Origin of the sequence: Nostoc sp. DedQUE02, from assembly GCF_034531035.1 — a bacterium.
In the GTDB taxonomy this organism is placed as follows: Bacteria; Cyanobacteriota; Cyanobacteriia; order Cyanobacteriales; family Nostocaceae; genus Nostoc.
The window spans coordinates 1-57,671 of record NZ_JAVRBY020000041.1 but is presented as its reverse complement, the minus strand read 5'-3'; the positions used below and the strand labels follow the sequence as shown (position 1 = coordinate 57,671).

The following is a 57,671-nucleotide window of genomic DNA, read 5'->3' as shown; positions in this document are numbered from 1 at the left end:
AGTGGAAGTGGAATCTGATAAGATTCTAGATGCTCGCTTTCAAACCTTTGGCTGTACTAGTGCGATCGCATCTTCTAGTGCATTAACCGAAATGGTCAAAGGTTTAACCTTAGATGAAGCTCTGAAAGTGTCCAACAAAGACATTGCAGATTACCTGGGTGGTTTACCAGAAGCAAAGATGCATTGCTCTGTCATGGGACAAGAAGCCCTAGAAGCCGCTATCTATAATTATCGTGGCATTCCTCTAGCTACCCACGATGATGACGATGAAGGCGCATTAGTTTGCAGTTGCTTTGGCATCAGCGAGTCTAAGATTCGTCGCGTGATTCTAGAAAATCATCTTACGGATGCCGAACAAGTAACAAATTATGTAAAAGCTGGTGGCGGATGCGGTTCCTGTCTGGCGAACATTGATGATATTATTAGATCAGTTCAACAGGAATACGCCTCACCTGCTCTCAACAATTACGGCGTACAAGTTGCCACAGAAATTGTTACGTCCAAAGAGCGATCGCTAACAAACGTGCAAAAGATTGCTCTAATTCAAAAAGTTCTCGATGAAGAAGTCAGACCCGTACTCATCGCTGACGGGGGAGATGTAGAACTCTATGATGTAGAAGGCGATCGCGTTAAAGTTGTACTGCAAGGTGCTTGCGGTTCCTGTTCTAGTAGTACAGCAACTCTGAAAATTGCGATCGAAGCCAGATTACAAGATCGTGTCAGCAAGAGCCTTGTAGTCGAAGCAGTTTAGGAATTGCTGTAGGACTTAACGTAATCTACAAATACGCTCTAATATGCATTCAGCCAGGAACAGAAAGTAGGATTTGAACCATATAATTGTCTCCACATCAATGCTTCAATCCTACCGACAACCAATAGCTAAATTAGCTATCACGGCTAACAGCATATAGGCTTCATACATTAAGCGCCTACTTGCAAATTTCATCATCCAACTCGCTTCAAAGGAACAGGATATGAGCACATTGTACGACAACATGGGTGGACAACCAGCTATTGAACAAGTAGTAGATGAACTCCACAAACGCATTGCCACAGACAGCCTCCTCGCTCCCATTTTTGCTGGTACAGACATGGCGAAGCAACGCAATCATCTAGTTGCTTTCTTAGCTCAAATATTTGAGGGGCCAAAGCAATACGGCGGTCGTCCAATGGACAAAACCCACGCAGGATTGAACCTACAGCAACAACACTTCGATGCGATCGCCAAGCATCTCAGTGAAGCAATGGCTGTGCGTGGAGTGTCAGCAGAAGACACCAAAGCTGCACTAGATCGCGTCACAAATATGAAGGGCGCTATTTTGAACAAGTAATAGGACTATGCATTGATTGTTGACAAATAACAACATCAAGTCCTATCGAATCTTGTAAGCTGAAACACATTATGACGTATTTGTAAACCGCGTAATTTTCTTTGTTCTTTGTCAAAACAAATGACAAAGGACAAAGGACAAAAAATCAAAAGAAAAAAATTTTAACGAGGAAGATCGATGAACTTAGTGTCAATAATTTTGGCTGTGGAGCGATCGCCCCCAGCAGGCATTTATGCCAACGCTACCAACGATGCTCTACACGCGCTCACTACTGTCGCTCAACTGGCGTGAACGCAACTGACAAAAGCAAAGACCCACTAACCAACCAATTGCAGGGAAATACGAGTCATGACAGAAGAAAATATAAGACAGATAGCTTTCTACGGTAAGGGCGGTATCGGTAAATCTACCACTTCCCAAAACACCTTGGCAGCTATGGCAGAAATGGGTCAACGCATCCTCATCGTCGGTTGCGACCCTAAAGCTGACTCCACCCGTTTGATGCTGCACAGCAAAGCTCAAACAACCGTTCTTCACCTCGCCGCAGAACGTGGTGCAGTAGAAGATATCGAAATCGAAGAAGTAATGTTAACCGGTTTCCGTAACGTTCGTTGCGTAGAATCTGGTGGTCCAGAACCCGGTGTAGGTTGCGCTGGTCGTGGTATTATCACCGCCATCAACTTCTTAGAAGAAAATGGTGCTTACCAAGACCTAGACTTCGTATCTTACGACGTATTAGGTGACGTTGTATGTGGTGGTTTCGCAATGCCAATCCGCGAAGGTAAGGCACAAGAAATCTACATTGTTACATCTGGTGAAATGATGGCGATGTATGCTGCTAACAACATTGCTCGTGGTGTTCTTAAGTATGCTCACACCGGTGGCGTGCGTTTGGGTGGTTTGATTTGTAACAGCCGTAACACAGACCGAGAAATCGAATTGATCGAAACCTTGGCAAAACGGTTGAACACCCAAATGATTCACTACGTACCTCGCGACAACATTGTTCAACACGCAGAATTGCGCCGGATGACCGTTAACGAGTACGCTCCAGAAAGCAACCAAGCTAACGAATATCGGATTTTGGCTCAAAAAATTATCGACAACAAGAATCTGGCTATTCCTACACCCATCGAAATGGAAGAACTAGAAGAATTGTTGATTGAATTCGGTATTCTCGAAAGCGACGAAAATGCTGCCAAGTTGGTTGGTAAGACTGCTGCTGAAGCTCCTGTAGTCTAAGTCGCTGCTAATAAATAACGCTTTAGCACAAGGAAAAAGGAAGAGTTTTATATCTTACCTTTTCCTCTCTCTAGCATCTCCCCCCTAACCTTAGAGGGGACTCCTAGTCCCCCTATGCCCCGATCCTTACGAGTCACAGAGGCTAAATATGACACCTCCAGAAAATCAAAACATCATCGAAGAAAGAAAAGAACTAATTAAAGAAGTTCTCAGTGCTTACCCAGAAAAAGCTGCTAAAAAGCGCGAAAAGCACTTAGGCGTATACGAAGAAGGTAAGTCCGATTGCGGCGTTAAGTCTAACATCAAATCCCTGCCTGGAGTAATGACCGCTCGTGGTTGTGCTTACGCCGGTTCTAAAGGTGTGGTTTGGGGTCCTATTAAGGACATGATCCACATCAGCCACGGGCCTGTAGGTTGCGGTTACTGGTCTTGGTCTGGTCGTCGTAACTACTACATTGGAACCACAGGTGTTGATACCTTTGGTACCATGCACTTCACCTCTGACTTCCAAGAAAGAGATATCGTGTTCGGCGGTGACAAGAAACTTGTCAAGCTGATCGAAGAACTAGATGTACTTTTCCCCCTCAACCGTGGTGTTTCCATTCAATCTGAATGCCCCATCGGTCTAATTGGAGATGACATCGAAGCTGTTGCTCGCAAGACATCAAAAACAATTGGTAAGCCAGTTGTACCCGTGCGTTGCGAAGGCTTCCGGGGTGTTTCCCAATCTTTGGGACACCACATTGCGAACGACATGGTTCGTGACTGGGTATTCACCAGAGCAGACCAAGCGAAAAAAGACGGTACACTTCAGTTTGAAGGTACTCCTTATGATGTAGCCATCATTGGTGACTACAACATCGGTGGTGATGCTTGGGCTAGCCGCATCCTGTTAGAAGAAATCGGCTTGCGCGTAGTCGCTCAGTGGTCAGGTGATGGCACCATCAACGAAATGTTGATGACCCCCAATGTGAAGATGAACCTCATCCACTGTTACCGGTCGATGAACTACATCAGCCGTCACATGGAAGAAGCTTATGGTATACCCTGGTTGGAATACAACTTCTTCGGCCCCACCAAGATTGCTGAATCTTTACGGGAAATCGCTTCCAAGTTTGACGAAACAATCCAAGCAAACGCTGAGAAGGTTATCGCCAAATATCAGCCAACAATGGATGCGGTAGTTGCTAAGTACCGCCCCCGCTTGGAAGGTAAGACCGTTGCTATCATGGTTGGTGGTCTACGTCCTCGCCACGTTGTCCCAGCTTTCCAAGACTTGGGCATGAAGATGATTGGTACTGGTTATGAGTTCGCTCATAATGACGACTACAAACGTACCACTCACTACATCGAAAACGGCACCATCGTTTATGACGACGTTACCGCTTACGAATTCGAGGAATTTATCAAAGCGCTGAAGCCTGACCTAGTAGCTTCTGGTGTGAAAGAGAAGTACGTCTTCCAAAAGATGGGTCTACCTTTCCGTCAAATGCACTCCTGGGATTACTCCGAACCTAGCGATCGCTCCTCAACATCATATAACGCAAGGTTTTTTCGCGGCGGGAGAAAAAAGAACCTATTTATAGCCTAAATCCGAGTTGCAGGGTTATGTACTAACAATCTATTTTGATGCTTTAGACAGTATAACTCTTATGAAGTCTGGTTTTAAGGTTTTGCTTGCATTTTGCTTTAAGAAAAACTGTAAAGTAAAAGACTATTTTAAATGACGATTTTTTTAGATTAAATGGGGCGATCGCATAAAATTCTATAATTGCTCACCACCAATATCTTGATCTTCAATCTGCCCGGAAAATACGGAAATCATCTCTTGAAGCTGATCTATAGTTTCTTGTGCTTGTAGCTCTTGGGCAATATCTAATGCTCGCTGTAGCTGCTTTAATCCTTCATCGGATTTAGTTTGGGCTAGTAATAGTTGTCCCAGCAATCCTAAAGTAGCAGGTTGGCTGTTTTTATGATTGATACTGCACTGAAATTCATACGCTTTTCGAGCAAGTTCAATTGCCTCTTCTATATTTCCTTGTTGAGCAGCAAAATTAGCTTGTTCATATAAGCAAACTGCCTCATTATTCTTTACTGTGAAAATTATTTCCTGTAATTCGTTAATTCCATCAAGTTGATTTTCTTGAGCCAAAGAAACCGCTCTTTCCAAATCTCGTACTCCACCTTGATAATCGCCCTGATGTGCCTTGATTTGACCAAGCATTGAGAAAACTTCTGAACACCAGTGAACATCCTTTAATATTTCTGAAAGTTCTAAACATTGGTGAGCTAAATTCAGCATTTCTTCAAATTTTTGGCTTTCGCATTTTTCCTGAGCCGAATCAAAAAGGTGTCTGAGTTTTTCGTACTGTACTGCAAGGGCAATATTTTCTATCTTTTCCCTCTCAGGAAGATTATGTTGTTTGGCAATTTCAATCGCTTGTGATGCTCTTTTAACACCCTCCGCAAAATCTCCTTCATGTATCAAAAGGTTTCCCATTGATAACAAAATGCGTGTCCTCATTTCTTCATCGTCAAGTTGTTCAATCATAAGTAGGGCTTCCTCAAGTAAATCAAGCGCCACTCTTGCATTACCCTTTTCTGCTTCGGTTGCTGCTGCTTGATACAACTGTACAGGCTTTTTTAGTTGAGTATTCTTAATTAGCCCTTTAACTTCTTCGACATCTTTAGTCCAATTTAGTTTTTGGTAAATATTGAGAGATTTTGTTAAATACTCAATTGCTACGTCTACTTCACCAAGAAAGGAAAGAACTTCTCCTAAAAGCTTGAGAATAGTAGCTTGAAGAACAACATCAACAACTGAACTGCATTTTTCTAAAGCTTGTCTTAAAGAATTTGCTCCTCTATTATAATTTTTCTGTTTTATTTGAAGCCGTCCCATTTCTCTAAGAGCGAGCGCATGATGTTTTGGATTGTTAAATTGATTGACTACTGCTAAAGCTGTATTTAATTTCTCTTCGGCCTCATCTAAATTATCTTGATCAATTAGTATTGATGCAATTCGTGGCAAAACATGGGCTTGAGTGTCTTTATTGCCAATCCTCAACGACAACTGGTAAGCATCTTCGAGAAACTTTAAAGCTTCACTGACATTATCTTGACGCTCATAGAGAATACCTATCTCCTGAAGTGTCATTGCTTCACGCGGTTGATCGCCATTATTTCTGTGCAGTTCGAGAGCTTGATTGTAAAGCTCTAAAGCAATCTCTCGATCTCCACAATCTGAGCGGAAAGTGGCTAGATTATGTAAAAGTAGTGCTTTGAGCCAAGAGTTATCAATTTGGGGTAGTAAGTCATTTAAGTACTCTAAAATCTCTCTTGCCTCTTCCATTTCACCTTGTTGAAGCCTGAGCATTGCAGTATTGCTGAAGAGGAAAATTTTATCTTCAAGTTTTTGGGACTGCATTCCATGTGAAACTAAATTTGGTAATAGATTATCCCAAGCATCAGTTTGGCCAAGATCAACTTGAAGAGTGGCAATATTATTTCGTAAAGCATAGAGAAAATTTTTATCACCTGTTTTTTGAGCAAGCTCTAGTGATTTCACATATAATTTAAGTGCTTCTTCGGGTTCGCCTAATTCTCTCTTGATATTTGCCATTAGACCAATAGACTTAGCTTTACCTAGCTTATTATTATCTTTTTCATCAATCTTAATAACCTGCTGACATATATTTAGTGCCTGCTGATAGTTACCCTGCTTAACGTATAAATCCCCTAAATCATGAAGTATTGCAGCTTTTTCAGTTTCATATTCATCAGAACAAAATTTTAACGCTTCCTGATAGTTATACAAAGCCTCTTCCACTTCACCAATATGTTCTTGCGCTTTTGCTAAGTAGTAGAGGAGCCTAAAAGAGATAATATAAATTCCTAAGTGACCAAAAGCTCCATCACGAACAAATTTACATAGTGTCACTACTTCTCTATACCTTCCTTGGCGGTTGAGCCGCATGACTAAAAACCAATTTGCTCTACCTAATAAGTCAGGATTCAAAGCTTGAGTTGCAAGTCGATATAACTCAAACAACCTATCAGTCGGCATGGATTTCTCAAAAGGATCATTAAGCAGAGAGCTTTCTGATAGTTTTTCCTCTGTTTCTATACTCTTTTCAAAACCTTTCAAAAACCATAATTTATCTAAATGTTCCGCCGCAGTTCTGTATAACTCTATAGAATCTTTAGGAAAATCAAGAAGCGGCTCTATAATTCGTGGAACATAGTACAAAGTTTCTTCTTGAGAATGTATACACTCAAGTAAACCTAATGCAACTGCTCTAGAAATATAACTATTTACATCGAAAGTTTTTGGACAAAGAACTTCTATCGCAGACTGAGGCACTGGTAATTGATAAACCAAGCTAAACCCAAGCATTCGTTGCAATTTAATTGGTTGTCGATTTAGTAATTCCTCTGCCAGAATACTTTCACGAAACTCTTGGGTAGTTTTGTCTACCTGTTCTAGTATTTGGTTTTTACCAACTTGTTGCACTTGTAAAACTTTGTTTAACCACTCCAACAAACGAGGATTACCTGCCGAAGTTGCCAAAGCTTTGAGTTGTAACTCTCGATCGATTTCAGAACCAGGTGCAAAAGATACTAAACGGTTACATTTTTTCTGTAAATCAGTACCTGATAAGGCAGCTAACTGCTCTCGATGGAATCGCTGATTTAGCTCTGGAAGTAAAAAATCATACCTGGATGTAATAATAATCCGGTGTGGAAGACGCGATTGAGTTATTGCCTTCAATAAAGATATCAAGACTGTTACAGCTTCAGGCTTTAAGACTGCGCTACCGTCTGTTCTCAATTCTAGGTTAGCTTCAAAGTCATCAAGAACAAAGATTAGTCTCTGTGCTTGCTCATTCAGTCCTTCTCGTAAGAATTTGGTTAACTTTTGCGTGAGTGGCAGATTGCTTTGTAAAATTTCCTGTCCCGTTGCTGAAAGACATTGTTCAGCAAGCTGCCTTAGCAGCTTATCCTCATCTAATTGTCGATAGATAAAAATTTCGTCATAGCCTTGTAAACGTTCTAAAAGCCTTGCTGCAACAGTGCTTTTACCAACTCCACCTAAACCATATAAAATTACACCTAACTTATCTGCTGTTCGTAATACTCTCAAGCTACGTTGCAGTGTTCTGCGTCTTCCTACAAACTCCTGTGGTGTGGCAACCCGAACAATTCCCTGTGAATCTAGAAACTGCTTATAAATCGGTTCTTCTGGCAACCATACCTGATCGCCTAATGGTTCAACCAATGCTTTTGGACACTGACCTCGGATATAAAGCCTAAGTAGATGCCAATCCTCTACCTTGGCCTTTCGTAGGTATTGATAAGTACTGGCAAGTGCCTCCGAAAGTTCATAGCCGGCAGCTAGTTTGCTGTAGAGATATGCTGCGGCTTGTGTTGCTACTACATCTGCGATCGGTCGTCCCCATCCTAAAACGGCTCGACAACCTTGCTCAATTAATGATTCAGCTAAAGAAGATACTGCACCATCACTCGCCGCTTCACCTGTTCGGCAGCCTGATAAAAACACTAGTTGTGGTATGCGAAATCTTAAAGCTGAAGCAATCTCTGATGCGTAAGCAGCATGAAGTTCCCCAGTTTCAGTTTCTGTAATAAAAAACGGTTGCTCATTCTTAATAGATGCATGTCCTGTTAGATGAAAAACGTCGAATGGTTCACGATAACGTCCCCAGAGTTTGCTTAGTTCTGCAATACAACCACTTTCTTCCACTCGTAAATCGAGAGGAATATCTCTTGTTGCTGTCAAAATTTGAGCCTCTTCCCGCTCAAAATCGAGTGGTGGTTCTACATTTTCTAGCGATGTTGCCATGAATAAAATCCGTAAAGGACGTTGCTGGGTATCCTCTGAATCTTGAACAGAACGATCAACCCAACGTATTGGTACAACAACTGGATTAACACGTTCTATTAAAAATTGCTCTCCATTATGCAACGTCTCCCAAGGCAGATGTCCTAATCGTTCACGCACATCTAGCGCCAGAATTAACGCTTCGTCTGTACAATTATTAATTGCTCGACTTAGCCACCTGCCAGTTCCATCCAACCAACAAAATAATTGATACCCAATCCCTTTTAAATCAGGCATCAGCATGTAGTAGCTACCTTTTGCCTTCTGAATTAAGTTTTCAATTGATGATACATCAAGCTGTTGTGTTTCGTATCTTGCTGGATGTCCTACTGCATAACGCAATTCTACAAAGTGCTTTTCAAGCGGTACTAATTTGATGTAAAGCGTCTGCACATTAACTCTCCAACTCTTCTAAAACTGCACAGATGTCTTCAATGGTGGCATTTTCTAAGACCACTCGCACATCGTCAGCTACAAGTACTACATCAAACTTTTTATTAGATCGTTTGTGTTCCTGATACCATTTACGTATTTGTTCTGCAACTGCAACTGTACCTCCTACAATTCCGACCACAGTACCTATGACTGCCAATGTACCTTCTTTGGCAGGCACAGAATTTGCTGCTAGCTCCCAACTACCCTCTAGACCAGTGGTTTCAAACAGTTTTTCGGCGGCAATATCAGTTTTTTCACCTTCAAGGGAAAGCTTTACATTTACCATATATTAATCAGAGTAACTATAATACAAGTATACTATCCCAGTTTCCGTAAGAGCCACTACGAAACTCTGATGCTCTAAGCAAAAACTTACTACTACTTGGTGTTAAGAAGAGATCTGAGTTATTAAAGGCTAATTTGTCAAGTTACTACGGATTCATGCGAATCAAGTCAGTTAAAATACTATCCAAGCTGCCGTTAACTTGAATCCGATCAATCTTCTCTGCAATCCGCTCTAAAACTTCGAGTTCCTTCAAACGCAACGCAACCGGGTTATCCTCCATCACTTTGGCAGTGTTTAACATACTACGAGTAGCAGCAGTTTCTTCTCTACGTCTGACTACGTTTGCTTGAGCAGCTTTTTCTGCCTCGACTACCTTGCTCAAGATAGTCTTAATTTCACCAGGTAAAATAATATCTTTGACACCTACAGAATCTACTTCAATTCCATAGTCTGCGGCTTTCTGGCGAATATATTCAGAGATGCTTCTATCCATTGCACCTTTATCTTCTAATAAAGCATCTAAGTTGCGTTCGCCGACCGCACCACGCAAAGCAAACTGTAATTCTTTGTACAGATAACCAGAAATATCTGATAACCCGTTTTTTGCTCTCAATGGGTCGAGTATGCGGAAGCCAGCCGTCAAGTTCAACCGCAGAGGTACTTTATCTTTAGAGAGGATGTCTTGACCGGATACTTCCATATTTTGGAGTCGGAGGTCAATTGTCTCGGTTTGAAAGGAACGGCCAAATAACCACCAAGCGTGTACTCCTGGCGATCGCAGTCCTTGAAACTCTTGATTAATGTATACTAATCCAACGTGCTGGGCCGGAACTTGGCAAATATGCAAACAGTTACGACTGAGCAATTTTACTTCTGTTGAACCTTCAACCAACTCAGCCACTAAGGTAGGCTGTAACTGAGCATCAGCGCTAATGTCGAGAATTTCCACTGCAACACCCTGCCAAAATAACTTGCGGCTGGTGGGTGGCAAAATAGAAATCACTTTCCCTCGATATCGCACAATTGCAACTTGCGAAGCCAGTAATTGCACGGTTTCACAGTAGGCAGCTATAAAGCCGGGATGTTTTTCAATGAGTACATCTTCCAGGGGAAAGTCTGGGTTAGGGATAATTCGGCTAAGAGTTCTGACAGTAACATCTCTATCTACCGACCAAAAAGCATACTCTCCTGGTTCTAAAGGTCGCACAAAATTGTTTTGCAGATATAGTAAACCAATCTCATACTCCGAGATTTGGAACTTCTTCACTCCATTCAACGCAACTGAGCGCAATTGCTGTACAAAGGAACTAGGCAATTCTAAGCTTTCTTCCAAGTTGAATATATAAGACTCTACTTCAATAAAACCACGCCAAAAAGCAATCAATTTATTTGGTGCAACGCTTACCCAATTTTGACCGTAGCGGACTAATGCAACTTGATTGAATGCGGTTCTGATAATCAATAAGTGTTCTTGTAGTTCGGCTTGGTGATTTCGCAACAACAGTTCTAGGTTTTCAATTTGAGCTAGTGGCTGATTGAGGTCATAAATTTTTACTTGCCAATGCCGACCTAAATATGTGTGTGTACCAGGTTGCAAAATTTTCTTAAAGTCACTGCGGTGATATAAGATGCCGATTTCGTTAGGTTTGATATAAAAGGTTTGCCACATAGTAATTTGCATAGATAATTTGAGCGATGCTTTAGGTGAGCTGCGCTAAGGGACTTCCAAGTAAAAAATATTCCATAGCAGAGGGACAAGGGGGACAAGGAAGAAAGAAGTTTAGTTGATTAGACAAATTGGATAATTTATTTTTTGGAGTTCCCTAACACAACCAGCTAAGAAGATTTAATCAAAACATTTATAACCTTGCTTGAAATTAAATACCACCCGGAATTTAAATCGCAGCCTCACAGGTAACAGCAGTTTAGTCTTCAAAGAATGGCACACTTGTCTAGGTTAAGAAATAAAAAGGTAGTTTTTCCTTATCCCTTTTCCCAATCTTCGGCCATTCATCTAAAGGATTTATTTTAGCTGTTTGTATTATTATACTACAAATTTTTTAACTCTGCTAATGCAAGTGTTTACAGTTAAGATGCGGGCAAAAGTTTCTCCATAACTGGATTAAGATTGCTGTTACTTTCCCTAGCAATCTGGAGAAAAATAACTGCGCTCAAATATGCCGTTCAACTTGCCAATCTAGAATTCTGAAGGAAAACTAGATGTAGAAAACGAAGGGACATACTCAAGTTAAGGACAAATGCAGTTGCACTAGCTCTTTAACTGTAGCTACCAAACATTACCCTTGCGAGTAATGAGCGACAGCAAAACACTTGCACCGCAGAGTTTGGAAAATGACGGACTCGAACCGTTTTAGGATTTCTCCCGTACCATATTGGCTACCTTGGAAGGGTATTGTCTTTTGACCCGGACAGGGTTGGTTGAAAGTATAGGAATCGAACCTACAACACATCGATTATGAGTCGATTGCTCTACCAGTGAGCTAACTTCCTTTGGTGTTTGATACAGGACTCGAACCTGTGACACATCGATTATGAGTCGATCGCTCTGCCAACTGAGCTAATCAAACGATGGTATAGTTTCAAGCACTCGGCGGTATACGCTGAATATCAGAGATTGGCGCACCAGTTAGGCTTATGGAACCTAAACTATAGCTTTGTAACTTTACTACTATCCCACTTCAAATGTAACACAGGAAAAAAGCTGTAATTTATTCTTTGGGAATCCCTAGATGTTCCCTCAAATCAACGTAAGGTGTTCTATTACTTTTACTTAAGGGTTGCCGCCAAGCCAAGAGATTATTTAGCGCTTGTACCCCATCTTCATTAGGTTTGAGAGTCAATATCAACTTTTCGCAGCGTCCATTGACTTGATTTGCGGTGCAAATCACATTTTGTCCGTTCATTTTGCCGACAGTAATAAACCTCAAGTCTCTGTCGCGGCGGTAAGTTTCCAAACGTTGACTTACGTCTTGACAGCGCGTTAGTTTATTGTAGCCAGCATCTCTGAAGTAATTGGAAGTCCAGCGAATCCAAGGCTCAGAAATTCCTCTAAAATTTGTGTACACTGTCACGGGTTTGTTTCCTGATGTGTCACAATAAAACCCTTGCCTACTTTCGGCTTGACTTGGCTGATTGATGGTTGCAGTTGCACCGATGGCGATGTCTACGACGGGCTTCGCCTACGCACCTGCAACCAAAACGTTGGTCAATGATGCCAATTTCATGAGTATCTCTCAAATCTTGAATAAAAAGTTTTGATTTGCCTTGCATTTGACACTCTCCCTACTAAATGAAGCAGGGAGATGATGAGAATATTTCCCTTCTTATATCCCAACTAATTGGGATATAAGACGTTTTTACCTGTATATATAATGAGCCGCAACCCACTTGCGACCATGATTTGTTTTTTCCCAATGTGCAGGAACCAACACTTTCTTTTTTACTGGTGGTGCATAACGCTTAATTTGTGGTGGTTTTTTTGCTATTATTTGAGCGGGTCTATTAATAGCGTGGGGATTAACATTAACCTGTAATGCTGATGCTTGTGAAGGAATAGAAGTAACAGCAAATGGTAAAAGAAGTGCTACACCAGCAAGAATCTGTTTGATATTCATCACTCAATCTCCTTTAGTAAACTGGATGATTAAAGTTCAAAAAACTTTAATTTGGTTGATGTCTTATGTTTATAAGGATATGAGTTAAAACAGCTACGAACTAGTGATAAAAGTAACTATTGAATTATGACTTAAGTAATCTTTAATGTCAGGGTTTTAAGGTTTGAATCACAAATGCTGTTTATCCTACGATGAAGGGGAGATAAAATGGCTATGATACCGAATCAAATAAGCCTTATAGCTAAATGCAACTAAGATAAACTTACAGTTAGTATTTATTTATACTAACTTTGAACTAAATATCGTCTGACTGAAGTTGCAACATATCACGCATAAAAATCACTAGTCTTGGATAAGTATGATGAAATTCCTTTTCGTTGTTGAACTGGTGACTTTCATAAAAAACATTGTTACCAGTTGATATTTCAAGAATATCCATCTCACAACCTCCTGACTCCCAAACTGTTACTCTACCGAGATGCAATGAACTCTCAAAGTCAAGACGCATTGCTGAATTATCAGTAGGTTCACAGTAAGTCAGTGTATATTCTAGCCGATAAGCAGCGAAACGCGATTTTAATCCTGATTGAAATCGGTCAAAACCTCGTTCTAAAATTAGCTGCGTTAGTGGAGCTAGACTCATTCCTTATATTGAAAGTAGGAGTATTATTAATTTACCCCAACTGTGGAAAAAACGGCGTTCCTGATTGCGGTATGAAAAATAATTTTGCGTTATTTCAAAATCCTTGTAGAGACGTTGCAATTGCTAGTCTCTACATCAAAATGGATATTTTTTTATTTGGAAGTCTCTTAGTCTGGGAAAGCTAGACCAGTCATCGGGTCACGAATATACAACCCTAATGTGAGGCTACGGATAGCTTCATCCCAAACGGGTATTAATTGTTTTGCTTGATCTGCCCAATAATCGAATGTAATCAAGCACTGAACATTTGACCCCAAACCAATGCAAGTTCGTGAAAATGCTTCCCGTGGTTCTTCTTGAACATCAATGAATTTCATCTCTGTCCAGACAATTCTGGCGGTTTGGCGCTTGATAGTAACAATTTCTCCTTTAGCTATGATGTTGCGACTGTCGTCTTCCAGCACTTTCTTCAACGTAGATTCTAGGGGAAACTTACTCCAGTCGTTAGGCGGCAGACGATTGAAAGATACTTCTAAGCAGCAATCATCATTGGGTGGTTTTTTATCGAGGAACTTGAAAGATTTTTCTTGTGGCTCAAGAATCCAATCCTGGGGAACATTAATGCGAACAGCGCCTCTATCTCCTACAAATATTTTGTAGCCTGATGGAGATTCCCAACGATGGTCAGGTTTTAATTCAAGCGTTTTTTTGATCCACTGAAGATTGCTTTTCTTACGCTTTGCCATAGTGTTTCTGCATTTTCTGCTGAAGAGGGCGACGCGGAATCAGCCCATTGTAGACATTGCCTTTTTTATTAATGTTATCAAATTGCTAGGATTTTGGATAACTATTATATTAAATTCATCAGATTTTAGGGATTTTATATCAAGGAATCCAAGGTAACTGTGACGTTGTGATTAAAATTTCAGCTTTTAGCATTAAAATCTTAGCCGCAGTGTTCATGGTTCTGGATCATGTGTGCTATTTGCTAATGCCAGAGTTAAGAATCTTGCACTTTATTGGACGATTAAGCTTTCCCCTGTTTGCATGGCTTCTGGCTAAAGGCGAAAAACACACCCAAAATGTATACCGCTATGGTAGCAGATTATTAATTACAGCAATTATATCTCAGCCTATTTATAGTTTTGTTTTTCGGAGTTTAGCACTTAATATTCTCTACACACTTGTTCTTGGACTTGTGATGTTGCACTTAATAAGGCGTTATTCGCAATTATGGCAGCAATTAATAATTATTGGATTGAGTGCAGCAGTTGCCGAAAGTTTGGGGATTGAATATGGAGCTTATGGGATTGGAGTAATTTTTTTGATGTCTTTAACAGACAAACTAAAGCCTAGAGTGTGGTTGCTCTGCTGGTGCATCTTTGAGTTTATTTTAGGAACTCTATTTATCCGTAATATATTTCAGCATTGGGCAATTTTTGCAGGATTCATTGTTTTTCAATTCAATGGTAAACAAGGTTCACGAGCTAAATGGTTTTATCTGTTTTACCCGGCTCATTTAATTATTTTAGGTATAATTTATAACTTAATACATTTCAGGTAAGATTTATTATTTGAGAAGCGATCGCTCATACCAATTTAATATGAACTTGCAGGCGGAAAGAACCCCACCCTAACCCTCCCCGCAAGCGAGGAGGGAACCGGATTTTCCCCTCTTTTGCAAGCGGGGAGGGGTAAAATTCTATGCAGCTTCACAAAGAATTGGTATCAGATTGTTAATATTATCAAATCGATTGATTGAGTGCATTATGCCCTTGCAATTATGCACCCAATCAAGAAGAAAATTTAAGCGATACCGTACTCTGTGTACTGTCGTTTATATGGAGGTTGTAAACCCAGCACAATGTCTTCTTTTGATACTCCCATTGCAACTAATTCCTCAGCCGGATTTTGATCGGTCAAATTCTGTTGAAGCCAAATTTTCCCATCTCTAATATCAAAATGCATAATACATCGATAAATACGGTTTAACCCTTGCCAGCCAACATTCATCCACTGATAATGATCTCGCTCTATATCAATAATCAGTTGAACTTCTACTTGATCGTCTGATTTATCATCACTAGCATAATGAGTTAGTAATGTTTTAATATATTCTCTATGCTTTTCTACTTTGTCCATTGCACAATCACCTCATTACAACCCAAGACACATTAGATTTGTTCCAATGCATCGGGTTTGTTCGACTGGTCGTTTTCAACGACAAGGTTTATTTCTCGTCTTACCCAACGCCAAATAAAATCTTTATGCTCAGGTGTAAGTTTAGACTCGTCAAGCTCTGCTCTTATCTTATTATCCTTGACAGGTAAATATCTGGATAGAAAAGTACTTCTAAAAATTTTTCAAACAGGAAATTGCTCACGTCTAACTCTATCAATAAATTTTTTACGCTCCTCTTTTATCTGTTCTACTAACATTGTTTCCAAAAAAATTGCAACTATAACAAATGCAGCAAAAACAGCGCTAGGAGGTAGTTTAATTTCATCTGAGCTATGAGAACCCGCTTGAAACTTATTTAAATGATAATCCTCAATTCTATCTAAAATATTAAAATTGAGTTCAGGAAGGCTTTCACTGATTAGTGGTAATGGATAAGAAATAAAAATTTTACCCAGTATGTCTAAATAAGATATATGAATATATTTATCTTGCTCTTTCAAAGGAAAAAGTGAGTTAATTAATATATTTTCTGCAACAGGTGATGTGCTAACCCTTGGATAAACAACGTATTTAGTTTGTTTAAAAATTGAGCTAACTCCATACCAATTAACAAGTTCAATAATAGTAACTTCTTTTCGGAATAGACAGTGAATGCCAACTCGATAATATTGTGAAGACATACTTTTTATTGGCTTGAGACAGGCATTAAATATTGAAGTTGAAACATTCTGCCAAAAATTTAAATCTTCTTGCTGGAAAATTTTTGCTTTCTCAGGATGAAAGTAAACAGCAAGGTGCAAATGACAACCGATTTCATATGCTATAAAAGATTGTTCTCCATTAGATTCAGTAATAAATTTAATAATTTCACTTTGGAATGCATCTGCTATAATTGAGCGATTTTCGGTAGTAGAATTTAAAAGCTCATATAACAATTTTCTTATAGGTTGGTCAACATCAAAACTCTTTAATTTTGTTTTAAATTCTTTCCCACCATTTAAATATCCAAGCCCTAACTTTATACAAAATTCAGTACACTCTGTGACAATTGCTCGCCTTACTCCAGGACTAGGAACCATAAACTTTAAACATCTCGCTGCAAAAGATAATAAGTTCCATCTTTCACTTTCATGTGCTTCATGAGCTTTTCTTATGAGCGCAGTTAATAGCTCATCACCTGAGCCTTCCGTTTGTTTATCTTGAATTCTAAAGGCTAGCTGTCCTACAACATCCCACTCTCTTCTAGAAATTTTTGCCAACAGTGATTCCTGCAAATTTTCTGGGCTACGGCTTACACGCACAAGATGACTAGCAGTGAAGTATTCTAAAAAAGTTCTATGAGTAAACTGATATAGTCTCTCACCTTCTTTCATTGTTCCAGTGTCAGTAAAGACCCAAGCTCGTCCACGGCAAAATTCAATGAACTCGACCGCAGCTTTTTCCGCTTCATCAATATCTTCAAATTGACGCTGGCAAAGATACTCTGTCGCCTTAGATATAAGTTCTTGCTCTGTCACTCCTCCTTGCAAAGTCTCATTTGTATATATCCAGTGAGCTAAGTACATCATTGCAAAGATAATACGTGATTCAAAAGGAAGAGAAACTTGAATACCTCTACTTCTGTCCCAACGCTCAAAAAGCATTACAGCACATTTCTCATAAACATCTGGTCGATTCCTAGGAATGTAACCTTCTCCTCGATAAATATTGCACAGTAACGCAAGCATTAGTGGATTAGAGCGGAGATCTGGTACAACTTTACTCTCATCCATAAAAGCTTCAACTTTTTTAGTATGCTGTTCTTTTTCTAATTCTGATTCTGTAGCTAACAACCAATTACTTACATAATCTTTGATTTGATTATCATCAAAAGAAGCTAGAATAAAAGTTGCAAATTTTTCTTCATCTAGCGGTGCCTCCTTGTATCCCACTTCTCTTGAAGTGACTAGAACAGGTACTGAAGGGTAAAGTGAGCAAAATGACTCTACATCACCGCTTATTGTTTGTCGATAGCTTGTATCAAGTAACTCATCCAATCTATCAAAAATGACCATAAGACGACCATTTAGTAATAGATACTCAAATGCTCCTTGCGGTGGAGTGGTAAGTTGATATTTTGAAACTGCCGTTGTTTGAATAAACTCAAGAATTGAATAATTATGCTTTTTCTTAGCAGCTCCATAATCTCTAAGAATTACATGAATTGGAGTGACTTGTCTTCCAGCTAACAATCTAGCTTCATACCGAGTTGCTAAATCATTGCAAAATTTATCAGTAAAAGTAGATTTTCCACCCCCAGGGTTTCCCAATAGCACAACTCGATATATAGACGAGCAAAATTCTTCTATTTTAAGACTTGTTAGATTTTCATCTTTGTAACGAGGTATGCTGATGAAATTAGGGCAAACGTAAAGTTTATCAATAGGTAATTTTCTAGCCGTATCGAAATTAGGTGGAGTGATGTACCCATGTCGGCTAGTAATTTGCTGGCGATACTTGAGTTCAAAATCAAGAATTTCTTGGATATTAATATGTTTTCCTGTTAATAAATTAAGATTTTTTTGTATAGCTGCAAGTTCATCATGAAGCATTTGATAACGGATATTAGAATTTGCTTCATGATCTGACAGCGTTCCTTTATTGATGGCAAGCTGTAGAGCTTGCTCACAGCCTTTTAATATTGAATCAAAAATTTCCTGAGCAGCAATTTCCAAAGATTCCTGAGATTCATCAACAGTGAGATCAAAGAGACTGGATTGCTTAAAATTAGTTTTTTCGGCAGAGGCTTGCCGAAGCTTAATAGGTTTCTGAGGGGTATTGAGGTTCAAACTGAAAAGAGTAACAAATTCTTCGCGTATAGCATCTATGCTACTACTTTGACTAGAAATCAATTTACTTGCATAAATCTGTCTGACAATAGACTCTACTTCAGGAGAGGCAAGAAAAACTTGCAACCTTTTAATTTGAGTATTATCACTATATTGACTATATCTAGCTACTTTTGCTATGGCTTTCTGAATTATTGGAGTAAGAGCCTTGTTCAGAGATGGCTGCAAAGATTCCTTGCCTTTCAGTAGTTTGTAACCTTTCCCTGTTACATGAAAGAGAATTTCTGTTAAAACATTGCCTAGCACACCCAGCAGAATATTACCAACAGCAGATGCAAAAAAAGCTTCCATAACTTTAGAAAATTAGCAGATTTTGTTTATCTTAGCTTCAAGAAAAACTGATTGACAATATTTCTAGCGCTCATTTCCTCTCGACTATTCGTTTTTTATAGGAGTACTATACATGAAACTACTGACGCTCAACTGCTCTTAACGGGATCACATTATCTGCTTAATGGATTATCTTACCTCACCTGTAAAATAACTTTTAGGGAATTTTATTTTAAACGGTTCAAAGTAGTTGATGTTTGCATAAATGCAAAATATAACTTGTAGCAAAATTTACAACTAAAAATTAGTTTAAATTTCGGTATATCGCTTATAACCTGATACACAGTTCTATTTAAGCATTATGCTTTGCGATCGCACTGTAACCATTTATGGCTAACCTGAACTACACCAACCAGAATTTGCAAAATTGCTCTTTCAAAGGGCAAGACTTGGCTGGCGCAGATTTTAGTGGCTCAGACTTACGAGGGTGCAATTTTACAGGAGCAACTTTAATTGGGGCGAACTTTCAGAATATCAAAACGGGACAGAGCTATCGCCAAGTAAATATTTTGGTTGCTGCTACCATAGTTTGTCCAGTTCTTTTAATCGGCTTCAGTACGATCGCAGTCCAAGTCTCAACTATTTTATTTAGCGATCGCTCCGATAAGATATTTAACTTCTTTTTCGGTGCTATGCCGCTATTAGCTTTAATATTCGAGATATTTATCCAAGATAGTATTACCTCTAACTTTCCACAAGTCACGGCTTTCTTAGGCATTGGAGCGATTACTATACTGTTTGCAGTAATGGTCAGTTTTACCGTTGGGCTTGCCATTGTTAGCACCTCTGGCTTCAGTGATGGAAGCAGTGGACAGGGATTTTTCCTCTTACTGCTAATGGTCATTTTTGCGATCGTCACCTTTCGGATTTTCAAATGGCTGATTCAATCTATCCAAAGCAATCCCGGAACATCTTTCAAGAAAGCGAACTTAACCGATGCTGATTTTAGTCATTCCGAGGTGCAAAATACAGATTTTTCCCTTGCCGTTTTAACGGGAGCCTGTGTTTTTGACTGGGCAATTAAACCCCATACCCAATTGACAAATGTTTATTGTAAATACCTTTATCTAGAAGCAGCGTACCAAAATCGCCAACCTGCAAAGGGAGATTTTCAACCGGGTGAGTTAGAACGGGTACTAACTCGATTTATGATCAGATGAATATTATTGAGCAAACATCGACTAAATTAAAGTTTCAAACGAACGATCAACAATGGCTCTGGGGAGTATTGTTTGGCCTCCCTTTTGTGGCGATTGGATTTGGTATAGCGATTGTGACGAGCAACCTAACTACATTGGAATGTCAACGAACTAAGCCTAACCAAATGACTTGTCAACGAACAATTGCCGGCTTACTAGGAACAGAGACAACCTTTATTCCTGGGCAACTAACAGGAGCCTATGTCATGACAGCTTCGGGGACTGGAGTTGTACTGAATATTTCCAAAATTCAGAAAGTAGAGCTAGTTAGCCACAGAGTAATTGTAAGGGAAAAGCACAGCCAAATTGCAAACGAAATCAACGCTTTTATCCACAACCCTCAACAACCTGCGCTCAAAATTCAACAGGACGATCGCTGGGAAGGATTTTTTAGTGGAGTCGTGTTCTTTTTGCCTGGAATTGGAGTCATTTTGCAGTCCCTAACAATACCAATGCAAGTATTGTGTGATTTTGACAAAATCTCAGGACTGATAACGTTAAAAAAACGATATCAATTATTTGGCACATTTACTACAGAAAAAAAACTAACTGAAATTCAGCAAGTTGAAGTGATTCAAGTACCCTTACCAACTCGAATTCCGTGGTATTTAGTCCAACTACAATTGATATCAGCCCAATCAATTTTTCTATCAGCACCTACTCGCGATCGCCAGCAGTGCCAAATCATTGTAAATGCGATCAATCAGTTTCTCCGTTTTAAACTTGGGGCTTAAGCCCCAAGTCTTTTTTAAGAAAGTAGCTTTGATTTTTTGCTGCGATCGCACCTAATATTTTCCATCAGCTACACTTTTATAGAGACTTTATCCGTTCTACACCACCCCATATTTCAAAAAACCGTTTAGTTTCAGCTTCTATTTCTGAAATTGTTCTTGGCTGTCCATTTCCAGAACCCGGAAAAACAATATAAACGATATCCTTGGGAATTCCTCGCCTGACTCTTGATTGTACTAATGGATCGTTTCCCAAAGTCTGAGACAAAGCTATTGAACCTTCTCCAATCTGGTTTTTAGGCCCAACATCAGCATAAATTGCAAAAGCGAGTTTTTCATTATTAGTGTTGTAAACAACTGCAAAATCTCCTAATTTAACGCCTGTAGCCTTTCTAAAATCACCATTTCCGGGAAGAACAATATACGGAATTTTTGTTGAATCAACATAGCAACGTGGATCTTGTTTAACAAATCCAGAGTCGCATAATGCAGTTGTAGAAATATAGTATCCAGGATATGGATCGGTACTACTTTGAATAAATGGATTGCCGTTTTTATCTACAGCTAGTGCCCACCAGTTATCTGAATACCCAGCATTTGCCAAAAAATCAATCCCTTTGTCTGCGGGGTGATAAGCATTAGGCGCACCATCAGCATTAATGCTCATACCTGCTTCATAGAAAAATGCAGATTCTCCATTTGCCTGGAGAATGGGAATTTCACCAATTTTAATCACAGTCTTGATTGAAAGTTTTGTGACTGGACTCAGGAATTTTTGAGCTACAAAACCTTCTAAAATTTTTCCTTCAATAATAGTTGCAACCTTCCACCACTTTTCATTATCCAAATTTTGAATTTTAGATACAATATATCCTTTTGGAAGAGATGCTAATTGATTAGCTTCATCAACAATCGGTGCTGAACGTATATTTAAACTATCTGAAGTTACTTGAAATTGCTGCATAAATTACTCCAAATTTAAAAATTGAATTCATGGAACTACATTAACAAACTAAATTTTGTGCTGATGCTATTACTAATATTTAGAACATCTCAAACTCTGATTTTTTTGTGTCACGCCAGCGACAATCGGTAGTCAGCCAGTTGGGTGGGTAATACCTGATTTCCCTGTGAGGAAACAAGGCGAATACAGGAGAAGAAACCCCCGCAACGCACCCTAAATCTAAATGTTACTTACTAAATCGCTGGATTTAGATCCCTGACTTCTTACAAACACCCGGAGGGTAGAAGTTGGGAATCTGGGCAGCAATTTTTGCTTGAGAAAGTAACATTCCACTCTATAGACGCTTTTGACTTGACAAAAAAATTTAAACAAAGGTGAGTATGCGAACATCTTGGGAACTATAGAAGCAAATCAGCACAATTTTCAGCTTCCAGCAATGAAAACTCCCTATTTCAGCAAAGCTCAGGCGTTCCCATTACAGATTGTTCTTATTGTTCCCTTTCTTATCCAAATTTTTGCAGCAGTCAGCTTAGTAGGTTATTTGTCTTTTAAAAATGGACAAAGAGCAGTTAATGACTTAGCCGGACAGTTGATAGATCGCACCAGCGATGTAGTGGATGAACACTTGAAGTCTTATCTTTCCATTCCGCAAACCCTTAATCAGATCAACGCAGATGCTATTCACAGGGGACTGTTGGATGTGGGCGTAGGCAAAGCCAGCCGTAGGCATCGCCAAACCCTCGGCAAGTATTTCTGGGATCAGATGCAGGCTTATGATCTGACTTATATTGGTCTTGGACTAACAACGGGTGAGGGGCTAGGAGCTGCTCGTTATGATGGCAAAACTATTACAATTGATGATTGGACTGCCAAGCCTCCAAATAATGTCTACACCTACGCTACCGATAATCAAGGTAATCGAACTCAGGTCAATGCTCGATGGAGTTGGAACAATTTCAATGAATCTTGGTATACCCAACCCATCGCCGCAGCTAAACCTATTTGGGCAAAGATTGTAACTGGAAATTATCCCACTGGCCCCTATATTGCCGCCTCTGCCAGTCGTCCTATCTATGATTCGCAAAATCGCTTATTAGGAATGATTGCAATAGACATTCATCTACTAAAACTCAGCGATTTTTTACGCAGTTTGAATATTAGTCAGTCTGGGGAGGTATTTCTTTTGGAGCGGGATGGCACATTAATTGCCAGTTCCGGTACAGAGAAGCCTTTTGTCGTAGTTAATCAACATATCCACCGATTGCACGCGATCGACAGTTCTGACCCAATCATCCAGAACGTTGGCAGACACTTCCAAACCTCTGGGTTTGGAACTATTAACCAAGATACAGATTTTCATCTTGAGATCGAAGGAAAACAACATTTTGTCCATGTTTTACCTTGGCGTGACAAATATGGTTTGAATTGGCTGATGGTAGTGAGTGTGCCAAAAAACGCATTCATGGCACAAATTAACGCCAACACACGTACCACGATCGCGCTGTGTTTTGGTGCATTAGTTTTTGCTTCAGTGATGGGCATCTTCACCTCTCATTGGATTGTACGCCCGATTCTGCGCCTGAATTGGGCAAGTAAAGCAATGGCATCTGGTAATTTCAATCAGACATTAAAAACTAGCCCCATTCAAGAACTTAATACCCTGTCTAACTCCTTCAACCAGATGGCAGGGCAATTGTATGAATCCTTTACTGCCTTAGAGAAAAGCAAAGAAAAACTAGAAGATCGGGTAGAAGAACGCACAATTGAACTCAAAAATGCATTAGGGGAATTGCAACGGACTCAATCTCAAGTTATCCAAAGCGAAAAAATGTCTAGTCTCGGACAACTAGTTGCTGGAGTTGCACACGAAATAAATAATCCAGTCAACTTTATTCATGGCAACCTCGTTCATGTACAGGAGTATACCCAGAATTTATTAGCGTTTGTGCAGTTGTATCAGCAGTACGATCCTAACCCTGCGGCTGAAATTCAATCGGTTGCTGAAGACATCGATCTGGAGTTTTTGCAGTCAGACTTACCAAAAATGTTGTCTTCTATGAAAGTAGGAACCGATCGCATCCGCCAAATTGTACTGTCGCTGCGAAACTTCTCGCGCATTGATGAAGCGGAATTTAAACGCGTCGATATTCATGAAGGCATCGACAGCACCTTGATGATTTTGCAGCACCGCCTCAAAGGTAAACCAGAACAACCTGAAATTGAGGTGATTAAAGACTATGGCACTGTACCCCTAATAGAATGCTATGCCGGACAACTCAATCAGGTATTTATGAATATTTTAGTAAATGCCATTGATGCGTTAGAAGAAAATAATACTAAGCTTACATATCAGGAAATTAAGGAAAATCCCAGTCAAATTAAGATTCGCACATCGGTAGTTAATTCAACTTGGTTAGAAGTAGCGATCGCTGATAACGGAGTCGGTATTTCTAAAGAATTTCAGCAACGCATATTCGATCCCTTTTTCACTACTAAACCCATCGGCAAAGGAACCGGAATGGGTATGTCTATCAGCTACCAAATCATCACAGAAACACATAATGGGAAACTGGAGTGTTTCTCAACTCCTGGAAAAGGAACCGAGTTTATCATTCAGATTCCTCTGCGGCTTACGAATGGTTGAACTATGAATTATGGCTGAGGCTTGGGGGAATAGGAAGATGTAGACAGTTTTGGATTAGACAGCAGATTTCAAGTTGGGAAGGGATGTACTTCTTTGACTTGTAAAGTGCTGTAAATAACAATACCTTTGCTAATTGACTAAGCTTGAGCAATGATTTGCTGTTTAGGGGGAATCACTCTGCATTATCGCAACAGTGCTATTGGTGCAATCACGATTTTTGATAATACATCAACCGCTCTTGTAACTTCGCTGCTATAGATATTGTTCGGTCAAAGGATATCGGAGAATATGTCTATTATAAAGTTATTTTGTTGGTAAGAGAGTATACAATGAAGTTTTTTTATTGGTTAGAGAATATACAAGTTTTGGACGCGAACAGCTTATACAGTTGAACAGATAGCTAAAGTCAGTAGTTCTGTTTGTTAAAAAATCTATGCAAATACATCAAGTGATTGAAACCTACGATCGGGGATCGGTGGATTATGACGCAATTATGAAGCGTTACTGGCACATCGAGCGCGAACCCTTAATTGCTTCCTTGCAGCTCAAACCAGGACAAACCGTATTGGATGCTGCGGTAGGAACTGGTCTTAATCTTCCAGCCTATCCTGAAGATGTACGTGTTGTCGGTGTCGATCTCTCTGAAAAGATGATGGATGAAGCACGTAAAAAACGCGTATCCGCAGACATCACCTTCAAAGTATCGGATGTCTGCAATCTTGATTTTCCTGATAATAGTTTTGATGCAGCAGCATCGGGATTTACCCTCTGTGTCGTTAGCGATCCAGTCCGCGCCCTTGCAGAGATCCTGCGAGTTACTAAGCCTGGTGCTTTGATTGCTATTCTCGATTACTGCAAATCACAAGATCCAGAGATTCAGAAATGGCAAGAGTTAATAGCTGATGCAGCTTCACAGCTAGGCTTCCCGACCGGCAAAATCAAGTGGGATGCATTGATGGATTATGACGAATTGATTTACAACAGTAAGCTGACTATTGAAGTGCTTGCAGACGATCGCATAGAAAATCCAAACCCGTTTTTATGCGGTTGTCAATTGCTGCTGAAAAATTCAAAAGCTTAAAAGCAATAGGATCGTACTTATTGAACAAGAGTGCGATCGCAGTATATGCGTTATTACTCAAAATTTTCGGCGTTGCTGATTGCGGTATGAAAAATAATTTTGCGTTATTTCAAAATCCTTGTAGAGACTAGCAATTGCAACGTCTCTACATCCAAATTCATACCTCGATTCAGCAACACCAAATTTTGTTTTTTAGTAAACATTTATAAAATTGTGGCGTATTGCAGGCGACAAGACACCACAATCTATATTATTGAGTTTTACAGTAATAATTCAAAATCCAGAAATCAAACAAAATTCAAAAGATTTTGATAACCTAGCTTAATAATTAAGAAACTATAGCATCCTTAATTTAAGAATCATTCTAGATTCTGACTTTTGATTCTTGAATTATTAGATTTCACAAGTGATTTTGAAACAGTTCTAAAACATGTTGCCAAGCATCAGGAGCAGCTTCGGGATTGTAACTTGGGTGTTGTTCCATAAATGGGTACTTATCTTTGAAGAATCCGGCAAAGAATCCGTGTCCTGCATCGTATCGAAATACACGATGATTGATTTGATGTTTCTTTAATTCTGCCTCAATTTGCTCGGTTTCTTCCTGGGAAACTAATCTATCTCTTGTGCCATAAAATGCATAAATAGTACCTTTTATTTCCGGGGTGCGATTAATAGTTGGAGTCTCTTCGCCATAACTAGAAGTGGTAATTCCGCCACCATAAAATAAAGCTGTGGCTTTGATGTCAGGGAAAGTTGCAGCGATGTAAGCAACATGACCGCCAAAACAGAAACCAATGACACCTATAGCATCATCTTTGACATTGGGTAAAGTTTTGAGATAAGTAATGGTAGCTTGAATATCACTTAAGATATCTTGATACTTCACTTGTTGATAATATTCCAATCCAAGCCGATATGCTTCTGGACTAAACCCAACATCTTCAGCGCTAAAATCAGCCTCAAAACCGGGAGCAATACGTTGATACATCGCCGGAGCTATTGCCACGTATCCTTGTTTAGCGATTAGTTCCGTAATATCTCGAATATTACGATTGATTCCAAAAATTTCTGGAAAAACTATAACCGCGCCAAAGGTTCCGTTTTGTCCTGGTTGAGCTAAGTAAGCATCGATTTCTAAGTCATTGTTAGGTACTTTGACTTTTGCAGTGTTAATTTCGATGTTTGTTGTTTCTAGCATCTTTGTTTAGGCTGATTTTATACCAATTTATTTATTTTGACTGGTTTTCGACACAGACGGGCACAAACATCACAAGTATTGCTCTCCTGAATGAAGGTAAATTACTTACCCTCAACCATGACTTTACATCTGCTCACAGATGAATTTCTAACTTTTGAATAGATGGTATCTCAAACTTCTGGATGATACTAAGAGTTTTTGATTTGTGCGACCTTACATAAGGTAAGCATAAAGACTCAAAATTAATAACCAGAAGAAAAAACAATGCCAGATCAAAGTTTTAGAACAGATATTCCAGAAGTTGACCCAACAGAGATTGAAGATACTCGAACTGCGATCGCCGACGAACATCGCTCGTTCCTAGAAAAAGTCCAGGTCAGAGCCGGATTTGCAGATCCCTATGACGCAAGAGACTTTACCGAAGTTGTATTTCGCGTGATGCGTGACTTAATGACCACAGAAGCTAGCGATCGCGTCGAGGCAGAACTGCATACAGAGGCTGTACCTACTGATGAAAAAGCACTCCAGTTTGAAGTGTCCGATCTTTGGAGAGATAGCAATCCACTTGTGAGATTTTTGAGCCGGGTTCGTCCACCCTGGCAAGGCCCTGGTATCTTTAAGATCGATTCCGATCGCTTCCTGTTCCGAGTTGCTAACGAAGGTGGGAAGCCGGGAACAGTGGACAGAGAGCAAGCGGTTAAAGCAGTATTTTCTGCCACCAAAGACGAACTTTCCGAAGAAAGAATTCAGGAAATTGCTAGCTGGCTACCTGATTATGTTCGTGGGCTTTGGGAACAAGCTTAATTAGAGGTATAGAAAAAGTCAAGCCTGTTTGCGATCACTACTCGCAAACAGGCTTTTTAAATAGGTTTAGCCTACAGCAAACTCTGTATACTGCCGTACATGAGGCGCATGATATGCGATCACAATATCTTGCTTAGGTACTCCCTCGCTCACAAGTTGATCTGCGAGTGCATCCTCTGTTCCATCAGGCTGCACCCAAATTTTTCCATCTTTAATATCTACATGCAGCACACAGCCGTAAATCCGGGTACTACTATCCTTCCATCCCACATGCACAAGCTGATAGTGGTCTTTTGTAGTATCAAAAATGGTTTGACTTTCTATTGGATCGCTCCCAGAACACAAGTTTGCCCGCGCCGTCAATAATTTCTGAATTAGTTCACGATACAAATTTAGCTTATCCATTGTTTTATTATATGATGGCTCCGGTAAGCTAGCCCAAAAGCTATAATTATGATTTATAATAAATATGCCTTATAGTCAGTTTACAACTATTAGTAAAGTTAAAGAAGCTTTCGGGTTAAAAACACAAGAAGGTGGGCGATTTATTCCTACCACTGAACCAATTGAAGCATCTGCAACACTGACGGCATATCTTGAAGAAAGTCTGCCCGTTGCTTCTTCAGCGAGTGAAAAAGCGCGTTCCGAAGGAATTATTTACCCAGTATTATTAGAAGTTAGACGGATATTAAATCGCCAAATTAGCTTATTCTCTGGAGAAGATTTTACAGTTGATGAGACAGTTGGACTTAATGGAATGTGTGATTTTCTTTTAAGTCGTTCGCCGGAAGTACTAGAAATTGAAGCACCTGCAATTATAATTTTGGAAGCAAAAAAAGCTGATTTAAGAACAGGGTTTGGACAATGTATTGCAGAAATGGTTGCTGCACAAAGATTCAACGCCGCTAAAAATCGTCCAGTTGCCGTAATCTATGGTTCTATTAGCAGTGGTACACAATGGCGATTCCTGAAGTTGAAGGATAATATTGTCACTATCGACTTGATGGATTATCCTTTGCCACCTGTAGAACAAATTCTCGGATTTTTAGTTTGGATGGTTCAAAATAGTTGATAGATACGTAGTGATATTCCCTCACAACTAAATTTGTGACAAAATAGGTTTATTGCTCTACAGCTAATGTAATCGGCTAAGACCTATGATTTCTACCATCAAGCGCCGCTACAGTTTGGATGAATATCGTGCAATTGAAGAAAAAGCCGAAGGACGCAGCGAATATCGAAATGGAGAAATTGTACCCATACCTGGAGGAACTCTTAAACACAGCCGCATTGGTCGGAACATTCTGACCTATTTTAGTACAGTGCTGCGCGATACTCAATTTGAGCCAATTAACAGCGATTTACGGCTGTGGATTCCCGAACATCGACGCGGAGTATACCCAGACGTAATGATTTTTGACGGCGAACCGCAACTAAATGCTGAACGTTTAGATGAAGTTTTGAATCCTATTTTGATTGTTGAAGTTCTATCTCCTTCCACCGCAGATTACGATCGCCAAAGTAAATTTCGGATGTACCGATCGATTCCGAGTTTTAGCGAATATTTATTAGTCGAGCAAGATGAACCTTTTGTGGAACGCTACAGTAAACAAGCTGAAGGTTGGTTGCTCAGTGATTTTAGCAGCTTAGAGGTATCTATTTCTTTAGATTCAGTTGCGATCGCATTATCGATGGCAGAAATTTATCGCGGCGTTGTTTTTGAGTAAATCAGCTTTGTGATGATGTATGCTTTGGGAGGGTGCGATCGCGCTTACCGATCACCTCAAGGTACTTATCAAAGTAAACTTTTGATTTCAGGACTGTTCCCGATTTCTAGTTTAGGTTCAATTAGAATTGTTCCCTAAGAAAAATAAAAACTAACGCTACTTTCTTATTAGGTTGTTTGATCGTCTAAAATATTTGATGGGATCATCCTCAATCCTATTACCTCACGAGTATATTGCTGTCCCCATTCAGGACGCTTTAATTTCGGAGGTTTTCCGGTTAGTGTTTCCTCTACTTTTGCAAATATACAAGCGATAGTTGCAGGGTTTATTTGACCTTCACCAAAGTGAATAGTTGCATTTTGCATCTTTTTCCAAAGTAACTCCTTTGCTTCGTCTACTTGTGAGTCATCTAGTCCAATACCTATAAATGGTCGCCGTCCAAACATTTGCTCAAACTCAAAGGAGCCACGAATTGACCAATATGAGTCATAGAAGGGTACACAAGTTGCACGAAGCCATATCCACATAAAATGTGGGTCACGAACATTAGGAGCTTCTCGGTGACAACGATGACACAGTAAGACGAGATTAGATGGAGCTTCCGAACCTCCAAGGGAATGAGGAACTATGTGACATCGCTGTAGGCGTGACTGATATCCACAACGCCAACACCGCTTAGAAGCATCTGACCAATCAATAGCAAGACCACTCTCGTCTTCGTGCCTTGCCCAATAGCTGACAATATCTTCGTGGGAAGTTTTAATAGGTTTTCGCTTTTTCATTTAACTAAAATTTGTTAAATTTAGCAGTGATATTAGTAGTTATTTTGTACTATTTCAGATCAGATGGCAAATACCCATTTATATAATTAACAGAACTAAATACTTTCTGTGATTTCAACGACTTGATAATCTTTTTGTAAATCACGTTTGAACTGATTGCGTGCTATTGTCGCATCTGTAATGCTAATACTTACACTGTGCGATCGCCCCGTGGTTGATTACCATTTAAGAATGCTTATCTAACAACTTTTGAAATAAACTATCAGATGCCCAAAAAGATGTGTTCTTAAGACTTTGGATAGTAACAGGTAAATTGATCAGCTTCATCGTTGTTGCCTGATCCAAAATTCCCAGGATACCTGTGATAACTAAGCCTCTATCTTTGGCAATGCGTCTTGCTTTCATGTCGTCTAATATAAGTAAATCTGCATTTAGTTCCTGGGCTAGGAGGATAGCCTCAGATTCACCGGGATCGAGCAAATTTGCCATTACATCGGTACTTTGGCTAACGGTTTGAATTTTTAACCAGCTGGGTGGTGCTGCAATCCAAGCTTGGACAGGTAGTGGAGCAAGTTTATCAGATAGCTCAGTGTAAACTGCTTGAGGAATGATAATTTGCTGAAATAGTTCTGGTAGGAGGTTAATTTGCCCAATCAAAATTAGGTAGTTGATTGGAGAAGTATTGGAGACAATAATCATTCAGTAACTAGTAGGTTACGAATCGCTTGAACATCTTCTTCTAAGTCTTCTTCAGTGTAGGATAAATAAGCTTGTTCACGTTTGAGGAATTCATAAGTTTCCCATCGAGAAGATAAATTCAGCATTCGGTGAACTTCGGCGGCTCCAATGCGACCTTGGCGATAATTATCAGCTGCGATAAGTTCCAAAACTCTCCGGGAAATGTTAGTGGGTTGCACTTGTAATTGATTGGCTATATCATCGGGGATATCAATGATAATTTGCATAAGTTATACTCCTTGTTTAAAAAGCGGACATATCTTTTTAGCCATATTAACTGTATTTATATTTCTCCTGCGTAATTACTAAAAAACACCAATTGATTTATTTGGATGATTCCTCCCTATAAATCATAGCAAATTATCTAAAATTGGTATGATTTATCAGGAATTTAACTTTGTTTATAAACCATTTCCATCCTCAACTTCTCAACCTCTAATCTCAAATTATCATTTTCCATCTTCAACTTAGCATTCTCCTCCCTAATCAACTCAACTTCATTTCTCTTACTCAACGCCTGATTAATCGCCAACTTTCGCATATCTAACGAAAACCAACGCTGATAAGTTTGGGTATGAACTTGCACACTATGCCCCAAGTTATCCGCCGCCGCCTTGATTGGTATTCCCAAAATATGCGCCCGAATTGCCCAAGCGTGACGTAAATCATAAGGTTTAAAATCCAATCCTATCTTGCGAAACCACCAACTAACTCGCTGTGTTAATGCCGTTATCTCAGCATGATTAGTGTTATCTTTTTTAGCGATCGCACTCCTTAACATCTCTAAATATTTTGGATTTCTCAAATCAAATTCCTCAATCCATCGTCTATGTAAAGGTAATGCTTCTCTTTCCCCAGTCTTACAATCTTTATGTACTTTCCATGTAAAATCTGTATTTTCTTGACTCAACCACCAATCAATATCGGGATTGATAAAAAGTTCTCGTGGACGTAAACCAAAAACTGCTAACATTCCATAAGTCCATCGCCAAAGTTGCCAACTATCTTGAACATTTTGATTAACTTGATTACCTCTGTTATGTTGATAATCTTCAAACATGATAATTCCATTAGCTATTTCCGCATCTGTAGGGATAGTGCGGGAATTATTCTCAGGCATTTTGGAGTATTTAGATAAATCAATTTCGATATTGAATGTCACACAAAATGCTGCGATCGCTCTGGCGGCATTATATTTAGCCCATTCTTTATCGATTTGTTCAATTGAACCGATCAGATTTTCAGCAGTTGCCAAATCTTGAGGATTGGTAAATCTCTTGGTGCGGGAAAAGTAATAAAAAAAAGTATGTTCGCTTTTAGTTGTACGTTTGTGAGTTTTAAAATACTCCTCTTCAAATTTTTCCAGTAATTCTCCTATAGTTTTAAAATCTTTTTTAATTGCTTCATTTCCTAAATATTTATCATTCCATTCAAAACTTTTCCGAGCGATTAACTTCCCTAACTCATAAGCTTCTTCCTCAGCCGTCTTGAGTCCATCTAAGTTAGCAGGAATATTCAAGCTGAGATTGTATTGCTTTCTCCCAGTACCGTTGCTGTCTTTGTCTCCTGGTTTAATTGGTAACGTCGCCCGTAATTGCAGACTTCCATTTGATTCTCTAATTGTCACCTTTGCCTTTGCAGACTTCAAACGCAGATTAATTTTCTCTAATTCCAATAGTACTTTCGTTCTCATGTGTTCTTTTTGCTGCTGTACTTGCAGAGATGAGCAAAAAAACAGGCGATTGTTTAATCGCCTTGGCTCAGGACAACATTTAGATGATGCGTGAGTCCTGAACCTGATTATGCATCGCTGTGTTTTTAGCCTATATTTAGGCTAAAAATAAATGTGTTCTCAGAAAACAATGTTTATCGCTGACACTGTTTATTGCAAACATTAGATAGTAAAAAAGAATTAAACCACAAAAAGGATTACTCCGGCCCTTATCACGGTTATGACGGCTTCGCCATCTTCGCTCGCGATATGGACTTGGCACTCAACAGCCCAACCTGGTCATTAATTGGCGCTCCTTGGAATGAAAAAGCTCAGGCTAAGAAGGCTGAAGCTAAGGCTAAGGCTGCCGTCTAGGGAAATGGGAGAGAGCGATAAGTAAGGATAACCTGGGGCTTAAAACCCCAGGGGGGAGTTGGGAATCCAAAATTCAAAATTGAAAAATTAAAATTTCTTTTGATTTTTGCATTTTGAATTTTGAATCACATTCTCACTCCCTTGTAGAGACGAGATTAATCGCCTCTCTCCCACTTCCACCTCGATTAGTAAAGAATTCAGTAAGCTTGGAGATCCAGAAATGCCTCAGAATCCAGAAAAAATTCAAGATCACGTCGAGTTATTCCACCAGCCTGAGTACCAACAGCTATTTGAAAACAAAAAGCAGTTTGAAAACGGTCACGAAGCCGAAGAAGTACAACGGGTTGCAGAGTGGACAAAGGGTTGGGATTATCGTGAAAAGAACTTCGCTCGTGAAGCTTTAACCGTTAACCCTGCTAAAGGTTGTCAACCATTAGGAGCAATCTTTGCTGCTGTTGGTTTTGAAGGTACTCTACCTTTCGTTCAAGGTTCTCAAGGTTGCGTTGCTTATTTTCGCACCCACTTAACCCGTCACTACAAAGAGCCATTCTCTGGTGTATCTTCTTCAATGACTGAAGATGCAGCCGTGTTTGGTGGTCTGCAAAACATGATCGACGGCTTGGCGAACTCTTACCAGCTCTACAAGCCCAAGATGATCGCTGTCTGCACCACCTGTATGGCAGAAGTAATTGGTGATGACTTACAAGCCTTCATCAACAACGCTAAACAAGCTGGTTCAGTTCCTCAAGATTTCCCAGTACCTTACGCTCACACCCCAAGCTTTGTTGGTTCCCACATCACTGGTTACGACAACATGATGAAGGGAATTCTTTCTAACTTGACCGCAGGTCATAAGAAAGAAACCAGCAATGGTAAAATCAACTTCATCCCAGGTTTTGACACCTACGTAGGCAACAACCGCGAAATCAAGCGGATTGCTTCGCTGTTCGGCTTTGACTACACAATTCTAGCCGACAACAGCGACTACTTGGATTCACCAAACACAGGTGAATTCGATATGTACCCAGGTGGTACAAAGTTAGAAGATGCAGCAGATTCAATCAATGCGAAAGCTACGATCGCTCTGCAAGCACACTCTACCCCCAAAACCCGCGAGTACATCGAAAAAGAATGGCATCAACCAACCTCAGTTTCCCGTCCTTGGGGCATTAAAGGTACTGATGAGTTCTTGATGAAACTCAGCGAATTGAGCGGTATTCCCATTCCCGAACAATTGGAAATTGAACGCGGTCAAGCAGTTGATGCCATGACTGACTCTCACTCATGGATTCACGGCAAGCGCTTCGCTATCTACGGCGAACCAGATTTAGTATATAGCGTAGTTGGCTTTATGCTAGAAATGGGTGCTGAACCTGTGCATATCTTGGTTCACAACAGCAACGAAGTATTTGAAGCAGAAATGAAAGAACTGCTTGCTTCTAGCCCCTTCGGTCAACATGCAACTGTTTGGCCTGGTAAGGATTTGTGGCACATGCGATCGCTGTTGTTCACAGAACCCGTAGACTTCTTAGTTGGTAACACCTACGGTAAGTACCTGTGGCGCGACACCAAGATTCCCCTCGTGAGAATCGGCTACCCCATCATGGATCGCCACCACTTACACCGCTACTCCACCATTGGTTATCAAGGTGTAATCAACCTCCTCAACTGGACTGTAAACACTCTGTTTGAAGAAATCGATCGCAACACCAACATTCCTTCTAAGACAGATATTTCCTACGACTTGATTCGTTAGAAATTGCGTAGAAACACAACGTGTTAATTAAAGGGTGAAGAAGGGGAACAGGGAACAGGGAATAGGGAATAGGGAATCCAAACCCAATGCCCGATGCCCAATCCCCCATCCCCAACTTCCCTTTTTCTTGATAGCATTTACCCAAGGAATTGATAAATGGAAACCATCAATCACACTCACGAACATACTCACACTCATCCTCATCCTAATTACCATCCACCTAACCAGAAAAAAAGAGGGTGGTTCAACAATCTTCTGAATCCGTTGCGTGTTGTAGTGGATGGAATTCAGGTTAAAAATAATCGCTTCGCTCATCTAATTTGCCAAACAATTCCTTGTTGTTGTCCCTTTGAGCGACAAATTAAATTATTTGGAAAGTGTATTGATATCCCACCACTATGTAAACTCAATCCTTTATATGATGAATTCGTAGGATTGCGTTTCCGCGCTCTATCTTACCTCACCGATGTATGTGGAGAGGATGTCACGAAATACATTTGTTAGTCATTGCTAATTGCTCATTGCTAATTGCTCATTGCCATTAGCCATTAACCATTAGCCATTAGCCATTAGCCATTGGTCATTAGTTGTTAGTTATTCAAAGGACAAATGACAAATGACAAAGGACAATTAACAATTAAGAGAAGAGAGATGAAAAGCACCCAAGGCAAAATCAACGAGCTGCTGACTGAGACAGGATGCGAGCATAATCAGCACAAACAAGCAGAAAAGAAAAACAAGTCATGCGCTCAACAGGCACAACCTGGCGCGGCTCAAGGGGGCTGTGCCTTTGATGGTGCAATGATTGCTCTAGTGCCGATCGCAGATGCAGCGCATTTAGTCCACGGGCCGATCGCCTGTGCTGGTAATTCCTGGGGTAGTCGTGGTAGTCTGTCGTCTGGCCCGCAACTCTACAAAATGGGCTTTACCACTGACTTGGGTGAAAATGATGTCATCTTCGGTGGCGAAAAGAAACTCTACAAAGCGATTCTGGAACTTCACGAGCGCTACCAACCAGCAGCAGTATTCGTCTATGCCACTTGCGTTACAGCCTTAATTGGCGATGATATGGATGCCGTCTGCAAAGCGGCGGCTGAGAAAATTGGTATTCCTGTTGTTCCCGTCATTGCACCAGGATTCATTGGCAGTAAAAATCTCGGCAACCGTTTTGGCGGTGAATCTTTATTAGAATATGTTGTCGGCACAGCAGAACCGGAACATACAACGCCCTATGATATTAACTTAATCGGTGAATACAACATCGCCGGGGAAATGTGGGGAGTAACACCACTGTTAGAAAAATTAGGCATCCGTATTTTGTCTAAAATTACGGGCGATGCTCGCTACAATGAAATTCGCTACGCCCACCGCGCCAAGCTCAACGTCATGATCTGCTCGCGAGCGCTGCTTAATATGGCGAGAAAGATGGAGGAGCGTTACAACATCCCTTACATTGAAGAGTCTTTCTACGGCATCGATGATATGAATCGGTGTCTGCGAAATATCGCTGCGAAATTAGGCGATCCCGATCTACAGGAGCGGACAGAAAAGCTCATTGCAGAAGAAACGGCTGCTTTAGATTTGGCACTGGCTCCCTATCGCGCTCGACTCAAAGGTAAGCGAGTTGTTTTATATACTGGTGGTGTCAAGAGTTGGTCGATTATTTCGGCTGCTAGGGACTTAGGCATTGAAGTTGTTGCTACCAGTACTCGGAAAAGTACTGAAGAAGATAAAGCCAAAATCAAGAAGCTGATTGGCAACGATGGCATCATGCTAGAGAAAGGCAACGCTCAAGAATTGTTAAAACTGGTTAAAGACACCAAAGCAGATATGCTGATTGCTGGTGGACGTAACCAATACACAGCTTTGAAAGCTCGGATTCCTTTCCTAGATATCAACCAAGAACGCCACCATCCTTATGCAGGTTATGTGGGAATGATTGAGATGGCGCGGGAACTGTACGAAGCTTTGTATAGCCCGATTTGGGAACAAATACGCAAACCCGCTCCTTGGGAAGAAGAGGAGGAAGTTTAATGGCGATCGTTACCGCTTCTAACAAAGCACTGACAGTTAATCCCCTCAAGCAAAGTCAAGCTTTGGGCGCAACCTTAGCATTTTTGGGATTGAAAGGGACGATGCCCTTATTCCACGGTTCTCAAGGTTGTACTGCTTTTGCCAAAGTTGTCCTCGTGCGGCATTTCCGGGAAGCGATTCCTTTAGCTACCACGGCGATGACGGAAGTCACTACAATCTTGGGTGGTGAAGAGAATGTAGAGCAAGCGATTCTGACTTTGGTGGAAAAGGCTAACCCAGAAATTATTGGTTTATGTAGTACTGGGTTGACTGAAACCAGAGGCGATGACATCGAGGGTTTTCTTAAAGAAATCCGCGATCGCCATCCTGAATTGAATGATTTAGCGATCGTTTTTGCACCTACCCCAGATTTTAAAGGTGCGTTGCAAGATGGTTTTGCCGTCGCTGTAGAAAGCATAGTTAAGGAAATCCCCCGCACAGGTGGACTCAGAACTGAACAAGTCACGATTTTGGCGGGTTCTGCTTTCACACCAGGGGATGTACAGGAAATCAAAGAGATAGTCACCTCCTTTGGATTAGTGCCGATCTTTGTACCTGACCTTGGTGCTTCTCTAGATGGACATTTAGAGGATAATTATAGTGCGGTTACAGTCAGTGGGACTACCTTAAAACAGCTACGAGAAGTAGGTAGTTCCGCTTTTACCCTGGCATTGAGTGAAAGTATGCGGGGGGCTGCCAAGATTCTCGAAGAACGCTTTGGCACACCTTACGAGGTGTTTGGCGAACTAACAGGATTAGAACCAGTAGATGAATTTATCCAAGCATTGGCGATTCTGAGCGGTAACAGCGTACCCGAAAAATACCGCCGCCAACGTCGTCAGTTGCAAGATGCGATGCTGGACACCCACTTTTACTTCGGTGCAAAACGAGTTTCCCTCGCACTGGAACCTGATTTGTTGTGGTCAACAGTGCATTTCCTGCAATCGATGGGAGCGCAAATTCATGCAGTGGTGACAACCACGCGATCGCCTCTGTTAGAAAAACTCCCGGTTAAAAGCATTACCATCGGCGACTTAGAAGACTTTGAAAGTCTAGCAGGCGGTTCTGATTTGCTGATTGGTAACTCGAATGTGGGTGCGATCGCAAAACGCCTCTCGATTCCTCTTTATCGTTTAGGATTGCCCATTTATGACCGCTTAGGTAATGGTCAATTTACTAAAGTTGGTTATCGAGGCACGATGGAGCTTTTATTTGGCATCGGCAACCTATTTTTAGAGGCAGAAGAAGCGAGAGTTAAGCAGTTCCAAGAGTTCGCAACTGTGAGCGCAGAGTTTTGAATTCTTCTTCAAGAATTCAGAAGTCAGAATCCAGAATTCAGAATGCTTTTCAGGAAGAGTAAAATCTGTCACTGATTGTTTGCCCTGAACGTTTTCGTAGGGAAAAACACTAAATATGCAGATTTAGTTCTTCTTCCTGAATTCTGAATCCTGACTCCTGAATTCCTTCTTACCAATTCAAAATTCAAAACTTTAGAGAGGAGAAATACGATGAAAATAGCCTTCACGACGAGTGACCGAGTTCATATTAATGCTCACTTCGGATGGGCAAAAATGATTGATGTTTACGAAATTTCCGATGAGGGATATCACTTCGTAGAAACCCTCACCTTTGAAGGCGAACTCAAGGAAGATGGGAATGAAGACAAAATCACCCCAAAACTTGAAGCAATAGGTGACTGTACGATTATTTACGTAACAGCAATTGGTGGTAGCGCCGCCGCTCGGTTAATCAAGAAAGGTGTCACCCCAGTGAAGGCGCGATCGGAAGAAGAAGAAATTAGTGAAGTGCTAAATAAGCTAGTGAAAACCCTCAAAGGTAATCCTCCACCTTGGTTGCGTAAAGCTTTACAGCCAAAAACCACAAACTTTGCTGATGAAATCGAAGACGAAGCAACAGTATGACCGCAAATAATAGTGTTAACGGAACCGCTACAACTGAAGTCTTGAACTCACCTTTTCTTAAGGTATTAATCAAACAAATCCGTGGTCAAGATAGTTATGGAGTTTATCGTACTTGGTCGGATGAGTTGATTCTCAAACCCTTTATTGTCACCAAACAAAAGAAACGGGAAATATCCGTTGAAGGCGAAGTTGATGCGGTAACTCAAGCCCGAATAATGGCATTTTTTCGAGCTGTAGCGGCTGGAATTGAACAAGAAACGGGTTTGATATCCCAGGTTGTAGTTGATTTGAGCCATGAAGGATTTGGCTGGGCGCTAGTTTTTTCTGGTCGTCTTTTGCTAACTGTGAAAACTTTGCGAGATGCTCATCGCTTTGGTTTTGACTCCCTAGAGAAATTAGCAGAAGAGGGAGAAAACTACGTCAAAAAAGGTCTTGATTTGGCGAAACGCTTTCCTGAAGTTGGCAAAATCTAACAATTTTAGATTTTGGATTTTGGATTTTGGATTCAAGTTTTAATCATTAATCTCATCACTATTTGATTAAAACAATATCATCCAATCCAAAATTTAAAATCTAAAATCCAAAATCCAATGTGGAGTGGCTGATTGTGCAAGCAGAAGAAACGAGTATTGAGGAACTACAAGGACAAATCAGACGGCTCAACAGCAAAGCAGGTCAAATGAAAATGGATCTGCATGATTTAGCTGAAGGTCTGCCAACAGATTACAACCAACTTATGGATGTTGCCGCCGCAACTTATGAAATCTATCGCCAATTAGATGAACTTAAGCAACATCTGAAAAAATTGGAGAATGCAAAATGACTGGAACTATTGATGAATTCAAGAAACTTGTAGATGCAGAAGAATTTTTTCAATTCTTTAACATGTCCTACGACTTAGAAGTTGTGAATGTAAATCGTCTACATATTCTGAAAAAGTTTTCTCAATATATGCAGGAAATTGATGATAATTCTCCTGACTTGAATCAAGAAGAGAGACTAAATCAATATTCTTTGGCTTTGCAAAAAGCTTATCAGGTATTTGTCGAATCAACACCTCACGAACAAAAGCTGTTCAAAGTGTTTAACGACAAGCCGAAAAATGTAGTCACACTGACAGAAATCACTTCTGATTAGGAGGTATAAATTGGTTAACCTAACGCCTACCGAATTAGAACGCTATCGTCGCCAAATGATGCTTCCGAATTTTGGCGAAACAGCACAGAAGCGCCTGAAGTCAGCGACAGTTTTGGTTACGGGTGTGGGGGGATTAGGCGGTACGGCGGCGCTTTACTTAGCAGTAGCGGGCGTTGGGCGGCTAATCTTAGTCCGGGGTGGTGACTTGCGGCTAGATGATATGAATCGTCAAGTTCTCATGACTGATGATTGGGTAGGTAAGCCAAGGGTATTCAAAGCTAAAGAAACTCTGGATGCGATTAATCCTGATGTCCAAGTGGAAGCTGTTCATGATTACATCACCCCGGAAAATGTAGATTCGTTAGTGCAATCTGCCGATATGGCTCTTGATTGCGCCCACAATTTTACAGAGCGCAATTTGTTAAATGAAGCCTGTGTGCGATCGCGTAAGCCAATGGTAGAAGCCGCCATGAATGGGATGGAGGCTTACCTGACAACGATTATTCCTGGTGTGACTCCTTGCTTGTCTTGTCTGTTTCCAGAAAAGCCTGATTGGGATCAGCGCGGCTTTTCAGTTTTAGGCGCTGTTTCTGGGACACTCGCTTGTTTAACAGCACTGGAAGCTATCAAGTTGATCACTGGGTTTAGTCAGCCTCTATTGTCGCAATTGCTGACAATCGATTTAAATCGGATGGAATTTGCTAAACGCCGTTCTCACCGCGATCGCTCTTGTCCAGTATGCGGTAATAGTGCGCCTTGGAGACACGCGCAATCCAATTCGATGGAACCCACAGTCAATAGTCATTAGTCATTGGTCACTTGTACTGAGCGAAGCCGAAGTATTGGTCATTAGTAAATAACAAATGACAAAGGACAAAGGACAAATGACAAATGACAACCCCACCTGAAATCAGAACAACTAATCGCTACAAATCAGGAGAACTAATGGCCGTTATTTTATCAGAAAAAGCAGAATTTCATCTGCGGGCATTCCTTAAAGGTTCCGCACCCGACGCTGATGGCGCAACTAAAGGTGTCCGCATCTCTGTAAAAGATGGTGGTTGCAGTGGCTATGAATATGCGATCGATATCACCAGCAAGCCCCAACCAGATGATTTAGTAAGTCAGCAAGGCAAAGTGCTGGTTTACGTTGATGCTAAAAGTGCGCCCTTATTAGACGGAGTTATCGTTGACTTTGTTGAGGGAGTGATGGAAAGCGGTTTTAAATTCATCAACCCTAATGCAACTGATACCTGCGGTTGTGGAAAGTCTTTTAAAGCAGGTGACTGTACGCCTACTGGTGTACCTTGCAGCTAACATCATTTCGTTAGTGCTAAGTCAATTGTAGAGACTTCTCATAAACGCACTCCGCAGAGTTTCAATGCTCTTGAGGTAGCTTCTAGTTCGCTTTGCACCCCTTATCTCTATGAAAAAGCTAACTAAACTTAGCATCTCTGTCAGAAGAAGGGAAGCAAAAAGTAGGATAGGTTGCTCAAAAAATTCGGAAATTAGACCAACTGTATAACGTTTGAGGAGAATCTGAAAATGGCTTCCTACCAAGTTAGATTAATCAACAAAAAAGAAGACATCGACACCACAATTGAAGTTGACGAAGAAACCACCATCTTAGAAGCAGCAGAAGAAAATGGTATTGAGTTGCCCTTTTCATGTCATGCAGGCTCTTGCTCTAGCTGTGTTGGTAAAGTTGTCGAAGGTGAAGTTAATCAAGACGATCAAAACTTTTTAGATGACGATCAGGTTTCTAAAGGATACGCTCTACTTTGTGTAACTTATCCTCGTTCTAATTGCACAATTAAAACACATCAAGAAGCATATCTGGTCTAAATTATTACTTTGGTTGCGAAAGGCAGCAACCAAATAAAAAATGAAGGATGAAGGATGAAAATATACTTCCTTCCTCCTTTCACAATTCCTAATTTATCATTAAAATATTTACCTGTTTTAGTATTATTGCCTGTTCATTAGAATTATTGAGAATCGAGAGCGGCGAATCGTAACTTTTTCTAAAACTCAAAATAAAGCAATCTTAAAAAAAATTGTCTTAATAAAAATAATAAGAGGAACTCATATCAGGTTGTAACAAGATTTTTTCTCTTTTATCCTCAATCTTGATAACATAGATTTTGTCCTATATTTATAAAGTATTCGAGCAATTTATGTTATCTAATTGTATAAATAAATGCAATTTTATATAAAAAAATAGAGTGGCTTACAAAGGAAGCCTACTCTATTTTTTAATCAACAGCAACTATCACATCTGATGATTTAATCACAGCATAAGCTTGCTTACCTTCTGCAAGTGATAGCTTTTCTGCTGATGATTTTGTGATGATTGACACTAACTCTACTCCTGGCGCTAGTTCTAAAGTTATCTCAGTATTAACTGAACCATGTACAACTTTTTTGACAGTACCCTTCAGAGAATTACGAGCGCTAATTTCCATGTTTTTAATCCACTAATTTGAACTATTTATACTTTAGTAAGTTAGCAAGTTTTGATTTTAAAAATAGCTTTTATTAAGATATCTTAATAACTTTTAAATAACCTTATTTGTTTGAGAAGCATTACGCGAATAAGTGGGATGGTCATTTGCTCCAAAAAGTAAAATAAAAAATTTAAAAAAATAACTATTGATGTATATTATCATCAACTTAAGATAGCTATTTTCTTATGTGTAAATACTGAGGTATTAGTATGATTGCATCTCTATAATAACTAGTTTAAAAAGAGGCTCATATTGTGCAGAATCGAGTTAATACAACAAGGCAAAATCTATTTTTTGAACACTTAAGTCCAGGTGTAGGTGTAGGATTTCCTGTTCCTAAAGACTGGTTGCCAATAACAAGTTTTCCTTTGCTAATCATAGTAGGTATGACGGGCATGGGAAAAAGCACGATCGCAAAAGCTTTGGCTGAAGAAGGCTTGGATTTTACACTTTTACCTAATCGTCGTATTTTAACCGAACGCTTAATAATTGCGCCAATGTTAAAAATGCAAGAGAAACTCATGCAACCCCATTGCCGGATTAAACGCCTAACTTATACTCGCCTTTATCGAGAATACTTTCCCGGTGGAATGGGTCACATTTTAGCTTCGCTACATATTAATCCACAACAAGTCAACTCTATGTTAGTTTTCGATAGTTTACGTGGTGAAAATGAGATTCACTATGCAGCTAAAGCTTTAAAAAATGCTAAATTTGTCATGTTGACTGCACCAAATACAGTACGTTTGGAAAGACTTTTAAAACGTCATGATTCTTTCGATTGGATTGCTAATCAAGAGTTAGATGATAATAGGCAAGCTCTTCCAGAAGCACTGACAAACTTTGCTAGTTTGGGCGTACCAGAAGCTTCTGCTTATTTTACTCCTAAAGAAGAACAAGAAATCTTAGAACTTGTAGGTAAACAAGTTGTCACAGGTGTAGAATTGCGGGACAAACTAAAAATATTTGTCGAAGAAAGTCAGAACTATGATTCAGTTTTGACGAAACAGATTTTAGAAGCGATGGATACGAGCGATCGCTCTCTTATAATTGATACTATAGTCAGTCCTCAAGAATCAGCCAAAGCAATTATTTCTCGATTATGCAAATCTGCTAATATAAAAACTGATAAGTGAATATCCTTAGTCAGAATTACTATAGGGATTGCTCAATGTCGCTATCTGAATTTGCAATTGTAGAAAGTACTCTCCGTGAAGGTGAACAATTCGTCAAAGCCAATTTTTCTTCAGATGATAAAGTCGAAATTGCTGAAGCCCTTGCTGCATTTGGAGTGGAATATATAGAGTTAACCTCACCAATTGCTTCACCTCAGTCTAGACAAGACTGTGAAAGATTGGCTCAGTTAGGCTTGCCATCCAAAATATTAACTCACATTCGCTGTCACTTAGAAGATGCTAAAGTTGCTTTAGCAACAGGCGTAGCTGGGATTAATTTAACTATTGGTAGTTCTTCTTTGATGCGTCAGTTCAGTCATGGTAAAAATATTAATCAAATTATTGATTTAGCATCTGAAGTTTTAACTTTTATTCATCAGCAAGCACCTGATATTGAGTTACGGTTTTCGGCTGAAGATTCGTCACGTACTTCTATAAAAGATTTAATCACAATTTATTCCGAGATTGAAAAATTAGGAATTGTCAAACGTATAGGAATTGCCGATACAGTAGGAATTATTACGCCAATGCAAGTATTTGAATTAGTGAAGACTTTGCGCCAGTTCACTAATTTAGATATTGAATTTCACGGTCATAATGATACAGAATGTGCAAATGCTAACAGTTATACAGCACTGGAAGCGGGAGCAACTCATATTGACACTTGTGTTCTGGGAATTGGTGAGCGTAATGGTATTACCTCACTAGCTGGATTCATCGCTAGGTTATATGCCACAAATCCAGAACAGATTAAGTCGAAATATCGCTTAGATCGACTTGGTTACTTGCATGAATTAGTTGCGAGAAAAGTTGGAATTTCTATTCCTTTTAACCACTGTGTTTTTGGTGAGAGTGCTTTTAGTCATAAAGCTGGGATTCATACCAAGGCTATGCTTAATAACTCTGAGACTTATGAAGCTATTAATCCCAGGAGTTTTGGTGTAACGCGCTCAATTTTAATCAATCATAAATTGGCTGGAAAACAGGCGGTTAATCACCGAGCTAATGAATTAGGACTTTCCTTTAATTTATCCCAGCTTAAAGATATTACCAATATGCTAAAAACTTTAGCTGACAAACAAAATCTTACTATCGAAGATGTAGACAAGATTTTATATTCTTATCATTGCCAATAAATTTAAAACTATACACACTTACTACTCAAGTGCAGATCCTCGACTTATTGAAGAAGTCGGGGATCTAAATCCACTTATATCTGCTATTAATCTATTTTATAAAAGAAAACTGTAAAAATTACTGCTTTTCTATTATTTTTCCAGCTTTTTTAACAAGAATGTTCGCTGTTCTTTAGAAATAATTCATAATTTAAACTTATAAAATTGATAGCATATATGTAAGTTAAAAGGATTTAAATAGCATTTTGGCAAAAATGGTGAGCATTGCTCACCATTCTATTTGTGAAGCAAATTTATATTATTAAAAAAGTTAAATTAGGAGTAATTATGAATCGAACCAACAGTCAAAGTTTGAGTGAAGTAACAACTCAATGGTTAATAGCAAAAGGCTACAATCTTAATGATTTAAATCAGCCGGGTGAAAATGGCGATACAGCTTTGATGAAAGCGACAAGAGAAGGAGTTTATACAGTCGTCAAAGAACTAATTGATGCTGGTGCAGATATCAATGCTCGAAATAGCGATCGCAACAATGCTTTGTGGTTTGCTTGTTTTGGTAATTACTACGATTTAATTAATTTACTGTTGGCTCATAACATTGACATTAACAACCAAAATGATAACGGTGCAACTGTTTTAATGTACGCAGCATCAGCCGGAAAAACAGAAGTTGTCAAGTTACTTTTACAACACGATCCTAATTTATATTTAAAAAATTTAGACGATTATAAAGCAATAGATTTTGCTAGCAACGTAGAAGTTTTAAGGATACTTAAAAATGCCATCAAGTCAGATATCGGGCAAAGCTTATCATGACGCTACCAAGCATTCTTACTTATCGGTACAACTCGATCCCAATTATGTAGATGCTTCAACACAGCCATCTTCATTTAAAGTTTATCCTAAGTTTTATCGGAGAGTGAAATTAAATCTCAATAATCCTGTACATGCTTTTATCTCATTAACCAGTGCGATAACACTAGAAAAAGTATATAAAGATGGCCCATTAAAACTGCGAGTAAATCCATCAGCAGGCGCTCTGTATCCTACGGAAGTTTACGTACAGGTTCGCGGCATTGAGGGAATAATAAATGGTATATACCATCTAGAAGTTGAGAATAATTGTCTAACTCTCATCTATGAATTAATTGATGATGGATTAGAGAATTATATTATACCGGATAAAAGTATCAACGGATTCATCTTTTTAATCAGTTGTGTTTATTATAGGTCTAGCTGGAAATATCAAAATAGAAGCATAAGATATTGCTTCTTAGATAGCGGACACCATTTAGGTGCAGTCACCGCTTCAGCTTTTCTCTACAACCGAGATATACAACTAGTTTTTGACTTTGATAAACTCACTCTTAATTCGGATTTGGGATTTGAGAATAAAGAGTTTATCACTGCTTGTGCGGTGTCAGGAGAAGTACAAGACAAGAAAATCAGACGCTTAAGGCTGAAAGTTCCTTTTGTCTCTGGTACTGATTATTTTGAATCCAATCAATTTATTGAAGATGCCTATCAAGCAACTGCTCTAGAAAAGAGTCGTCAGCAAAAATTAGAGTATCCTCAATTTGATTTCGATCGGGATAAATTTTACCAAACTGTTTGGCATAGACGTTCTATTAGACGTTTCCGGAAAGAGGCTATTTCTCAAGAAGATTATTTATATGTAGTGCAACAACTTCAACAGTCAATACCGACAGAAAACTATGAGGAAATAGAAATTTACTCAGTGGTGCATCGAGTAGAAGGAATGACATCTGGGTTATATAGAGGTACACATCTGGTTAAAACGGGTAATTTTAGTGAAAAGACAGGTTACTTATGTATTAATCAGGCTATTGCTAGAGATAGCGCTGTAACTTTATTTTTTGTGTCAGATTATTTAAATTATCAAACTGCTATGCAAATAGCTGGTTTTCTCGGACAAAGACTTTATTTAACTAGTAATTATTTGGGAATTCACTGTAGTGGAATTGGTGCTTATTATGATGACGAAACCCAAGAATTATTAGAAACAAATAAAGATGTACTTTATGGAATGGTGATTGGAATATAAGCAGGAACCGAAACAGAGATGACTAGAAAAATGTATTACTTAAATGGTGATGATTCACATCCTATACAACCGACATCTGCGGATATTATACTGCGGCAACAATTAGAGTATTCTATTAGCAGATACTTTTATGACGCTTGCGATCGCACAATTCAAAATCTTCTATCTACTTGTCGGTGGTATGTCACAACCCATGCCAATGCTCTAACATTGGTAATTGAATGTCCCGATCAAGTTACTAATTGGCGTGTTCTGCAAAAAATCGTGCCAATGGGGACATTGCTATACGGAATTGTTAACAGTGCGAAAATCCGTGTTTGTCCGCCGGAGAGTCAAGGCGTACCTTTTGAAATGAGGGTAGATGAACTTTCTGTTTATCGGGATTGGGCTTGATTCGATTTTGGATTGTTAATTAAAAGTTGATATTCTGGCTGATAAGTGCAGCTACCTCTTCAAAAACTAAATCAGCAGAATGTTTGACAACAGGACTTAACTCTAGTCCCAAACCAAGATTTGCCGCCTCAATTAAATAAACTGTCACATCTTCAGGAAAATCATTTTGAAAGATTTTCCGTCCGGCGGCTAAAGCATTATCCCAACGAAAATCGTGCAAGTTATAACTAGGTTCGGGCATTGCTTCCAGTTCTTTTCCTGGAACTTTAAACACAGCACCTGGCTCAGAACCAGTTGAACTTGCATCAATAATTACTAATTGTTTACTACCTCTAGCTTGAAACATTACTTCCATCCCTGCGGTGCCACAGTCATATACTTGCACATGAGGATGAGGGTTTTGGGCTAGATATTTTTGTAAGCGTTGGGCAATGATTACGCCTACTGCGTCGTCATTGCGATTGAGATTGCCGCAACCAATAATAGTGAGCATGGGATAAATTTTATTCGCTTAGTCTATCGATCGCAAACTGGGGGCTAAGTTTGACGATCGCGTTGTATTGCTGGAATAGAGATAAATGAAAATTTAGAGATAGATGACTAATCAGGAATTCCAGAACCTTACATCCACCGCGATCGCGGTGGATGTAGGTAGTTCACTCTACAATGACAGCCCCCAGTCCGGCTTGTTACGGGTTGTGCGACAACGTGACGGGGAACTGGAGAAGCTGAGCAACGACCTGGTTCGGCGCTCCGACTGGCGCGAAGTCTACTGGTTGCTGTAACTGGTAAACGGCACCTTGCGGCGGAAACACCGTAAGGTTGTCGTTGAGCAGTGTAGCCGTCTTAGTGTTCGACAGCACAAGGGGCGGACCGCCGCCTGGTGGCTTCTCGATTGTCAGATTTAAATCCAGAAACATAGTCTGCCGAAAAGTCGGCGGCATATTCTTGGTAACTTCGAGCAGGCTGAGCGGCGTCTCGTCGATATCGTTCTGACTGATGGTAACCTTGCCGAGCACAGGACTATCAGCCGAGAACTCGAGGCCGATCACCTTTAGCTTAACGCCACCGAGACCACTTGCGAGGTTGGCCTCTACTCGCATTTTGATCCCTCCCCTAAAGTCCAGCGGAATGACCCCTAAGACATCCACTTTCAGCGGTATGTTTACCCCGTAGCCACTGATCGGGATCTCCAAACCGATCGGCGGAAGAAGTCCACCTAGCATCATAATGTTAACCTCTATCTTAAACTAGAAATGATTTGGTTGATTAGTTTGGCTTTTTTAAAAACCGTGTTCGTATCATCTAGCGATCGCTATTCAAGATGCAAGGACAGTTAAGACAGTTAAGACAGTTAATCAATCTTTTATATTGACTTAATATATACTTTATTGCTGCTTCATAATAGTATGGATGAAGATAAATTTATCGCTATCTAAAATAATTTATTTTCAGTTGGCTTTGAAAGAACAGCAATCAATTATTCATCGGATGAGATTGACAGCAATAAAATCAGAAATTATGTTTGTCTCATGCAAACATAATTATGAAATTTTTGACACTAAATTGTCGTGACTTTGAGCTTGTTCGTTCAAGACACTGCGATTACTTTAAGTTGTTATCATAATCTGCAAAATGCAGGGTTACACAAAAGGCTTTGGCTAATAGTATAGACAAAGCCTCTGAAGAAGTAACTTATCAGCAGGAAACTATAAAGCTACACCATGTTTCTTGGCAACTTCAGTCAGTTTATCATACTGATCTTGTGACACTTTAGTTAATATCTCTTCAGCCTGTTCTTTAGTACTTCCTTCTTTAGGAATTAAGTACTTGACATAAAGAGATACAAAATCAGCAGCGATCGCTAAACCAGATAAAGCATGTTGGTCTGCTTCTTTGCCTGCGATCGCAGCTACCAAACCGGCTTTAATGGGGTCTGGTTTAACTTTCATGAACTGCTCGACAAGTTTAGGAACGTAGTCTTCTGGTGGCAAGTTATCTAACTTACTTCTATCAGGAGTAAACTTACATTCTGCGGCTTGAGCTTGCTCTAAAACACACCATTCTATGTATTCTTGCAATGCTGCATCGGGAACGCGAGGGAGATAATTATGTAGCGCTAAATCAGACACAAGTTTACCGTGTAAATTGCTGTTTTATGCAAATGCATTAACGCCAGCCTAACGCACTGTTTCTCTAAGTTTTAGTGTGTTACGCTACGAGTTTTAAATAAATAGCTAAACAAGTAAAATATTTATAATTTTCATGAGATTAAATTAAGCTTTTAAACTAATACTAATTCTTTAGGAGGATGCATAAAAATAACGCTCCTGTCTGCGTCACCTCTTTGAACTCGTAAAGGTGAAAATAATGTGCAGCTTTACAAATAAGTGGAATAACTTTAGTTTTTTGTGATAGTGATGCAACACTATCACTCTGGAGAAAATATTTACTAAAGATTTTTGATAAATTTATTTCCCACTATCCATAGGTGACAAGTTAAGGCAAAATTATTTTTGTCAAGATCGCAATATTTGGCTGGTGAAATCTAAAAGTACAGTTAACTAACGTTTTGTTCTTTTACCAGAAGTGGTATATTGGCACTTGACCCGACCGAGTACAAACTATGCATAAGCCCACAGGACAAGCAACTCCAGGTGTTGTACTCAGTACTACAGTAGAGGAAGGGGTAGTAGAAGGAGTGGGCAAATGAACAAAAATACTGGGCAAGGTAATGTTTTTTCCCTATTTAAAGGCGTACCTCTAAGTTGCATCTTGGTAGCGTTGTTTATGCTACAAATCCTGCTAGCTGTGGGATTGACTGCATACTTATCAATCCATAATGGGCAAAAAGCAGTTAATGAGATAACTAGCGAATTGCGTTATGAAGTTGCTAATCGAGTAGAGCAAAATTTACAAACTTATCTGTCAACCCCGCGTCAGGTACTACGCGGTAATCAAAATATCATTAACATGGGGTTGCTGAAGATGGAAAATCTTGCAACCTGGGAGCCATACTTAATAGAGCAGTTAAAGATTTTTCCTGATGTGTTGGCAATAACTGCAAGCAATGAACAGCAAGAACACTTAACGGTAGAAAAGCTCGACGATCGCCAATTCTTACTCAAAAAAGCCGATAAGTCAACTGGGTACGACCTTTACACCTATAAAATTGATTCTCAAGGTCAACGTACTCAACTACCAGAGGTGATCAAAAACTATGATGCGCGATCGCTTCTTGATTATCAAACAGCAGTTACCGCCAAGAACTTCAGCTTTAGTCAGATTTTTACACCCCGCACTGAACCAACACTCCAGATTAGTGCTTCTCTTCCTATCTATAACCCCCAAGGTGAATTACTCGGAGTCAACAGCACTCTCATTCACTTATCAAAAATTGAGGATTTACTACAAAACATCAAAGTTGGTAAGTCTGGGCAAGTTTTTCTTATCGAGCGATCGGGGCTATTAGTAGCAACTTCCACCACCGACGAACCATTCCGTTTACAAAATGGTAAACCCATTAGGTTAGCAGCTTCCCAAAGTAGTAATTCTTTGACTCAAGCAACCGCTAAATATTTAGCAACTAAATTTAGTAACTTTGACCAGATTCAAAGTTTACAGCAACTAGATTTCTCCTTTGATGGCAAACGACAATTTTTAGAAGTTAGACCATTAGAAGGCAAACCAAATATCAGTTGGTTAATAGTAGTAGCTGTCCCAGAAGCAGACTTTATGGGACAAATTAATCGCAATACTCAAACTACAATTTTTCTCTGTCTGGGAGCATTGGGACTAGCTATTATACTAGGAATTATCATCGCCCGTTGGATAACTCAGCCAATTTTGTCCTTCAGCACGGCGGCAAAAGATTTAACCGATTTTACCAATGGCGAAGACTCAGTGGTAAAAGTACAGGGTATTAAAGAAATAGAGATACTGAATAAATCTTTCAACGAAATGGCGCAGCAGTTACGCAAAACTTTTACTGCGCTGACTACCAAAAATCAAGAGTTAGAATTGCAAGTTAAACAGAGAACTCAAGAATTACAGCAAGAGATTCAAGAACGCGTCAACAGTGAGCAAAAACTGCGCCAGCATCATCGAGTACTGGCAGAACTGGCAAATCACAAAGCGCTTTTTGAAGGAAATCAGGAAACAGCATTTAAAGTTATTACAGAAAAAGCAGCAAATGCCTTAGAAGTAGAGCGAGTTGGCGTGTGGTTATTTAATAACGATGCCTACGACGGGCTGCGCCAACGCACCAAACTAAAATGTATAAGTCTTTATGAACGTAGCAAGCAAAAACATTCGGCAGGTTTAGAACGCAACTTTCTAAATTATTTAAGCTACTTTAAAACCTTGGCAGCTTTGAGTACCATCGTCGTCACCGACACTCGCACCGATTCACGAGTACAAGAATTATGGGATGAATTTCTAGAACCAAATAACATTGTATCCCTGATAGATAGTTCTGTTTGGGTTGGGGGCGAAATGGTGGGAACAGTATTATATGAGCAGATAGACACCTCCCGAACATGGGAACTGAGTGAGCAAAACTTCGTTAGTGCAATTGCGGAATTTGTCGCCCTGACTTTAGAAGTATGCGATCGCAAACGTGCAGAATCTGCTCTGCGTGAGGCGAAAGAAGCTGCGGAAGTGGCAAATCGCGCTAAAAGCACCTTTTTAGAAAACATCAACCACGATCTGAGAACTCCCTTAAACTCAATTTTGGAAATCACAGAAGCACTCCAAGATGAAGTGTACGGCCCTGTGAGTGAAGAACAGCACCAGTCTCTAAATCTGGTCGAATCTAGCGGTAAAAACTTACTAGAATTGATTAACCAGATCCTTGACCTTACCAACACCGAATCTAGCAAAATAGAACTGCAATTAACTACTACTTCAATTCAGGAATTATGTGACTCCAGCCTGAATTTTGTCAAACATCTAGCCTTCCAGAAAAATATCCGGTTGAGGGCAGAAATACCTGAAGAACTCGAACCCATCGAAGTAGATGAAAGTCGCATCCGCCAAGTATTTATCAACTTGTTGACTAACGCCATCAAGTTTACTAGAGAAGGAGGCGAAGTTTGGATTGAAGTCCAGCCAAATTCTACAAATGAATATATCTTTTTCAGCGTCGTAGATACGGGTATTGGTATGCTTTCCGATGACCTTTTCAAATTATTTCAACCTTTTGTGCAGGTTGAAAATTCATCTACCAATCGTTCTACAGGTACTGGTTTGGGATTAGTGATGGTACAAAAAATTGTCGAGTTGCACGGAGGAACTGTTCATGCCGAAAGTCAGTTAGGAAAAGGCAGCCGATTTACGGTAAAGCTTCCTTGGAAAAAGGCTAGACAATTGGGTTGAAACAGGCATAGCCCGCATTTCTCACAATGAGGGGATATTGGGCAGAGGGGCAGAGGGGATTGAACAAGGCACATTGAACTCTCCTCTGCTCCCCTGCTCCCCTGCTCCCCTGCCCCCTGCCCCCTGCCATCTTAATAATAAGTCTTTAACCGGACACGATATTATCTCTTTAAATCAGGATGATCTTTAAGCTATGTGGCGATAAGTAGTAAAAGGTAATCCAGTGCGCTGCTTCACCTCAATCAAGGATTTATACTCACCTCGTTGCTGCCTTTCTGTAACAATTTGTTCTGCGATCGCTCCATCCAGTCCACAAGCAATCAATTCTGGAGTTGAATATGTGTTTAATCGTTTCCAAGAAAAATCAGCTTCTTTTTTGTAGTTGTAGCTAAAAGTAATCAGTGGTGTAATTCGAGCTACCTGCTTTTCAGGAATTCCGGCTATTTCTATTAACTCTTCTACATGAGTGAAAACATATCCCTCATTCATCAAAGATTCGATATTATTTGCATAAACTATCGGTAGCCCTAAATAATTAACTAGTTCATGTTTAGAGCATTCATTAATATCTATTTTATCACGAGTGCTAGCAACTAACTTTGCTAGCTCTTGTTCTTCAGGAACTGGTAAATTTTTGGGATATATTTTGATTAAATAAGATTTTTTGAGGTAGAAAGCAACACCAATTTGAGCCATCCAGATCGGAAAGGCTAAACTATTTGCAGAGAAAGCCAGAGCTAAAGTAGATATGCTAATTCCTATTCCAATCCAAGTATTAGTTTTGGATTTGTAACCTGCATATACAATAGCAAATCCCCCTAATGTTGGAATTAATGATAACCACACCCAAGCAGGAGTTTGTTGAAACCAAGATTTAGATTGTGACACGGTAAATCAAATGATAATTTGGATTTACAAAGATTTCAGAAGGTTTTGCCGTTTTTCTTCATACTCTTCTGCGGTAATAATCCCAGAATCAAAAAGAGTTTTTAAATCAGCTAGCGCACTGGTTGCATCTTTAGCAGATACTGCTCCACCTGCGCTGACCATATTCTGGTTATATTTTGTATTGAATTCGGTGTCTGACATTAAAACTAGCACAAAGAACTCAACAAAGGCTATTAAAGATGGTATACAAGTCCAGAAAAACAATAAATACAAAATACCTGCGACATTTTGTCCTAAATAAAATTTGTGAATTCCCAACCATCCGCCAAAAAAGCAAAGCAGAATTGCTGTAGATTTAGTCCTCATGGTACTTCCTTATTTAATTAACTTTAATAAATATCTATTGGCATACAATACAAGCCATTGTTTAAGTTTCCTAATTATTTATCTGTTTTACTAGTGATTTTTTCCGACATCAAATAAAAAATGATGATACATAGCTGAGATTCCATTAATACTAAATATCCTTTGACTATGTAGTTAATATCTAGGTTAGAAGTGAAATAAAATATTAGAGAACCAATTGCTATGTATGGCAATAAACGCAACTGATTAAATTTGAATTTTAGTTTTTGGTTATTCAAGTTGTTCATTGCAGATAAATTACTTATAGAGGAATGTTATTTGATTTATGTTCGTGCAGGGTGGTGTAGGAGGGAATAGGGAATAGGGAATAGGGAATAGGCAATAGGCAATAGGTATTAGGCATTAAGTAATAGGCATTAGGCAATAGTCAAGGAACCTCTTTGAGTTGTACTGAAGTTTTTCAGAAATCAAATATGAGTCCTATTAACAATTGATTAGTCTGTGCAAAGTTGTTTGTTTAACAGACATCGAGCCTATTTAAAGGTATTTTAGTTAGTTTCTCTCTGTTAAACCTCACGAAATTTACCGAATTTACTTTTGGTTGCATCAATAGAGTTACGTAAGCTTTCTGTTGACTAAAATAAACTACCAAGTAAACAAATCATCCAACTTTTACTTTTATTCTTGTTCTAAACAACAAAATGATGCAAAATTCAAGCATGATAGCGATTAGCACTTTTTATTCCACTTTGCATAACTCCTATTCATGCCTAAATTATTGCTACAGGCTGTGTTTTAGTAGCCCAAAAATTGAATAAAAAGGCGCTTTTTATGCAGTTTTATCAGTCTTAATGGCTGCTTCTTCTGAAGTTGCTCTCAAGCGTGTCGCTGTGCTTTTGCGGATGCGATCGCTTTTGCGAACACCACCCGCCATTTGATATTCATGGCTGTCTTTGCCGTATTTAAAAGCAACTCCAAGGAGCATTTTTTCTGTCAAGTCGCTCAAAGTTGTTTCTAACTCTTTCATCTCATTTTTGTAAGAGTCAATCACAGCTAAAGTAGTATTATAAGCTTCTATTTTGCTACGATACTGCTGAATTATTTGTGTGATATTTTGCAAGTTGCGATTGTCCCCAAAATCCATACTCGGATCAATTGCTTTGAGTCCTGACATTCTCAATTCAGCTTTTTCTAGAACGCGATATGTACGCTTTTGACGAGGCATAATTATGCTCTTTTTATTGTGTTCTAAAGCTAGCTTGCCTTACTTCAGCTTAATTTTGGTTGAGTAAAATCCACAAACTTGGTGTTTAATGTAACGATAGACTCAGCAATATCCACTAAAATTATGATATTTGTAACGAAAATCGTAGTGGTGGTAACTAAACTCGTTATTTTAGTAACTTAAAGCGCGATGTTAGTGGTGATTTTTAGTAACGGCAATTGGTTTCAATGCAAAAAGCTTAGATATCACACGCAATATATTGAGAAAGTAATGCTGAACTATGCAAAATTTGTAACGCTGAGTAGAATATGGGTTTTTTAAGTTAGTTGCGGAATTTAGAACAAAAGCAGTGTGTTAATAAGTAAATAGGATGCACATAGTCAAGGCAGGATTATGATACTTGAAACTGCGGCGATCGCTGTTGGCACTATAATAGCTACCAAAGCCTTAGAAAAAACAACCGAAAAGGTGACAGAAACTTTAGTGGATAAGACTGGCAAGTTTCTCGTCACCCTGAAAAAACAATCTCCCCAGACTGTAGTTGCTATAGAGAAAGCACCAGAACAACCACTCGATTATGGCAAGGCTGTATTAGAGGTGCAATCGGCTGCTAAAGCTAATCCAGAAGTGGCTCAAGCTATGCAAGAATTGGCAGATGCAGCTAAAGCAGAACCAAATCCTAAATTGGCTGAAATTCTGGCTATGCCTAACCTAGAGAAATTGGCAGATAAAATTGGTCAGGTTGTTATGCCAGGTGGGACAGGTAATATTGAAAATATGTCTTTTTAATCTAAAAATTAAACATGATTCTCAATTAATCCGCCAGCCCACCCAGAAATAAATTTCCGGGCTAATAGCTAAAGTCCACTCAAGTGGACTAAAAATTTTTTTCTTAGTCTTCTTTAGAAGACTTTAGCTATTAGCCTTAGAATTCATTCTGAGGCGGGTGTTGCAACTGATGCAAAATTTAAGTGTAACGGCATTTAACTTTACTATCTATGCCTGAAGACTCCGGGAAGTTTGCCGACAAAGTTGGCGCTTTCGCCGCCCCTGGTTCTCAAGTTAATATTGGGACTCAAATTATTGAAGGGCAGAAACAGCTAACTCCTACAAAATCTATTCCTGGTGGTTCCGTCAATTTCGTCGGGCGAGAAACGGAATTGGCAACGCTGCATGAAAATTTGCAGCGCAAAGACTATGTAGCAATAGCGGGAATGGGAGGCGTAGGCAAAACTGAATTAGCCACCCAATACGCCAGACGATATCAACAAGATTATGGCGGCATTGCCTGGTTTAACGACAGAGAAACCAATCTCGCCGCCGAAGTTTTAGAGTTTTTCCGGTTGCAGTTCGGTTTTGAGATTCCCCAAGAGTTAGCAGGAAGATTTTTAAGCCTTAAAGAACAAGTCGCTTGGTATTGGTCTAAATATCCTAACTCCGTCTTGCCGATTTTAATCGTCTTTGATGATGTAACCGACCTAACTAACCTCCGCGAAGTCGTTCCCAAGGATAACCGCTTCCGAGTCTTAATTACTACTCGACTGCGAAATTTAGACCCAAATTTTATTCAAGAAATTTCTTTAGATGTTCTCTCGCCCCAAAAAGAACCAGGTAAAGCCTTAGAACTGTTAAAACGACTTTTGGGGGAAAAAGATCGGCGAGTTCAAAGCCAGCCACAAGCCGCAACCGCAATATGTGAATGTCTAGAATATTTGCCTTTGGGCATAGAGTTAGTTGGAGGTTATTTACTAAGCGACCCGGAAATATCTTTAGATATGATGTTTGGGCGATTGCAAGAACGTAAATTAGCAGAAGCAGCTTTACAAGACCGGGAAACTCTCAACTTAACTCAACTGGGAGTCAAAGCCGCCTTTGCTTTAACTTGGTCAGAACTCGACCCATTGGCGCAACAACTAGGAAAATTGTTGAGTTTATTTTCTCCTGCATTGATTCTTTGGGATTTGGTTATTTGGGTAGCGACAGGTGGAGAAGAAGCAGAAAATCAGGAAGAAAGACAGCTAACTTGGTCAGAAGATGAATTAAATGAAGCTAAAAAGCAACTCTACGGGCGTAACTTGCTGCAACAGGTAGAAGAAAGAGAAAGATGTTATAAAATTCATGCCCTAGTGCGGTGGTTTTTGCAAGAACAGTTAGCCGATGCTGGCGAAACTAAATCAGTTTTAGAAACAACCTTCGCCACTGCCATGATAGTTAAAGCCCAAAGGCTTCGCAATTCACCAACTTCTGAGCAAATTGGATTTTTCAGTTATTTTGTTTCCCATCTTGAGGACTTAGCACAACGTTTAATTGCAGAAATCGACAAGCAAGCAAAAGAGACACAAATAATTTCTCTAGAATCAATCCCAAACGATCAAGTAATTTGGGTATTTCTGGGAACAGGAAGGTTTTACGAGGGACAAGGATTATATAAATTAGCAGAACCTTGGTATGAAGAATGCGTAAATGTTTGCAAAGTTCTGTTTGATGGCGACCATCCCAATGTCGCTAGTAGCTTGAACAATTTAGCTTTACTCTACTATAGTCAAGGGCGGTACAGCGAAGCCGAACCCCTCTACAGCGATGCCCTGGCAATGACAAAGCGCCTGTTTGATAGCGACCATCCCAATGTCGCTAGTAGCTTGAACAATTTAGCAGAACTCTATCGTAGTCAAGGGCGGTACAGCGAAGCCGAACCCCTCTACAGCGATGCCCTGGCAATGACAAAGCGCCTGTTTGATGGCGACCATCCCGATGTCGCTAGTAGCTTGAACAATTTAGCTTTACTCTACTATAGTCAAGGGCGGTACAGCGAAGCCGAACCCCTCTAC

Annotated in this window: 53 protein-coding genes, 2 tRNA genes and 2 pseudogenes (1 of these 57 running past the window's edge); 32 read left to right on the top strand and 25 right to left on the bottom strand. The window is 39.7% G+C overall.

Translation table 11 applies throughout. The features are described 5' to 3' along the window. From nifU to nifD, 4 genes are all read left to right on the top strand, one after another. On the top strand, positions 1-751 hold the 3' portion of the coding sequence (gene nifU, locus RMX98_RS25275) for a Fe-S cluster assembly protein NifU (protein WP_322681392.1). The gene continues 149 nt to the left of window position 1, outside the view; 751 of the gene's 900 nt are visible here — the last part of the coding sequence; its start codon lies beyond the left edge, outside the window; the stop codon is at positions 749-751. Between the two features lie 223 nt (positions 752-974). After that, complete coding sequence (locus RMX98_RS25270) at positions 975-1,331, top strand: group 1 truncated hemoglobin (RefSeq protein ID WP_322681393.1); 357 nt, start codon at positions 975-977, stop codon at positions 1,329-1,331. Between the two features lie 348 nt (positions 1,332-1,679). Then, positions 1,680-2,573, top strand: a complete 894-nt coding sequence (nifH, locus tag RMX98_RS25265) for a nitrogenase iron protein (RefSeq protein WP_322639553.1) — start codon at positions 1,680-1,682, stop codon at positions 2,571-2,573. Positions 2,574-2,721: 148 nt separating this feature from the next. Continuing rightward, complete coding sequence (gene nifD, locus RMX98_RS25260; protein WP_322681394.1) at positions 2,722-4,164, top strand: nitrogenase molybdenum-iron protein alpha chain; 1,443 nt, start codon at positions 2,722-2,724, stop codon at positions 4,162-4,164. A gap of 174 nt (positions 4,165-4,338) precedes the next feature. On the opposite strand, the gene RMX98_RS25255 is transcribed toward nifD, so the two are convergent. The 9 genes from RMX98_RS25255 to RMX98_RS25215 all read right to left on the bottom strand — a co-directional run bounded on the left by RMX98_RS25255 (position 4,339) and on the right by RMX98_RS25215 (position 14,217). Then, entirely contained in the window at positions 4,339-8,865 is a 4,527-nt protein-coding gene (locus tag RMX98_RS25255; protein WP_322681395.1) for a tetratricopeptide repeat protein, read from the bottom strand. Position 8,866: 1 nt separating this feature from the next. After that, the gene (locus RMX98_RS25250; protein WP_322681396.1) at positions 8,867-9,193 is read right to left on the bottom strand and encodes a hypothetical protein; all 327 of its coding nucleotides are present in this window, start codon (positions 9,191-9,193) and stop codon (positions 8,867-8,869) included. Positions 9,194-9,338: 145 nt separating this feature from the next. After that, a complete protein-coding gene (locus RMX98_RS25245; protein ID WP_322681493.1) occupies positions 9,339-10,862 on the bottom strand; it encodes a slipin family protein in 1,524 nt (507 codons plus the stop codon). Positions 10,863-11,629: 767 nt separating this feature from the next. Further along, a tRNA-Met gene (locus tag RMX98_RS25240) sits at positions 11,630-11,704 on the bottom strand. Position 11,705: 1 nt separating this feature from the next. Next, positions 11,706-11,781: transfer RNA gene (locus tag RMX98_RS25235), tRNA-Met, on the bottom strand. Between the two features lie 141 nt (positions 11,782-11,922). Then, positions 11,923-12,351 carry a COP23 domain-containing protein gene (locus RMX98_RS25230; RefSeq protein ID WP_409880908.1) on the bottom strand — a complete coding sequence of 143 codons (429 nt, stop codon included), beginning with the start codon at positions 12,349-12,351 and terminating at the stop codon, positions 11,923-11,925. Between the two features lie 219 nt (positions 12,352-12,570). Further along, positions 12,571-12,828, bottom strand: a complete 258-nt coding sequence (locus RMX98_RS25225; RefSeq protein WP_322681397.1) for a hypothetical protein — start codon at positions 12,826-12,828, stop codon at positions 12,571-12,573. Between the two features lie 295 nt (positions 12,829-13,123). Then, positions 13,124-13,471, bottom strand: coding sequence for a hypothetical protein (locus RMX98_RS25220; protein WP_322681398.1), 348 nt, complete (start codon positions 13,469-13,471; stop codon positions 13,124-13,126). Positions 13,472-13,638: 167 nt separating this feature from the next. Then, positions 13,639-14,217, bottom strand: a complete 579-nt coding sequence (locus tag RMX98_RS25215) for a hypothetical protein (protein WP_322681399.1) — start codon at positions 14,215-14,217, stop codon at positions 13,639-13,641. 167 nt (positions 14,218-14,384) lie between these two features. On the opposite strand from RMX98_RS25215, the gene RMX98_RS25210 reads away from it, so the two are divergent. Beyond that, positions 14,385-15,035, top strand: coding sequence for a TraX family protein (locus tag RMX98_RS25210; RefSeq protein ID WP_322681400.1), 651 nt, complete (start codon positions 14,385-14,387; stop codon positions 15,033-15,035). A gap of 242 nt (positions 15,036-15,277) precedes the next feature. Here the strand turns inward: RMX98_RS25210 and RMX98_RS25205 are convergent, their stop codons facing one another. Both RMX98_RS25205 and RMX98_RS25200 read right to left on the bottom strand, forming a co-directional pair. After that, positions 15,278-15,613 carry a XisI protein gene (locus tag RMX98_RS25205; protein ID WP_322681401.1) on the bottom strand — a complete coding sequence of 112 codons (336 nt, stop codon included), beginning with the start codon at positions 15,611-15,613 and terminating at the stop codon, positions 15,278-15,280. A gap of 221 nt (positions 15,614-15,834) precedes the next feature. Next, positions 15,835-18,831: an NACHT domain-containing protein gene (locus RMX98_RS25200; protein ID WP_322681402.1), complete on the bottom strand. Its 2,997-nt coding sequence runs from the start codon at positions 18,829-18,831 to the stop codon at positions 15,835-15,837. A 368-nt stretch (positions 18,832-19,199) separates the two neighbouring features. Here RMX98_RS25200 and RMX98_RS25195 point away from each other — a divergent pair, with 368 nt between their 5' ends. After that, positions 19,200-20,030, top strand: coding sequence for a pentapeptide repeat-containing protein (locus tag RMX98_RS25195; protein WP_322681403.1), 831 nt, complete (start codon positions 19,200-19,202; stop codon positions 20,028-20,030). Next, a complete protein-coding gene (locus RMX98_RS25190; RefSeq protein WP_322681404.1) occupies positions 20,027-20,803 on the top strand; it encodes a hypothetical protein in 777 nt (258 codons plus the stop codon). Before RMX98_RS25195 ends, RMX98_RS25190 begins: the two co-directional genes overlap by 4 nt. 76 nt (positions 20,804-20,879) lie before the next feature. Here RMX98_RS25190 and RMX98_RS25185 read toward each other — a convergent pair whose 3' ends face one another. Then, positions 20,880-21,764 (bottom strand): glycoside hydrolase family 75 protein, encoded by an 885-nt coding sequence (locus RMX98_RS25185; RefSeq protein ID WP_322681405.1) that lies wholly within the window; start codon positions 21,762-21,764, stop codon positions 20,880-20,882. Positions 21,765-22,200: 436 nt separating this feature from the next. Between RMX98_RS25185 and RMX98_RS25180 the strand changes: the two genes are divergently transcribed. Together RMX98_RS25180 and RMX98_RS25175 are read left to right on the top strand one after the other, a co-directional pair. Then, positions 22,201-24,408 carry an ATP-binding protein gene (locus RMX98_RS25180; RefSeq protein WP_322681406.1) on the top strand — a complete coding sequence of 736 codons (2,208 nt, stop codon included), beginning with the start codon at positions 22,201-22,203 and terminating at the stop codon, positions 24,406-24,408. Positions 24,409-24,841: 433 nt separating this feature from the next. Continuing rightward, on the top strand, positions 24,842-25,489 hold the full coding sequence (locus RMX98_RS25175) for a class I SAM-dependent methyltransferase (RefSeq protein ID WP_322681407.1): 648 nt from the start codon (positions 24,842-24,844) through the stop codon (positions 25,487-25,489). A 400-nt stretch (positions 25,490-25,889) separates the two neighbouring features. Here RMX98_RS25175 and RMX98_RS25170 read toward each other — a convergent pair whose 3' ends face one another. Continuing rightward, a complete protein-coding gene (locus RMX98_RS25170; protein WP_322681408.1) occupies positions 25,890-26,687 on the bottom strand; it encodes a dienelactone hydrolase family protein in 798 nt (265 codons plus the stop codon). Positions 26,688-26,951: 264 nt separating this feature from the next. Between RMX98_RS25170 and RMX98_RS25165 the strand changes: the two genes are divergently transcribed. Then, positions 26,952-27,491: a DUF2267 domain-containing protein gene (locus RMX98_RS25165; RefSeq protein WP_322681409.1), complete on the top strand. Its 540-nt coding sequence runs from the start codon at positions 26,952-26,954 to the stop codon at positions 27,489-27,491. Positions 27,492-27,557: 66 nt separating this feature from the next. On the opposite strand, the gene RMX98_RS25160 is transcribed toward RMX98_RS25165, so the two are convergent. Continuing rightward, positions 27,558-27,896 (bottom strand): XisI protein, encoded by a 339-nt coding sequence (locus tag RMX98_RS25160; RefSeq protein ID WP_322681410.1) that lies wholly within the window; start codon positions 27,894-27,896, stop codon positions 27,558-27,560. Positions 27,897-27,960: 64 nt separating this feature from the next. On the opposite strand from RMX98_RS25160, the gene RMX98_RS25155 reads away from it, so the two are divergent. Beyond that, positions 27,961-28,563 (top strand): hypothetical protein, encoded by a 603-nt coding sequence (locus tag RMX98_RS25155; RefSeq protein WP_322681411.1) that lies wholly within the window; start codon positions 27,961-27,963, stop codon positions 28,561-28,563. 85 nt (positions 28,564-28,648) lie between these two features. Continuing rightward, complete coding sequence (locus RMX98_RS25150; protein WP_322681412.1) at positions 28,649-29,218, top strand: Uma2 family endonuclease; 570 nt, start codon at positions 28,649-28,651, stop codon at positions 29,216-29,218. A gap of 167 nt (positions 29,219-29,385) precedes the next feature. On the opposite strand, the gene RMX98_RS25145 is transcribed toward RMX98_RS25150, so the two are convergent. The 4 genes and pseudogenes from RMX98_RS25145 to RMX98_RS25130 all read right to left on the bottom strand — a co-directional run. After that, positions 29,386-30,000, bottom strand: a complete 615-nt coding sequence (locus RMX98_RS25145) for an HNH endonuclease (protein ID WP_322681413.1) — start codon at positions 29,998-30,000, stop codon at positions 29,386-29,388. 225 nt (positions 30,001-30,225) lie between these two features. Then, entirely contained in the window at positions 30,226-30,699 is a 474-nt protein-coding gene (locus tag RMX98_RS25140) for a DUF3368 domain-containing protein (RefSeq protein WP_322681414.1), read from the bottom strand. After that, positions 30,696-30,965, bottom strand: coding sequence for a UPF0175 family protein (locus tag RMX98_RS25135; RefSeq protein ID WP_322681415.1), 270 nt, complete (start codon positions 30,963-30,965; stop codon positions 30,696-30,698). The genes RMX98_RS25140 and RMX98_RS25135 overlap by 4 nt, the downstream gene beginning before the upstream one ends. A 164-nt stretch (positions 30,966-31,129) precedes the next feature. After that, positions 31,130-32,473 (bottom strand): annotated as a pseudogene (locus tag RMX98_RS25130) (site-specific integrase); the annotation flags it as partial. 183 nt (positions 32,474-32,656) lie between these two features. Between RMX98_RS25130 and RMX98_RS25125 the strand changes: the two are divergent. The 12 genes and pseudogenes from RMX98_RS25125 to RMX98_RS25070 form a co-directional block, all read left to right on the top strand. Continuing rightward, positions 32,657-32,824 (top strand): annotated as a pseudogene (locus RMX98_RS25125) (nitrogenase molybdenum-iron protein alpha chain); the annotation flags it as partial. Between the two features lie 220 nt (positions 32,825-33,044). Then, positions 33,045-34,580 (top strand): nitrogenase molybdenum-iron protein subunit beta, encoded by a 1,536-nt coding sequence (gene nifK, locus RMX98_RS25120; RefSeq protein ID WP_322681416.1) that lies wholly within the window; start codon positions 33,045-33,047, stop codon positions 34,578-34,580. A 156-nt stretch (positions 34,581-34,736) separates the two neighbouring features. Further along, on the top strand, positions 34,737-35,084 hold the full coding sequence (locus tag RMX98_RS25115) for a Mo-dependent nitrogenase C-terminal domain-containing protein (RefSeq protein WP_322681417.1): 348 nt from the start codon (positions 34,737-34,739) through the stop codon (positions 35,082-35,084). 147 nt (positions 35,085-35,231) lie between these two features. Continuing rightward, positions 35,232-36,614 (top strand): nitrogenase iron-molybdenum cofactor biosynthesis protein NifE, encoded by a 1,383-nt coding sequence (gene nifE / locus RMX98_RS25110; RefSeq protein ID WP_322681495.1) that lies wholly within the window; start codon positions 35,232-35,234, stop codon positions 36,612-36,614. Beyond that, positions 36,614-37,951 carry a nitrogenase iron-molybdenum cofactor biosynthesis protein NifN gene (gene nifN, locus RMX98_RS25105; RefSeq protein ID WP_322681418.1) on the top strand — a complete coding sequence of 446 codons (1,338 nt, stop codon included), beginning with the start codon at positions 36,614-36,616 and terminating at the stop codon, positions 37,949-37,951. The genes nifE and nifN overlap by 1 nt, the downstream gene beginning before the upstream one ends. Positions 37,952-38,161: 210 nt before the next feature. Then, positions 38,162-38,575 (top strand): nitrogen fixation protein NifX, encoded by a 414-nt coding sequence (nifX, locus tag RMX98_RS25100; RefSeq protein ID WP_322681419.1) that lies wholly within the window; start codon positions 38,162-38,164, stop codon positions 38,573-38,575. Next, positions 38,572-39,048 carry a NifX-associated nitrogen fixation protein gene (locus tag RMX98_RS25095; protein ID WP_100900532.1) on the top strand — a complete coding sequence of 159 codons (477 nt, stop codon included), beginning with the start codon at positions 38,572-38,574 and terminating at the stop codon, positions 39,046-39,048. Before nifX ends, RMX98_RS25095 begins: the two co-directional genes overlap by 4 nt. A gap of 134 nt (positions 39,049-39,182) precedes the next feature. Continuing rightward, positions 39,183-39,398, top strand: coding sequence for a CCE_0567 family metalloprotein (locus RMX98_RS25090; protein ID WP_322681496.1), 216 nt, complete (start codon positions 39,183-39,185; stop codon positions 39,396-39,398). After that, positions 39,395-39,712 (top strand): nitrogenase-stabilizing/protective protein NifW, encoded by a 318-nt coding sequence (gene nifW / locus RMX98_RS25085; protein WP_229484040.1) that lies wholly within the window; start codon positions 39,395-39,397, stop codon positions 39,710-39,712. The genes RMX98_RS25090 and nifW overlap by 4 nt, the downstream gene beginning before the upstream one ends. Positions 39,713-39,722: 10 nt before the next feature. Further along, a complete protein-coding gene (locus RMX98_RS25080; protein ID WP_322681420.1) occupies positions 39,723-40,520 on the top strand; it encodes a HesA/MoeB/ThiF family protein in 798 nt (265 codons plus the stop codon). A 137-nt stretch (positions 40,521-40,657) separates the two neighbouring features. Continuing rightward, positions 40,658-41,029, top strand: a complete 372-nt coding sequence (locus tag RMX98_RS25075; RefSeq protein ID WP_322681497.1) for an iron-sulfur cluster assembly accessory protein — start codon at positions 40,658-40,660, stop codon at positions 41,027-41,029. 228 nt (positions 41,030-41,257) lie between these two features. Next, a complete protein-coding gene (locus tag RMX98_RS25070) occupies positions 41,258-41,557 on the top strand; it encodes a 2Fe-2S iron-sulfur cluster-binding protein (protein WP_069069799.1) in 300 nt (99 codons plus the stop codon). A gap of 410 nt (positions 41,558-41,967) precedes the next feature. On the opposite strand, the gene RMX98_RS25065 is transcribed toward RMX98_RS25070, so the two are convergent. Then, complete coding sequence (locus RMX98_RS25065; protein ID WP_322667910.1) at positions 41,968-42,177, bottom strand: molybdopterin-binding protein; 210 nt, start codon at positions 42,175-42,177, stop codon at positions 41,968-41,970. 296 nt (positions 42,178-42,473) lie between these two features. Between RMX98_RS25065 and RMX98_RS25060 the strand changes: the two genes are divergently transcribed. From RMX98_RS25060 to RMX98_RS25040, 5 genes are all read left to right on the top strand, one after another. Continuing rightward, a complete protein-coding gene (locus RMX98_RS25060) occupies positions 42,474-43,355 on the top strand; it encodes an AAA family ATPase (RefSeq protein WP_322681421.1) in 882 nt (293 codons plus the stop codon). A gap of 35 nt (positions 43,356-43,390) precedes the next feature. Then, positions 43,391-44,530, top strand: a complete 1,140-nt coding sequence (lysS, locus tag RMX98_RS25055) for a homocitrate synthase (RefSeq protein WP_322681422.1) — start codon at positions 43,391-43,393, stop codon at positions 44,528-44,530. A 327-nt stretch (positions 44,531-44,857) separates the two neighbouring features. After that, positions 44,858-45,346: an ankyrin repeat domain-containing protein gene (locus tag RMX98_RS25050; RefSeq protein ID WP_322681423.1), complete on the top strand. Its 489-nt coding sequence runs from the start codon at positions 44,858-44,860 to the stop codon at positions 45,344-45,346. Then, positions 45,309-46,595 (top strand): nitroreductase family protein, encoded by a 1,287-nt coding sequence (locus tag RMX98_RS25045; protein WP_322681424.1) that lies wholly within the window; start codon positions 45,309-45,311, stop codon positions 46,593-46,595. Before RMX98_RS25050 ends, RMX98_RS25045 begins: the two co-directional genes overlap by 38 nt. An 18-nt stretch (positions 46,596-46,613) precedes the next feature. Beyond that, positions 46,614-46,988: a hypothetical protein gene (locus RMX98_RS25040; RefSeq protein ID WP_322681425.1), complete on the top strand. Its 375-nt coding sequence runs from the start codon at positions 46,614-46,616 to the stop codon at positions 46,986-46,988. Between the two features lie 19 nt (positions 46,989-47,007). Here RMX98_RS25040 and RMX98_RS25035 read toward each other — a convergent pair whose 3' ends face one another. From RMX98_RS25035 to RMX98_RS25025, 3 genes are all read right to left on the bottom strand, one after another. Continuing rightward, entirely contained in the window at positions 47,008-47,481 is a 474-nt protein-coding gene (locus RMX98_RS25035) for a hydrogenase maturation protease (protein ID WP_322681426.1), read from the bottom strand. Positions 47,482-47,677: 196 nt separating this feature from the next. Beyond that, positions 47,678-48,217: a hypothetical protein gene (locus RMX98_RS25030; RefSeq protein ID WP_322681427.1), complete on the bottom strand. Its 540-nt coding sequence runs from the start codon at positions 48,215-48,217 to the stop codon at positions 47,678-47,680. A 480-nt stretch (positions 48,218-48,697) separates the two neighbouring features. Beyond that, positions 48,698-49,120, bottom strand: coding sequence for a hypothetical protein (locus RMX98_RS25025; RefSeq protein WP_322681428.1), 423 nt, complete (start codon positions 49,118-49,120; stop codon positions 48,698-48,700). 577 nt (positions 49,121-49,697) lie between these two features. Here RMX98_RS25025 and RMX98_RS25020 point away from each other — a divergent pair. Continuing rightward, positions 49,698-52,364 carry an ATP-binding protein gene (locus RMX98_RS25020; RefSeq protein WP_322681429.1) on the top strand — a complete coding sequence of 889 codons (2,667 nt, stop codon included), beginning with the start codon at positions 49,698-49,700 and terminating at the stop codon, positions 52,362-52,364. 186 nt (positions 52,365-52,550) lie between these two features. Here the strand turns inward: RMX98_RS25020 and RMX98_RS25015 are convergent, their stop codons facing one another. The 3 genes from RMX98_RS25015 to RMX98_RS25005 form a co-directional block, all read right to left on the bottom strand. Further along, positions 52,551-53,252, bottom strand: coding sequence for a helix-hairpin-helix domain-containing protein (locus tag RMX98_RS25015; RefSeq protein WP_322681430.1), 702 nt, complete (start codon positions 53,250-53,252; stop codon positions 52,551-52,553). A 24-nt stretch (positions 53,253-53,276) separates the two neighbouring features. Next, entirely contained in the window at positions 53,277-53,618 is a 342-nt protein-coding gene (locus RMX98_RS25010; RefSeq protein WP_322681431.1) for an NINE protein, read from the bottom strand. A gap of 829 nt (positions 53,619-54,447) precedes the next feature. Further along, the gene (locus RMX98_RS25005; RefSeq protein WP_322681432.1) at positions 54,448-54,843 is read right to left on the bottom strand and encodes a hypothetical protein; all 396 of its coding nucleotides are present in this window, start codon (positions 54,841-54,843) and stop codon (positions 54,448-54,450) included. 393 nt (positions 54,844-55,236) lie between these two features. Between RMX98_RS25005 and RMX98_RS25000 the strand changes: the two genes are divergently transcribed. Then, the gene (locus RMX98_RS25000; RefSeq protein ID WP_409880893.1) at positions 55,237-55,632 is read left to right on the top strand and encodes a hypothetical protein; all 396 of its coding nucleotides are present in this window, start codon (positions 55,237-55,239) and stop codon (positions 55,630-55,632) included. Positions 55,633-55,841: 209 nt separating this feature from the next. Continuing rightward, positions 55,842-57,671, top strand: a 1,830-nt coding sequence (locus RMX98_RS24995) for a tetratricopeptide repeat protein (protein ID WP_409881813.1), incomplete at its 3' end; no start/stop codon positions are given.

Bases quoted from the DNA above. Each gene is read 5' to 3' on its own strand.
- RMX98_RS25190 (WP_322681404.1), top strand. From the start codon at position 20,027: ATGAATATTATTGAGCAAACATCGACTAAATTAAAGTTTCAAACGAAC.
- RMX98_RS25180 (WP_322681406.1), top strand. From the start codon at position 22,201: ATGAAAACTCCCTATTTCAGCAAAGCTCAGGCGTTCCCATTACAGATT.
- nifX (WP_322681419.1), top strand. From the start codon at position 38,162: ATGAAAATAGCCTTCACGACGAGTGACCGAGTTCATATTAATGCTCAC.
- RMX98_RS25075 (WP_322681497.1), top strand. From the start codon at position 40,658: ATGGCCGTTATTTTATCAGAAAAAGCAGAATTTCATCTGCGGGCATTC.
- RMX98_RS25045 (WP_322681424.1), top strand. From the start codon at position 45,309: ATGCCATCAAGTCAGATATCGGGCAAAGCTTATCATGACGCTACCAAG.
- RMX98_RS25270 (WP_322681393.1), top strand. From the start codon at position 975: ATGAGCACATTGTACGACAACATGGGTGGACAACCAGCTATTGAACAA.
- RMX98_RS25225 (WP_322681397.1), bottom strand. From the start codon at position 12,828: ATGAATATCAAACAGATTCTTGCTGGTGTAGCACTTCTTTTACCATTT.
- RMX98_RS25165 (WP_322681409.1), top strand. From the start codon at position 26,952: ATGCCAGATCAAAGTTTTAGAACAGATATTCCAGAAGTTGACCCAACA.
- nifE (WP_322681495.1), top strand. From the start codon at position 35,232: ATGAAAAGCACCCAAGGCAAAATCAACGAGCTGCTGACTGAGACAGGA.
- RMX98_RS25195 (WP_322681403.1), top strand. From the start codon at position 19,200: ATGGCTAACCTGAACTACACCAACCAGAATTTGCAAAATTGCTCTTTC.
- RMX98_RS25160 (WP_322681410.1), bottom strand. From the start codon at position 27,896: ATGGATAAGCTAAATTTGTATCGTGAACTAATTCAGAAATTATTGACG.
- RMX98_RS25205 (WP_322681401.1), bottom strand. From the start codon at position 15,613: ATGGACAAAGTAGAAAAGCATAGAGAATATATTAAAACATTACTAACT.
- RMX98_RS25170 (WP_322681408.1), bottom strand. From the start codon at position 26,687: ATGCTAGAAACAACAAACATCGAAATTAACACTGCAAAAGTCAAAGTA.
- RMX98_RS25200 (WP_322681402.1), bottom strand. From the start codon at position 18,831: ATGGAAGCTTTTTTTGCATCTGCTGTTGGTAATATTCTGCTGGGTGTG.
- nifW (WP_229484040.1), top strand. From the start codon at position 39,395: ATGACTGGAACTATTGATGAATTCAAGAAACTTGTAGATGCAGAAGAA.
- lysS (WP_322681422.1), top strand. From the start codon at position 43,391: ATGTCGCTATCTGAATTTGCAATTGTAGAAAGTACTCTCCGTGAAGGT.
- nifK (WP_322681416.1), top strand. From the start codon at position 33,045: ATGCCTCAGAATCCAGAAAAAATTCAAGATCACGTCGAGTTATTCCAC.
- RMX98_RS25095 (WP_100900532.1), top strand. From the start codon at position 38,572: ATGACCGCAAATAATAGTGTTAACGGAACCGCTACAACTGAAGTCTTG.
- RMX98_RS25040 (WP_322681425.1), top strand. From the start codon at position 46,614: ATGACTAGAAAAATGTATTACTTAAATGGTGATGATTCACATCCTATA.
- nifD (WP_322681394.1), top strand. From the start codon at position 2,722: ATGACACCTCCAGAAAATCAAAACATCATCGAAGAAAGAAAAGAACTA.
- RMX98_RS25220 (WP_322681398.1), bottom strand. From the start codon at position 13,471: ATGAGTCTAGCTCCACTAACGCAGCTAATTTTAGAACGAGGTTTTGAC.
- nifN (WP_322681418.1), top strand. From the start codon at position 36,614: ATGGCGATCGTTACCGCTTCTAACAAAGCACTGACAGTTAATCCCCTC.
- RMX98_RS25215 (WP_322681399.1), bottom strand. From the start codon at position 14,217: ATGGCAAAGCGTAAGAAAAGCAATCTTCAGTGGATCAAAAAAACGCTT.
- RMX98_RS25150 (WP_322681412.1), top strand. From the start codon at position 28,649: ATGATTTCTACCATCAAGCGCCGCTACAGTTTGGATGAATATCGTGCA.
- nifH (WP_322639553.1), top strand. From the start codon at position 1,680: ATGACAGAAGAAAATATAAGACAGATAGCTTTCTACGGTAAGGGCGGT.
- RMX98_RS25155 (WP_322681411.1), top strand. From the start codon at position 27,961: ATGCCTTATAGTCAGTTTACAACTATTAGTAAAGTTAAAGAAGCTTTC.
- RMX98_RS25030 (WP_322681427.1), bottom strand. From the start codon at position 48,217: ATGATGCTAGGTGGACTTCTTCCGCCGATCGGTTTGGAGATCCCGATC.
- RMX98_RS25135 (WP_322681415.1), bottom strand. From the start codon at position 30,965: ATGCAAATTATCATTGATATCCCCGATGATATAGCCAATCAATTACAA.
- RMX98_RS25050 (WP_322681423.1), top strand. From the start codon at position 44,858: ATGAATCGAACCAACAGTCAAAGTTTGAGTGAAGTAACAACTCAATGG.
- RMX98_RS25035 (WP_322681426.1), bottom strand. From the start codon at position 47,481: ATGCTCACTATTATTGGTTGCGGCAATCTCAATCGCAATGACGACGCA.
- RMX98_RS25175 (WP_322681407.1), top strand. From the start codon at position 24,842: ATGCAAATACATCAAGTGATTGAAACCTACGATCGGGGATCGGTGGAT.
- RMX98_RS25005 (WP_322681432.1), bottom strand. From the start codon at position 54,843: ATGCCTCGTCAAAAGCGTACATATCGCGTTCTAGAAAAAGCTGAATTG.
- RMX98_RS25070 (WP_069069799.1), top strand. From the start codon at position 41,258: ATGGCTTCCTACCAAGTTAGATTAATCAACAAAAAAGAAGACATCGAC.
- RMX98_RS25185 (WP_322681405.1), bottom strand. From the start codon at position 21,764: ATGCAGCAATTTCAAGTAACTTCAGATAGTTTAAATATACGTTCAGCA.
- RMX98_RS25250 (WP_322681396.1), bottom strand. From the start codon at position 9,193: ATGGTAAATGTAAAGCTTTCCCTTGAAGGTGAAAAAACTGATATTGCC.
- RMX98_RS25115 (WP_322681417.1), top strand. From the start codon at position 34,737: ATGGAAACCATCAATCACACTCACGAACATACTCACACTCATCCTCAT.
- RMX98_RS25145 (WP_322681413.1), bottom strand. From the start codon at position 30,000: ATGAAAAAGCGAAAACCTATTAAAACTTCCCACGAAGATATTGTCAGC.
- RMX98_RS25245 (WP_322681493.1), bottom strand. From the start codon at position 10,862: ATGTGGCAAACCTTTTATATCAAACCTAACGAAATCGGCATCTTATAT.
- RMX98_RS25020 (WP_322681429.1), top strand. From the start codon at position 49,698: ATGAACAAAAATACTGGGCAAGGTAATGTTTTTTCCCTATTTAAAGGC.
- RMX98_RS25140 (WP_322681414.1), bottom strand. From the start codon at position 30,699: ATGATTATTGTCTCCAATACTTCTCCAATCAACTACCTAATTTTGATT.
- RMX98_RS25065 (WP_322667910.1), bottom strand. From the start codon at position 42,177: ATGGAAATTAGCGCTCGTAATTCTCTGAAGGGTACTGTCAAAAAAGTT.
- RMX98_RS25000 (WP_409880893.1), top strand. From the start codon at position 55,237: ATGATACTTGAAACTGCGGCGATCGCTGTTGGCACTATAATAGCTACC.
- RMX98_RS25010 (WP_322681431.1), bottom strand. From the start codon at position 53,618: ATGAGGACTAAATCTACAGCAATTCTGCTTTGCTTTTTTGGCGGATGG.